This is a genomic window from Rhizobium sp. SL86, assembly GCF_026672545.1.
Lineage (GTDB): Bacteria > Pseudomonadota > Alphaproteobacteria > Rhizobiales > Rhizobiaceae > Neorhizobium.
The window spans coordinates 1-57173 of sequence record NZ_JAPPRJ010000006.1; the positions used below are offsets into that span (position 1 = coordinate 1).

Annotated in this window: 53 protein-coding genes and 5 pseudogenes; 27 read left to right on the forward strand and 31 right to left on the reverse strand. The window is 57.7% G+C overall.

Features of this window, described 5'->3' with window-relative positions; genetic code table 11:
- Positions 1-80: 80 nt before the first annotated feature.
- Positions 81-512, reverse strand: coding sequence for a plasmid maintenance toxin (PemK-like) (locus tag OU993_RS18910; RefSeq protein ID WP_268160128.1), 432 nt, complete (start codon positions 510-512; stop codon positions 81-83).
- Positions 499-777, reverse strand: a complete 279-nt coding sequence (locus OU993_RS18915; protein ID WP_268160130.1) for a type II toxin-antitoxin system Phd/YefM family antitoxin — start codon at positions 775-777, stop codon at positions 499-501. Before OU993_RS18915 ends, OU993_RS18910 begins: the two co-directional genes overlap by 14 nt.
- 77 nt (positions 778-854) lie before the next feature.
- On the opposite strand from OU993_RS18915, the gene OU993_RS18920 reads away from it, so the two are divergent.
- Positions 855-2018, forward strand: coding sequence for a site-specific integrase (locus OU993_RS18920; protein ID WP_268160132.1), 1164 nt, complete (start codon positions 855-857; stop codon positions 2016-2018).
- A gap of 131 nt (positions 2019-2149) precedes the next feature.
- On the opposite strand, the gene OU993_RS18925 is transcribed toward OU993_RS18920, so the two are convergent.
- Together OU993_RS18925 and OU993_RS18930 are read right to left on the reverse strand one after the other, a co-directional pair.
- Positions 2150-2347 carry a hypothetical protein gene (locus tag OU993_RS18925; protein ID WP_268160134.1) on the reverse strand — a complete coding sequence of 66 codons (198 nt, stop codon included), beginning with the start codon at positions 2345-2347 and terminating at the stop codon, positions 2150-2152.
- 113 nt (positions 2348-2460) lie between these two features.
- A complete protein-coding gene (locus tag OU993_RS18930; protein ID WP_268160136.1) occupies positions 2461-4245 on the reverse strand; it encodes a methyl-accepting chemotaxis protein in 1785 nt (594 codons plus the stop codon).
- Positions 4246-4479: 234 nt separating this feature from the next.
- On the opposite strand from OU993_RS18930, the gene OU993_RS18935 reads away from it, so the two are divergent.
- Positions 4480-5268, forward strand: coding sequence for a helix-turn-helix domain-containing protein (locus OU993_RS18935; RefSeq protein ID WP_268160138.1), 789 nt, complete (start codon positions 4480-4482; stop codon positions 5266-5268).
- 280 nt (positions 5269-5548) lie between these two features.
- Here the strand turns inward: OU993_RS18935 and OU993_RS18940 are convergent, their stop codons facing one another.
- Entirely contained in the window at positions 5549-6238 is a 690-nt protein-coding gene (locus OU993_RS18940) for a helix-turn-helix domain-containing protein (RefSeq protein WP_268160140.1), read from the reverse strand.
- A gap of 881 nt (positions 6239-7119) precedes the next feature.
- Here OU993_RS18940 and OU993_RS18945 point away from each other — a divergent pair.
- Both OU993_RS18945 and OU993_RS18950 read left to right on the forward strand, forming a co-directional pair.
- Positions 7120-7392, forward strand: coding sequence for a PIN domain-containing protein (locus OU993_RS18945; RefSeq protein WP_442793015.1), 273 nt, complete (start codon positions 7120-7122; stop codon positions 7390-7392).
- A complete protein-coding gene (locus OU993_RS18950) occupies positions 7382-8527 on the forward strand; it encodes a site-specific integrase (protein ID WP_268160142.1) in 1146 nt (381 codons plus the stop codon). The genes OU993_RS18945 and OU993_RS18950 overlap by 11 nt, the downstream gene beginning before the upstream one ends.
- Before the next feature lie 123 nt (positions 8528-8650).
- Here the strand turns inward: OU993_RS18950 and OU993_RS18955 are convergent, their stop codons facing one another.
- A complete protein-coding gene (locus tag OU993_RS18955) occupies positions 8651-9475 on the reverse strand; it encodes a class II glutamine amidotransferase (RefSeq protein ID WP_268160144.1) in 825 nt (274 codons plus the stop codon).
- 168 nt (positions 9476-9643) lie between these two features.
- On the opposite strand from OU993_RS18955, the gene OU993_RS18960 reads away from it, so the two are divergent.
- Positions 9644-10117: an Lrp/AsnC family transcriptional regulator gene (locus OU993_RS18960; RefSeq protein WP_268160146.1), complete on the forward strand. Its 474-nt coding sequence runs from the start codon at positions 9644-9646 to the stop codon at positions 10115-10117.
- Between the two features lie 102 nt (positions 10118-10219).
- Here the strand turns inward: OU993_RS18960 and OU993_RS18965 are convergent.
- Positions 10220-10915, reverse strand: a pseudogene (locus OU993_RS18965) (IS6 family transposase).
- Positions 10916-11233: 318 nt separating this feature from the next.
- On the opposite strand from OU993_RS18965, the gene OU993_RS18970 reads away from it, so the two are divergent.
- From OU993_RS18970 to OU993_RS18985, 4 genes are read left to right on the forward strand one after another with little or no spacing between them, the layout of a single operon-like run.
- Positions 11234-11527, forward strand: coding sequence for a type II toxin-antitoxin system Phd/YefM family antitoxin (locus tag OU993_RS18970; RefSeq protein WP_268160148.1), 294 nt, complete (start codon positions 11234-11236; stop codon positions 11525-11527).
- The gene (locus tag OU993_RS18975; RefSeq protein WP_268160150.1) at positions 11524-11901 is read left to right on the forward strand and encodes a type II toxin-antitoxin system VapC family toxin; all 378 of its coding nucleotides are present in this window, start codon (positions 11524-11526) and stop codon (positions 11899-11901) included. The genes OU993_RS18970 and OU993_RS18975 overlap by 4 nt, the downstream gene beginning before the upstream one ends.
- A 10-nt stretch (positions 11902-11911) precedes the next feature.
- A complete protein-coding gene (locus OU993_RS18980) occupies positions 11912-12160 on the forward strand; it encodes a prevent-host-death family protein (protein WP_268160152.1) in 249 nt (82 codons plus the stop codon).
- On the forward strand, positions 12157-13269 hold the full coding sequence (locus tag OU993_RS18985) for a site-specific integrase (protein ID WP_268160154.1): 1113 nt from the start codon (positions 12157-12159) through the stop codon (positions 13267-13269). Before OU993_RS18980 ends, OU993_RS18985 begins: the two co-directional genes overlap by 4 nt.
- Before the next feature lie 118 nt (positions 13270-13387).
- On the opposite strand, the gene repC is transcribed toward OU993_RS18985, so the two are convergent.
- The 3 genes from repC to repA all read right to left on the reverse strand — a co-directional run bounded on the left by repC (position 13388) and on the right by repA (position 17196).
- Positions 13388-14626, reverse strand: coding sequence for a plasmid replication protein RepC (gene repC / locus OU993_RS18990; protein ID WP_268160156.1), 1239 nt, complete (start codon positions 14624-14626; stop codon positions 13388-13390).
- 190 nt (positions 14627-14816) lie between these two features.
- A complete protein-coding gene (repB, locus tag OU993_RS18995) occupies positions 14817-15824 on the reverse strand; it encodes a plasmid partitioning protein RepB (RefSeq protein WP_268160158.1) in 1008 nt (335 codons plus the stop codon).
- Between the two features lie 154 nt (positions 15825-15978).
- The gene (gene repA / locus OU993_RS19000; protein WP_268160160.1) at positions 15979-17196 is read right to left on the reverse strand and encodes a plasmid partitioning protein RepA; all 1218 of its coding nucleotides are present in this window, start codon (positions 17194-17196) and stop codon (positions 15979-15981) included.
- A 374-nt stretch (positions 17197-17570) separates the two neighbouring features.
- Between repA and traI the strand changes: the two genes are divergently transcribed.
- The 8 genes and pseudogenes from traI to OU993_RS19040 all read left to right on the forward strand — a co-directional run.
- Positions 17571-18197, forward strand: coding sequence for an acyl-homoserine-lactone synthase TraI (traI, locus tag OU993_RS19005; RefSeq protein WP_268160162.1), 627 nt, complete (start codon positions 17571-17573; stop codon positions 18195-18197).
- A 10-nt stretch (positions 18198-18207) separates the two neighbouring features.
- Entirely contained in the window at positions 18208-19185 is a 978-nt protein-coding gene (gene trbB, locus OU993_RS19010) for a P-type conjugative transfer ATPase TrbB (RefSeq protein WP_268160164.1), read from the forward strand.
- Complete coding sequence (locus OU993_RS19015; RefSeq protein ID WP_268160166.1) at positions 19175-19555, forward strand: TrbC/VirB2 family protein; 381 nt, start codon at positions 19175-19177, stop codon at positions 19553-19555. The genes trbB and OU993_RS19015 overlap by 11 nt, the downstream gene beginning before the upstream one ends.
- Complete coding sequence (locus tag OU993_RS19020) at positions 19548-19847, forward strand: conjugal transfer protein TrbD (protein ID WP_268160168.1); 300 nt, start codon at positions 19548-19550, stop codon at positions 19845-19847. The genes OU993_RS19015 and OU993_RS19020 overlap by 8 nt, the downstream gene beginning before the upstream one ends.
- 10 nt (positions 19848-19857) lie before the next feature.
- Complete coding sequence (locus tag OU993_RS19025) at positions 19858-22314, forward strand: conjugal transfer protein TrbE (RefSeq protein WP_268160170.1); 2457 nt, start codon at positions 19858-19860, stop codon at positions 22312-22314.
- Positions 22286-23089 (forward strand): P-type conjugative transfer protein TrbJ, encoded by an 804-nt coding sequence (trbJ, locus tag OU993_RS19030; protein WP_442793009.1) that lies wholly within the window; start codon positions 22286-22288, stop codon positions 23087-23089. The genes OU993_RS19025 and trbJ overlap by 29 nt, the downstream gene beginning before the upstream one ends.
- Positions 23083-23259, forward strand: coding sequence for an entry exclusion protein TrbK (trbK, locus tag OU993_RS19035; protein WP_112635388.1), 177 nt, complete (start codon positions 23083-23085; stop codon positions 23257-23259). Before trbJ ends, trbK begins: the two co-directional genes overlap by 7 nt.
- A gap of 4 nt (positions 23260-23263) precedes the next feature.
- Positions 23264-23671 (forward strand): annotated as a pseudogene (locus OU993_RS19040) (type IV secretion system protein); the annotation flags it as partial.
- Here OU993_RS19040 and OU993_RS19045 read toward each other — a convergent pair.
- From OU993_RS19045 to traA, 3 genes are read right to left on the reverse strand one after another with little or no spacing between them, the layout of a single operon-like run.
- Positions 23614-24495, reverse strand: coding sequence for a carbon-nitrogen hydrolase family protein (locus OU993_RS19045; protein WP_326493854.1), 882 nt, complete (start codon positions 24493-24495; stop codon positions 23614-23616). The pseudogene OU993_RS19040 and the gene OU993_RS19045 overlap by 58 nt on opposite strands.
- Positions 24485-25015 (reverse strand): conjugative transfer signal peptidase TraF, encoded by a 531-nt coding sequence (traF, locus tag OU993_RS19050; RefSeq protein ID WP_027488991.1) that lies wholly within the window; start codon positions 25013-25015, stop codon positions 24485-24487. The genes OU993_RS19045 and traF overlap by 11 nt, the downstream gene beginning before the upstream one ends.
- A 32-nt stretch (positions 25016-25047) precedes the next feature.
- Positions 25048-28368 carry a Ti-type conjugative transfer relaxase TraA gene (gene traA, locus OU993_RS19055; RefSeq protein WP_268160176.1) on the reverse strand — a complete coding sequence of 1107 codons (3321 nt, stop codon included), beginning with the start codon at positions 28366-28368 and terminating at the stop codon, positions 25048-25050.
- A gap of 254 nt (positions 28369-28622) precedes the next feature.
- Here traA and traC point away from each other — a divergent pair, with 254 nt between their 5' ends.
- The 4 genes from traC (at position 28623) to OU993_RS19075 (ending at position 31557) form a co-directional block, all read left to right on the forward strand.
- Positions 28623-28922 (forward strand): conjugal transfer protein TraC, encoded by a 300-nt coding sequence (gene traC / locus OU993_RS19060; RefSeq protein ID WP_112828836.1) that lies wholly within the window; start codon positions 28623-28625, stop codon positions 28920-28922.
- A 4-nt stretch (positions 28923-28926) separates the two neighbouring features.
- The gene (gene traD, locus OU993_RS19065; RefSeq protein WP_112828835.1) at positions 28927-29142 is read left to right on the forward strand and encodes a type IV conjugative transfer system coupling protein TraD; all 216 of its coding nucleotides are present in this window, start codon (positions 28927-28929) and stop codon (positions 29140-29142) included.
- Positions 29129-31084 carry a Ti-type conjugative transfer system protein TraG gene (gene traG / locus OU993_RS19070; protein WP_268160180.1) on the forward strand — a complete coding sequence of 652 codons (1956 nt, stop codon included), beginning with the start codon at positions 29129-29131 and terminating at the stop codon, positions 31082-31084. Before traD ends, traG begins: the two co-directional genes overlap by 14 nt.
- Positions 31085-31296: 212 nt before the next feature.
- The gene (locus OU993_RS19075; RefSeq protein ID WP_268160182.1) at positions 31297-31557 is read left to right on the forward strand and encodes a WGR domain-containing protein; all 261 of its coding nucleotides are present in this window, start codon (positions 31297-31299) and stop codon (positions 31555-31557) included.
- Between the two features lie 86 nt (positions 31558-31643).
- On the opposite strand, the gene OU993_RS19080 is transcribed toward OU993_RS19075, so the two are convergent.
- The 12 genes from OU993_RS19080 to istA all read right to left on the reverse strand — a co-directional run bounded on the left by OU993_RS19080 (position 31644) and on the right by istA (position 40370).
- Complete coding sequence (locus OU993_RS19080) at positions 31644-32060, reverse strand: hypothetical protein (RefSeq protein WP_268160184.1); 417 nt, start codon at positions 32058-32060, stop codon at positions 31644-31646.
- The gene (locus tag OU993_RS19085; RefSeq protein WP_149747991.1) at positions 32057-32323 is read right to left on the reverse strand and encodes a type II toxin-antitoxin system prevent-host-death family antitoxin; all 267 of its coding nucleotides are present in this window, start codon (positions 32321-32323) and stop codon (positions 32057-32059) included. The genes OU993_RS19080 and OU993_RS19085 overlap by 4 nt, the downstream gene beginning before the upstream one ends.
- 142 nt (positions 32324-32465) lie before the next feature.
- Positions 32466-32618, reverse strand: a complete 153-nt coding sequence (locus tag OU993_RS19090) for a hypothetical protein (RefSeq protein WP_268160400.1) — start codon at positions 32616-32618, stop codon at positions 32466-32468.
- Between the two features lie 321 nt (positions 32619-32939).
- Complete coding sequence (locus OU993_RS19095) at positions 32940-33248, reverse strand: DUF736 domain-containing protein (RefSeq protein WP_056320183.1); 309 nt, start codon at positions 33246-33248, stop codon at positions 32940-32942.
- 465 nt (positions 33249-33713) lie between these two features.
- A complete protein-coding gene (locus OU993_RS19100; protein WP_442793010.1) occupies positions 33714-34880 on the reverse strand; it encodes an IS701 family transposase in 1167 nt (388 codons plus the stop codon).
- 87 nt (positions 34881-34967) lie between these two features.
- Positions 34968-35285 (reverse strand): hypothetical protein, encoded by a 318-nt coding sequence (locus tag OU993_RS19105; RefSeq protein WP_268160190.1) that lies wholly within the window; start codon positions 35283-35285, stop codon positions 34968-34970.
- A gap of 76 nt (positions 35286-35361) precedes the next feature.
- Positions 35362-35937 carry an RES family NAD+ phosphorylase gene (locus tag OU993_RS19110; RefSeq protein ID WP_176952428.1) on the reverse strand — a complete coding sequence of 192 codons (576 nt, stop codon included), beginning with the start codon at positions 35935-35937 and terminating at the stop codon, positions 35362-35364.
- A 3-nt stretch (positions 35938-35940) separates the two neighbouring features.
- Positions 35941-36279 carry an antitoxin Xre/MbcA/ParS toxin-binding domain-containing protein gene (locus tag OU993_RS19115; protein ID WP_060585355.1) on the reverse strand — a complete coding sequence of 113 codons (339 nt, stop codon included), beginning with the start codon at positions 36277-36279 and terminating at the stop codon, positions 35941-35943.
- A 5-nt stretch (positions 36280-36284) separates the two neighbouring features.
- Entirely contained in the window at positions 36285-37760 is a 1476-nt protein-coding gene (locus tag OU993_RS19120; RefSeq protein WP_268160194.1) for a hypothetical protein, read from the reverse strand.
- A gap of 150 nt (positions 37761-37910) precedes the next feature.
- Positions 37911-38108, reverse strand: a complete 198-nt coding sequence (locus OU993_RS19125; protein ID WP_268155107.1) for a hypothetical protein — start codon at positions 38106-38108, stop codon at positions 37911-37913.
- Complete coding sequence (gene istB / locus OU993_RS19130; RefSeq protein WP_268154921.1) at positions 38105-38878, reverse strand: IS21-like element helper ATPase IstB; 774 nt, start codon at positions 38876-38878, stop codon at positions 38105-38107. The genes OU993_RS19125 and istB overlap by 4 nt, the downstream gene beginning before the upstream one ends.
- Complete coding sequence (gene istA, locus OU993_RS19135) at positions 38871-40370, reverse strand: IS21 family transposase (protein WP_268154920.1); 1500 nt, start codon at positions 40368-40370, stop codon at positions 38871-38873. The genes istB and istA overlap by 8 nt, the downstream gene beginning before the upstream one ends.
- 846 nt (positions 40371-41216) lie before the next feature.
- Between istA and OU993_RS19140 the strand changes: the two genes are divergently transcribed.
- A protein-coding gene (locus tag OU993_RS19140) for an IS630 family transposase (RefSeq protein WP_268160196.1) occupies positions 41217-42277 on the forward strand; the annotation gives its coding sequence in 2 pieces (ribosomal slippage) (positions 41217-41709 and positions 41709-42277; 1062 coding nt in all).
- Between the two features lie 275 nt (positions 42278-42552).
- Here the strand turns inward: OU993_RS19140 and OU993_RS19145 are convergent.
- Positions 42553-43278: pseudogene (locus OU993_RS19145) on the reverse strand (IS5 family transposase); the annotation flags it as partial.
- 251 nt (positions 43279-43529) lie between these two features.
- On the opposite strand from OU993_RS19145, the pseudogene OU993_RS19150 reads away from it, so the two are divergent.
- From OU993_RS19150 to OU993_RS19160, 3 genes and pseudogenes are all read left to right on the forward strand, one after another.
- Positions 43530-43676 (forward strand): annotated as a pseudogene (locus OU993_RS19150) (IS3 family transposase); the annotation flags it as partial.
- Between the two features lie 665 nt (positions 43677-44341).
- Positions 44342-45856, forward strand: coding sequence for a group II intron reverse transcriptase/maturase (ltrA, locus tag OU993_RS19155; RefSeq protein ID WP_442793011.1), 1515 nt, complete (start codon positions 44342-44344; stop codon positions 45854-45856).
- 67 nt (positions 45857-45923) lie between these two features.
- Positions 45924-46385 (forward strand): annotated as a pseudogene (locus OU993_RS19160) (IS3 family transposase); the annotation flags it as partial.
- Positions 46386-46432: 47 nt separating this feature from the next.
- On the opposite strand, the gene OU993_RS19165 reads toward OU993_RS19160, so the two are convergent.
- The 5 genes from OU993_RS19165 to OU993_RS19185 form a co-directional block, all read right to left on the reverse strand.
- On the reverse strand, positions 46433-47617 hold the full coding sequence (locus tag OU993_RS19165) for a GGDEF domain-containing protein (protein WP_268160200.1): 1185 nt from the start codon (positions 47615-47617) through the stop codon (positions 46433-46435).
- A gap of 50 nt (positions 47618-47667) precedes the next feature.
- A complete protein-coding gene (locus tag OU993_RS19170; protein WP_268160202.1) occupies positions 47668-49599 on the reverse strand; it encodes a methyl-accepting chemotaxis protein in 1932 nt (643 codons plus the stop codon).
- Positions 49600-49734: 135 nt separating this feature from the next.
- Complete coding sequence (locus tag OU993_RS19175) at positions 49735-51657, reverse strand: putative bifunctional diguanylate cyclase/phosphodiesterase (protein WP_268160204.1); 1923 nt, start codon at positions 51655-51657, stop codon at positions 49735-49737.
- 335 nt (positions 51658-51992) lie between these two features.
- Entirely contained in the window at positions 51993-52235 is a 243-nt protein-coding gene (locus OU993_RS19180; protein WP_268160206.1) for a hypothetical protein, read from the reverse strand.
- A 103-nt stretch (positions 52236-52338) separates the two neighbouring features.
- Positions 52339-54279: a methyl-accepting chemotaxis protein gene (locus OU993_RS19185; RefSeq protein ID WP_268160207.1), complete on the reverse strand. Its 1941-nt coding sequence runs from the start codon at positions 54277-54279 to the stop codon at positions 52339-52341.
- A gap of 529 nt (positions 54280-54808) precedes the next feature.
- Here OU993_RS19185 and OU993_RS19190 point away from each other — a divergent pair.
- A complete protein-coding gene (locus OU993_RS19190) occupies positions 54809-55642 on the forward strand; it encodes an IS5 family transposase (protein WP_268160209.1) in 834 nt (277 codons plus the stop codon).
- 276 nt (positions 55643-55918) lie between these two features.
- A complete protein-coding gene (locus OU993_RS19195) occupies positions 55919-57130 on the forward strand; it encodes an IS256 family transposase (protein WP_268159800.1) in 1212 nt (403 codons plus the stop codon).
- Positions 57131-57173: the final 43 nt, after the last annotated feature.

The window sequence follows — 57173 nt, forward strand, 5'->3', positions numbered from 1 at the left end:
CCTAAAGTCGTGGCAAATCACTGTGAAGATCACTGCTGGACGCGCAGAACTCGAGGGCGAACAAAAGGATGAAGAACAGCTCAGTCGCTGCGAATGGTCGCCTTGTGACGCTGGCTTCTGGCGAGCTCAACGAACCGACGTTTCACCTCTTCGAAGAGCGCCGGAGGCAGCGGCCCGTGATATCCGCTCTCGCTGTCAACAGGGCGAACATCGGGCCCCGGCCAGACGAAACGATTGCTTTCGGTCAACACGATCCAGGATCGCTCGTCATCGAGACCCAGGCGGCGTTTGGTAGCCGGCGGGATTTCGACTGCGTCGCTGGGATCGGACGGTGGGGAATGCGTGATCGGCAGAACACGTACTGCAGGTGTCCCGTCCTGAAGCGTCGCAACAATGGCCAGCACGAGAGCCGGGCGATCCTTGTCCCCCTCCTCTCGTCCGTCCAGATACTGCCAATGCCAGAGATAGGAATAGCGGAAAATCCAGCCGACCTTGGGTTCAATCGGCAGCATTCTTGTCCATCAGCAGTTCGGCATTGAGATGATCCAGGCCCGGCTCCATTGTCGAAGCCTCGATCGCGGCAAGTTCGTCGTCACTGATCGCAGCCGTCAGATCGACCCGACGGTCCCGCTTGGCGAGACGAAGGTAATCCTCGTAGGCCATGAGCACCGTGCGCGGCCGGCCGTTCTTGGTGATGATCACTGGCTCTCGCACGGCCGCATCCTGGTAGGCACCAAAGTTCTTCGAAACCGCAGCTGCTGTCACAGTCGACGTCATGGCAAATCTCCTTTTTTCCGGAATATACGGGCTTTCCGGAACTTTTTCAAATGTGCTCCTGAAAGTGACGGAATACGATGACGCGAAAGCAACTAACATCCAAATCGACCGACGATGTGGTTACGCGACGTGTGGAAGAACTCGATACCATCGCTGCCGTACTCCCAATGGAACGCCGTGACGAATTGGCTGAGCTCCTGACGGACCAGGATGTCGAGACGCTCCGTCATCTCGTCAACGAAGGCATGGGCGCAAATACACTGCGCGCGCTCACCTCCGATCTCGCCTACCTGCAGGCCTGGTCGCTGGCGGCATCAGGACGGTCACTCCCCTGGCCCGCGCCGGAAGCGCTGCTGCTGAAGTTTGTCGCTCATCACCTCTGGGATCCGGAAAAGCGTCTGACGGATCCGGATCATGGCATGCCGGCCGAGGTCGAGGACAAGCTTCGCCTCCAAGGGTTTCTCCGTTCTTCAGGCCCCCATGCACCCGACACCGTGCGCCGACGTCTGGCAACCTGGTCGACGCTGACCAAATGGCGCGGACTGCAGGGTGCCTTCACCTCCACTGCCCTCAAGTCGGCCATCCGGCTGGCGGTGCGTGCAACGCCACGCCCGAAGCGGCGCAAGAGCGCCAAGGCCGTGACAGGCGATGTCCTGTCGAAGCTGATTGGCACCTGCCGGACCGGCAGCCTGCGCGATGTCAGGGACAAGGCGATCCTCATGGTTGCCTTTGCCTCCGGTGGGAGGCGCCGCAGCGAAGTGGCGGGGCTGCGTAAGGAGCAGTTGGTCATGGAAGCGCCGATCCCTGTTGAAGGATCAGCTCCCCTGCCCTCGCTGTCCATCCATCTCGGTCGCACCAAGACCAGCGGCGCCGACGCCGACGAGATCGTCTACCTCACTGGCCGGCCCGTCGATGCGCTGGATGCCTGGCTAAAGCTTGCCAGGATCGACAGCGGCAGTGTGTTTCGCGCCATTGATCGCTGGGGAAATGTCTCACAACGTGCTCTGGATCCAAAAGCGATCAACGACATCGTCAAGCAGCGCGCCGCCATGGCAGGGCTGGACCCGGCGGAGTTTTCCGCCCACGGCCTGCGCTCCGGTTATCTCACCGAAGCAGCCAATCGCGGCATTCCCCTGCCTGAGGCCATGGAGCAGTCACGCCATCGATCCGTCCAGCAGGCATCGGAATACTACAACAGTGCAACTAGGCGCAGCGGTAGAGCAGCAAGACTCATGGACTGAGAAGCGAACCAGCAACAGGCGATCGCCGAAAGGCTTAAGGAAAGATCGCCTCCGGAAAACTTGGCGCGGTTCAGCTGGTCGGCTGCCGGGTTTCGATAAATCATCCGAGAGCGACTTTGAACGGTAATCCGTTATTCCGGTTCGGACAGATTTTTCCTATGGATTTCGATCACCTGTTCGAGCTGCCCATGCAGCCGATTGATAAGGCCACTCAGGTTCTTGCAATAATCTTGCAGCGCATGATGTGCTTCAAGGACTGCCTCCCCAGGCTCTTGTGCCGATTGGATCGGATGCACAACGGGCCGGTCGGGGAATTTGATCACTGTCATGCCTGGCTCCTTCCGCGTGCCGCTTGCTTGTCTCAACCATCATGCGTTTAGTCTTCAAACCTATGCTATCGATGACCTGCGTTCGAGAAAACGAACACCAGGTCCCTTTATCGTCAGAACTCTTCCCAGCTCTCTCCCTTGAGGGCAGCGTTACCGTGGAAGGCTGGCGCAATGCGTTTGGTTGCCGGTCGTGACGAGGAGACCACCGGACGAACAATGGCCGGACCGGTTGCTGCTGCGTTGTGCCGGCCGGGAACGGCAGTGCCAATATTGAACTGGCCAATGAGTTCGAACAGCCTCTCGGCTTCTCTCGCAAGGCTATGGGCGGCGGCTGATGTCTCTTCGACCATTGCGGCGTTCTGCTGCGTGCCCTGATCCATTGTATTCACCGCAATGTTGATCTCCTTCAGCCCAGTCGCCTGTTCCCGTGACGATTCAACAATGGCGCCAACATTCTGGTCGACCTGGAGAACCTGACCGACAATCTCCTGCAACGCCTTTCCGGTATCACCAACGAGTGTGACACCATTCTTCACATGATCATTGGATGTACTGATCAGTGCCTTGATTTCCTTTGCGGCCTTGGCTGACCGCTGTGCCAACTCACGGACCTCTTGTGCGACCACAGCAAAGCCCTTACCGGCCTCTCCCGCGCGCGCCGCCTCGACGCCTGCATTCAGCGCCAGCAGGTTGGTCTGGAAGGCAATCTCATCGATGACGCCGATGATGCTGACGATCTCTCCAGATGATTGTTCGATTTTTCCCATAGCAACAACGGCTTGTCCAACCACGTTGCCGGAGTATTCCGCACTTTCTTTGGTGCGACGTACTAACGAACCGGCTTCTTGAGCGCGGTGGCTGGAGTCCGCCACCGTTGTCGTGATCTCCTCCAGGGCGGCGGCAGTCTCTTCGACAGAGGCGGCTTGCTGCTCGGTGCGCTTTGCCAGGTCATTCGACGCGGTTTGGATCTGCTGAGATGCGGCCGCGATCGCACCGGCATTTTCGAGGATCGTCTGCAGAGTGCTGCGTAGCTTTCGGCCCGTCGCGTTATAATCAACCCGCAACCGTTCCAGGACAGGCAGGAAAGGCTGCGAGATATCCTGGGTCAAGTCGCCTTCCGACATCGCCTGAAGCGCACTTGCCAGACAATCCACATTGGCAACGCGTTCCGACACATCGGTTGCAAACTTGACGACCTTGAAGACCTTGCCGTTCATGTCGAAGATCGGGTTATAGGAGGCTTGGATGTGGACTTTTTTGCCACCCTTTCCAAGCCGCAAGAATTCGTCTGCCACGAATTCCCCAGAAGCGAGCTTTTTCCAGAATTGTACGTAAGCCGTGCTCTGGACGTAGTCCGGCTCGCAGAACATCGAGTGATGCCGACCCTTGATCTCGTCCAGAGCGTAGCCGAGCGTCCTGAGGAAATTTCCGTTGGCCGTCAGGATTTCGCCGTCTGGCGTAAACTCGATGACTGCCTGGGCGCGCGCGATCGCATCCAGTTTGCCGGCATCTTCTGAGGCCTTTAGCTTCTGCGCGGTGATGTCGGTTGCAAACTTGACAACCTTATAGAGCTTACCACCTCGAAACACCGAATTGTAGGAGGCTTCGATCCAGATCTCCTCGCCACTTTTTTTGATCCGCTTGTACTGTCTGCGATCAAACTCCCCGCGCCCTAACCTGGCCCAGAACTCACGGTACTCCGTCGAATTGACTTCAGCCGGGTCGACAAACATCCGATGGTGCTGCCCGACGATTTCCTGCAGCTGGTAGCCCAGCGCCTTCAGGAAGTTTTCGTTGGCGGTCAGGATGGTCCCGTCCATTTTGAATTCAATGATCGCCTGCGACCTGCTCACAGCACTTAGCACGGCCTTGGCATCCGAGCCACCTAACCCCAGCATTCCAATCTCCATCCGTCAGAAATCAGCAGCGGCTCGTTTCCCCCGACCGATGCTCGGCAAGACTCGTCTTGATGACCTAATTTTCGGACAGAACACTTTAGAATATGTAAAAGTAATAATGAGCATATCGATTATGTGCTCTTTTTTGTGTTTTCTTGACAAATGACTATGTTTGCTCGCGCGTAAAGTGAGCGCGGCAAGGTTCCTGCAATCCTGGAACCGTATGGATGATCCATGGACCATTGCGATGAGCTGAAACTAACCTTCCCAGACGCCGATCCACGCGCTGAAATCCATACGGCGCGAAGTTGGCGTGGCGTGTCTGTCCAGTACTCCCGCCTCCAGCTTCCGGTCGAGTATGAATTCTTGTGGGATGGCCAGAGCCATTATCTCGCCTATCATGATCTTATCCTGGAAGATGGTGAGATGCAGATCCTGGGTGAACGTCCTATCGCCGGCGGCGATTTGCGCGACAAGATGACGTATGTCCCCTTGGGACACACCATCAAAGGCTGGGCCCGGCCCGCCGAGCGCATAAACGCATTTACGGTCGTCTGTTTCGATCCGGCGACCATGGAAGAGGAACTGCAGATCGAGTTTAACAGCCTCGAGCCGCGTCCCCATGTTTACTTCCAGGACCGCGAGCTCGGTGCTACGATGCGCAAGCTCGGGAGGCTGATGGCGGATATCAAACGACCGGCTGCTAAGGTCTACGCCGAAGCGGTCGGTCTGACCGCCGCGCTTGAAATGGTAAGGCTTCAAGCAGAACAGACCCTGCAAATTGCGACAGCGGGACAGTTGAACCAAGTCCAGTGCAGGCTTGTTCTGGATTATATCGAGTCGCATCTTGCTTCAGATATTGGCCTCGACGACCTTGCCTCCATCGCCGGGATGACCCGCTTTCATTTCTCGAGAGCTTTCAAGGCGACGTTCAACGAACCGCCCTACCAATTTGTGATCCGCCGCAGGTGTCGCTTTACAGTTAATCGCAAGAATCTCCCCTCAACATTTTCAATCAGATAGCGCAGCACCTAATTTGAGACGCGGCAGTTAATTTGAGAATATAGCGCGGATATTGCCACTTAACGTGAGATTCAGCCGCGCACGATATGTATTACAGAATCTATGATTTTTGGATCGCTGCGACGTAACCAGAAATCAATATTATCTTTTCTATTCTATGGTTTAGCAGCTAGCTCAGGCAAACCAGGTTAGCTTGAAACTAGCAACAAACTTGCGACGGGATTTGACGAAATTCTCAGATTAAATGCCTAACGAATTTCAAATGCCCGCATTATTGCGGTTAACTGCCAAACGACACTACCGCGACAGGACGGGGTTCGAAGCGATAATGAGCCGCGAAGGCCAACAATGTCGGATGGAAGCGGATGGCATCGCCCTGCCGTTCAAGGACGGCGGACTTCAGATTGTCGTAGAGCAGCACTCTGGGAAGGCTGTTCCAGTCGTTGAATGCGCCGACATGGCCGCGCAGGAAGTTTTCCATGCGGGCATCAAGGAAGAAGCGCAGATAGATGTCGCGCGAGTAGGATAGCACCATGACGAAGGCCATCAGCGGGCGGCGGGCCCTGCCGATCTCGATGTGGCCAAAATGACCCCAGTCGACCTGGCCCTGCTCACCCGGCAGGGTGCGTAGTCGTAGATAAGCTTCCGCCGCCTTCCGTGGTCGGTGCAGCGCCACCATGTGCCGGAAGTGGTCGGGCGATCCCTTATAGCCGCGCTCCTGCACCATCCCGTAAAGGCGGCTGGACGTCAGGTCAGGATATTTGGTCAGCGTCTGCTGGATAAACGGCAGGTACAGGTCGATCTCGGCGGGGCGGATCACCGGCCTGTGTCGAGGCAAGCCCGCGTCCTTCAGGACCCTGAAGACGGTGGTGTGATGGCAATGCAATTGCTTGGCGATCGTGCCGCAGCGCCACTTCTCAACGTGGTACAGGCGCAGGATCATCGCTTCCTTCTCGGCAGATATGGTCATCGGTTCGATCTCCATGGTCGAATGGACGCACGTGTGTCCCCCGGCGACGCACGAAGCCGCGGCGAAAGAACAGCGGCACAGAGCTGCCGCAGCGCCGGCACCACGGCTCGATCGATGACACCACGCCAGCGGTGCCATCGCCCGGTGCAACGATGCCGCCGTTTGTGGACGCCTTCAGTCGTGAACCCTCTGGAACGACGGGTGGAGAGTGATGCGTCACGTTTTTGCGAGCCTGCCGATATCGGCGGGAGCGATCGGCATGGGCAAAGCGCCCCGGCCGGGTGCTCTGGTAGCGCCGTCCGGCTGCCCGCAGGCTGTCACGGCGCGCCGCATGGGCGCAGGCAGAACCGCAATAGCGCTGACCCCGATCGCAATGGCGGCAAAGCAGAACCTGCGCGCGACACCGCCCGCAGAGGAAGAAACGAGCAGTTTGCATCGCGGCGGCGCACCTTTCGAAGCGCCGTCGGGATTGATCGGAGAAGCTCGACGGAATGCGCCAATACCATTATAATGACGCTCACCGTGAACCAGTCGGCAGTCCTGCGTGATGACAGCCACGTCATCTCACAGATGCCTGAGGGATTGGACATCGAATTGGCCTGGTAGCTTTGGTCGATGTCTGTTTGCGGCGCTCCGCCAGTCTATCATTGACGGACGCAGCGCGGGATGTGCCTCAGTCGCCCTCCGGGCTCCTGACGCCACATCCCGCGCTCATCTCCCCCATCAAAACCTTTGCAATAATCTCAGGGCCCTGTCCGCCGCGTCCAGATTCGCCGTAATCCCGTCTCGGCACCAAATATGCGCGGTTCTCAACAGCCACCGACACGGAGGAAGACGCGGTAGCGCCTGATCTGCTTCGCCATGAGATTCGCAGCATACTCCTGAGCGCCGAGAAGCGTGAGCGGATCTCGGCTGATTTTGTTCATTCGGCCCTGGCGCGGTTTCGCGGCCTACCATTGCAACTGGGTGGCGCCGGCGACGACACGGAGGTGGTGCGCTTGTCCCGGAAATACCGTCTCAGCGCCTACGACGCCGCCTACCTCGCTCTAGCACTTCTCGAACAGCTCCCTCTCGCCACGCTCGACCGTCGACTGGCGGAAGCTGCCCGTGCAGAAGGTGTGGCGGTGTTTGGCCCCCCTGAGCATGAGCATTGATCGCCCTGCTGAGCTCGCGGCCCGTGTAGCGACACTCGACACAATTGCCGCCGTTCTACCCATGGACCGACGGGATGAGCTGGCGGAACTGCTGACCGATCAGGACATCGAGACCCTCCGCCATCTCGTCAACGAGGGCATGGGTGCCAACACGCTGCGCGCGCTGACCTCCGATCTTGCTTACCTGCAGGCTTGGTCGCTGGCGGCGACAGGCCGCTCGCTTCCCTGGCCAGCACCCGAAGCGCTCCTTCTCAAATTCGTCGCGCACCACCTGTGGGACGCAGAGAAGCGTCTGACGGATCCGGAACACGGGATGCCGGCAGATGTCGACGACAAGCTCCGGATCCAGGGATTTCTGCGGACGGTCGGACCGCATGCACCCGATACCGTGCGCCGGCGGCTCGCCACCTGGTCCACGCTGACGAAATGGCGTGGGCATGTTGGTGCGTTTTCCTCCCCTGCCCTGAAGTCCGCCATCCGGCTTGCAGTGCGCGCAGCGCCACGCCCCAAACGACGCAAGAGCGCCAAAGCGGTGACAGGCGATATCCTGTCGAAGCTGATTGGCACATGCCGAACCGACAATCTGCGTGATGTCAGAGACAAGGCGATCCTGATGGTCGCTTTCGCCTCAGGCGGCCGGCGTCGCAGCGAAGTTGCGGGGTTGCGGAAGGAGCAGCTGGCTACGGAAGCGCCTATCCACCTTGACGGCGCCCCTCCCCTGCCCTCGCTGTCCATTCACCTGGGACGCACAAAGACCAGCGGCGCGGACAATGATGAGGTCGTCTACCTCACCGGTCGGCCCGTCGAGGCGCTGAATGCCTGGCTCGCGCTTGCCAGGATCGAAAACGGCAGCGTTTTCCGGGCAATCGATCGGTGGGGCAATGTTTCGAAGCGGGCTCTTGATCCGAAGGCGATCAGCGACATTCTCAAGCAGCGCGTCGAGATGGCAGGGCTGGACCCGGCAGAGTTTTCCGCCCATGGCCTGCGCTCCGGTTATCTCACCGAAGCCGCCAATCGCGGTATTCCGCTCCCAGAGGCCATGGAGCAATCACGGCATCGATCCGTTCAGCAGGCGTCGGAGTACTACAATCACGCACAACGGCGAAGCGGAAGAGCCGCAATGTTCATGGACTAACAAGCGGCGAAATGCCCCCGGAGCCCCAGGTCGCTGTCGCCCGAAAGCTAGCCGTGATTGTTCACACGATGTGGATCTCCACGCCGTTTCTCGGCGCCTCCTGCTAGGTCTCGGGAGCGCATCTCAACCAGCCAGCACCTGGCCGCAATCGACAGGATTTGGGGCGCCCGCATCTAGGGATGGATCGAAAACTTGCTGCTGAATGATCCTGCCTTTGCTGATCAGTGTGAGGCTTCCGGCAGGGACCGGCGTCCAACCTAACCGCTCTTGATCGATCGGCTCTGAGGCAACCACAACCTCACCGTTGTCGGAACGGGTATAGAGACTGGGGGGGCGACAATCCGATGCCCAGCGAAAGGCCCAGAGGGTTTCACCGTCGGCCAGCACAGCACTGAAGCGGATTGGCGAACGCACATTGCTTCTACGTTGGAAGGTCAAAATATCGAGCAAGACCGACGCAATCGCGCCGGGAATGCCCAGCTTATCGATGCGACTGACTGCTGCCAGGAAAACTGCCTCCGAATCGGAGGTCCCCCTGCGGGCACCGTACAGCTCGTCGGTGATCAGAGACTCGACGGACCGGCGCACCCGCCCATAACCGCCAATCTGCCCGTTATGCATGAAGAGAAATGTTCCGTGCCGGAAAGGATGGCAGTTGCTTCTCGCCGTTTCCGTTCCCGTCGCAGCCCGGCAATGAACAAAATAAAGAGGCGCAACAATGGATCGGGAAATCGCCTCGAAATTCTCGTCCGCCCAAGCGGGGTTGGTATCGCGGAATAGAAAAGCATTTCGCTGCAGATCGTACCAACCGAGGCCGAACCCATCACCATTAACACGCGTCTTGCCTTCAAAAGCAGCACAGGATTGTCGCTGTATGGCCTGAGGAGCATCGATCGCCAGATAGGAAATTGGTCTTCCTGGCCCAGAATAAGCTGCAAATCGACACATGCTCTCGTCTCAATTCCACCTTGAATTGTCAATGAAGACAATCCTAAGACACTGCGACCAAACAAAATCCGAATACAGACGACAAAATCGATTAAATGTGAGATTCTTTTGTGCCATGAATACAGTAGATGGGATATTCTCCCAATATAGCAAGGATCACAGATATCAATGTACACGCTCGATAGTTATGACATTGCGATTCTCAGAGAGCTGCAGCGTGACACAGCAATCAGCCTCGACATCTTGTCGGCAAAGGTGTCGCTGTCTCGCAACGCCTGCTGGAGGCGAGTCCAGCTACTGGAGAGTGCAGGGGTTATTCTCAGGCGCGTTGCATTGCTGGACCCGAAGAAGCTCGACGCGGGTCTGATGGCTTTCATTCAAGTCAGGGCCGCCAAGCACTCCACCGACTGGGCCCGGGACTTTCGACTGGCGGTGGCGTCACTGCCCGAGATCATCGGCGCGTACAGAACCTCGGGGGATGTTGACTACGTCCTGCAGGCGCGAGTTCCAGACGTTGCGGCATACGACCTCGTCTATCAACGACTGATCAACAAAGTAGACATGAATGACGTTTCAGCCAGTTTCGTCATGGAGGAGATAAAGGCAACCACTGAAATACCTCTGATTTACACCAAGGCATAACTCACGGATGAGAGCGTAAGCCGATCGAAGCGGTCGGGCGGCATCGTGAACTTAACGGAGGAAAGGCCAGCGAAAGATGCCATTCGCCGTTAAGTCTCATGCTCAGGCAATTTTCGCCCACAAGCTCATCGCCGCCGTGCGCAATTCGCGATGGTGGTCGGAGGAGATGTCGTGGCGCGGGATGTGGAACAGGTTGGCAATCGGGTCATGGATGGAGACGAAGCGTTGTAGATGTCGCTGTGACTTGAAGCGCTTCATGATCCGCTCTCGCCGCCGGACTGGTTGGTGAGAATTCGCCGCCCGATTATTCAATCCTTTGTGGGAGCGATGCTATCCACCCGGCATGATCTCACGCTTTGCTACGCCGCAGGACCGCAGCTTGTCGGTGATCTTCACACGCGGTGACCGTCCCTGACCCTTCAAGAGCTTGCGCATCAGGCGCTTGGGGGCCTTTGCATTTCGGCGGCTTTGCACGAGCACCTCCAAGACGAAACCGTCCTGATCAACTGCGCGCCACAGCCAATGCTTCTTGCCACGGATTGAAACAATGGCTTCATCGAGATGCCACTTGTCCCCAAGTCGACCGGATGATCGACGATGGATCTCGTTAGCAAAGGTGCGGCCGAATTTCTCCGCCCACAGCCGAACAGTCTGGTGCGAGACAACGATCCCACGGGCAGCCAGCAAGTCCTGGACCATTCGCAGGCTCAGAGGGAAACGGAAATAGAGCCACACGGCGTGGGCAAGTACTTCAGCGGGAAAGCGATGGCGGCAAGAGAGCGGATCACGGTCTGTCATGGCCTGTCATCGCACATCGAATTCCATTTTCCATTAAGTTGACGATGCCGTCTCACCCCGTGCTGCCGCCCGCACCAGAGCCGGTCGTCAGAAAGTCGCCGAATGGCTCAAATATCTCGAAATGCGATCGTCGGCCGGGTCAAACCATAACGATCCAATGGTGACCTGTGAATTCGGGTGGATATGGAAAGAACTCAAAGTCGAAGACCTCAGACGATAGCATTCAAAAAACCTTATCGGGGGTCATACGTACATATCCGTTGTACATTTTCGGCTCCAGTGGTAGAGTGTCGTCAGAGCGCAAAATCGGAACAAACAATGCCCCAGACACACTACAAGATCAGCGAGGCCCGCAAGAACTTCGCCGAGGTTCTTGAGCGCGCCAACCAGGGCGAAGAGATTGTTATCATGCGCGGCAATGAGATCTATGCCCGCATTGGTCCGGCTGATCCCGCAGGCAAGAGACCGTTCGGGCTTCTGGCCAAGCGAGGTCTTCCGGACGATCTGTTCGACGAGCATGATCCTGAGCAGGCAGCAATTGATGCCGGCGACTGGAGTGACGACGTCGGGATCTTCCGCGGTGAAGCAGTCGGTATGGACAAGCGCTCGTGAAGCTCCTTCTCGATAGTCATGCCGTCTATTGGTGGACGATCGGCAGTCCACGTCTTTCGCCGCGAGCGCGCTCATTGATAGAGGACAAGAACAATGCCGTGTTGGTCAGTGCCGTCTCCTTCTACGAACTCGACAACAAGATGCGGCTGAAAAAGCTCGATCTCAAGCCGCAGGAATTGCGCGCCGCTATCACCTCCAGCGGCTTCCAGACCCTTGCCATCAGTGACTTGCATGCGGAACTTGCGGCTGCATTCGACTGGGAGCACCGGGATCCGTGGGACCGGATCCTTGCTGCACAGACGCGACTGGAGCATTGCGAATTGGTCTCGACGGACTTGGTGTTTGATGCCGTGCTGCATGAAAGGGTCTGGTGAGGAGAGACCCATGAAAGTTCTTGTTGACGTGACGGAAGCGGCGGAACGGCTCGAGGAGTTGATTGAACTTGCTGTCCGCGACGATGAAATCGTGAACTGCCGCGACGAGAGACCGGCCGCGATACTCACGCAGATCGCGCAGAAGATCGACCCTTATGAGGATTTCCTTGCGCTGGCGGAGGAAGATCGCAAAAGCGTGCCGCCCGGCACAACCTCCGACCATTCCGATTTTTACGATGAGCACGGTCTGCCGAAATGAGTGCTATCGATCTGCGGATCCAACAACTCGACACCATTGCTGCAGTCCTCCCCATGGAGCGGCGGGACGAACTCGCCGAGCTTCTGACCGATCAGGACATCGAGACCCTTCGCCACCTCGTCAACGAGGGAATGGGCGCCAATACACTGCGCGCGCTCACCTCCGATCTCGCCTACCTGCAGGCCTGGTCGCTGGCGGCCACGGGCCGGTCACTCCCCTGGCCCGCGCCGGAAGCGCTGTTGCTGAAGTTTGTCGCTCATCACCTATGGGACCAGGAAAAGCGCCTGACGGATCCGGGCCACGGCATGCCGGCGGAGGTCGAGGACAAGCTTCGCCTCCAGGGGTTTCTCCGAGCATCCGATACCGTGCGCCGTCGGCTGGCAACCTGGTCGACGCTGACCAAATGGCGTGGGCTGCAGGGTTCATTCACCTCCCCTGCCCTCAAGTCGGCCATCCGGCTGGCGGTGCGTGCAACGCCACGCCCGAAGCGGCGCAAGAGCGCCAAGGCCGTGACAGGCGATGTCCTGTCAAAGCTGATTGGTACCTGCCGGACCGACAGCCTGCGCGATGTCCGGGACAAGGCGATCCTCATGGTTGCCTTTGCCTCCGGTGGGAGGCGTCGCAGCGAAGTGGCGGGGCTGCGTAAGGAGCAGTTGGTCATGGAAGCGCCGATCCCGGTTGAAGGATCAGCTCCCCTGCCCTCGCTATCCCTCCATCTCGGTCGCACCAAGACAAGTGGCGCTGACAATCAGGAAACCGTCTATCTCACGGGCCGACCAGTCGACGCGCTGAGTGCCTGGCTCGAGGCCGGCAGGATCGAAAGCGGTAGTGTATTCCGGGCGATCGATCGCTGGGGCAATGTCTCAAAGCGCGCGCTCGATCCGAAAGCCATCAACGATATCGTCAAACAGCGCGCCGCCATGGCAGGGTTGGACCCGGTGGAGTTTTCCGCCCATGGCTTGCGTTCAGGTTATCTCACCGAAGCAGCCAATCGCGGCATTCCCCTGCCTGAAGCCATGGAGCAATCCCGGCATCGATCGGTTCAGCAAGCATCCGAATACTACAATAGCGCAACGAGACGGAGTGGCAGAGCAGCCAGGCTGCTCTAGTTCGGTGATGCTCTCCCAAGGGAGGGCGTGCCAGCTATAAACCGTGGAACGAGTGCTGTATGAAATGCGGCGCCACCGCCGTACGATCATGCCTCTACCTTGTACGTCGTACAACCCATCACCCCGTTTTCCGATCGCCGTTCGCATTGGCACGCATCAGTGACATTAGCATCGGTCCCAGCCCGAACTCCCCTGCCCGCGCTCGGCGCGTGAGATCGCGGAGATATCCACCTGCCGAGTTGATATGCCCTGCCCTCTCCAAGATTGCAGCCATGGCAACCGCGGCGTTCTCCGGCCCCATCACCTCGCAAGCCTCCTGGTAAGCCGACGGGCTAACACCAAGCATTGATCGTACCACCACCGCGGCGCCCATCAGCTCGCGCCAATGGGAGATCGTGCCGCCGGGCCCGTAGTCCGAAATCTGCGGGCAAGCTTTCAGGACCATCGACAGCGGGAACGCCTTCATCTGTTCCGGCTTTGCCAACGGCTGAGCAACCGCTTTGGGTGCTAATTCCAGCTCGACGGCTCCGCCCTGCTCTTTTCCAGAGCTAGGTTCAAGTTCACGGATGGATTCGGGTTTTGAATTCTGTATGTGGCAGCCATTTTGAACAGCATTGCCGTCCATATTTTGAGAATCTAACTGATTTTCCAGAAGGTTAAGGACTTCGGTGCGCACAAGCTGCAGCTCGTCGAGGATTGCCTCCACCTGGTGACGGTCAGGGTTGCGGGGAAGTCGGCTGACAATGCCGACATACATGTCTTCGATGGCTTCCCAGTCGCCGTCAGCACCCTCCTCCATGGCGGCGGAAATTAGCTTGCGCACATCACGCCGGCAGATAGTCAGTGCCTCTTTGGCTCGCCTGAACTGCAAACGTTCGGCAGCGACTTCCTGTGCCAGGATTGCAAGTTCCGCAGCACGAGCCAAAAGTGGAGAAAGATCGAACCCGAAAGCTTGCTCGATATCGCCCCCCTTGTCCCGGTGAGCGTAGCGCTTCCCGTTCGGACTATCCTTGCGCTGGATGAGCCCGGCTTCGACTAGGGCAGCCAGATGTCGCCGCAGGGTCGTCCCAGCGATGCCGTGCGCTCTGACAGACAGCTGAGCATTGGATGGAAAGACCACCAATCCACTATCGGAGTTGAGCTCGCTTTCCGGATAAAACGTCAGCAGTGCGTCCAGCACAGTCAGCGCCCTGTCCTGGAGGCCGAGGCGTTCACGGGCCTCACAGGCGTCGCGAAACACCTTCCATTTTTCAACCGGGCGGTTTGGTTTCGTCTCGGACGTCTGAAGCTGTCTCTTTACGAGAGCAAGCACGGCCGGCCGCCGCCCAAAGGGCGTCGTTACATTTTCGGGATGCATTTTCCTACCTTTCGAAAGGCAACAGAAAAACGCTCGCCGGAACGACGTCAAAGACTCTTGACGGGGATTCTGAGAAGTGCGATTCTCTCAACCGACCAAAGTGGAGAAGGCTCTTCGGAATTCATTTCGGAGGGCTTTTTCTTTGCCGATTTTGCTTCACCGTGAAACAGTCCAGCGGCTCAATTCATCATCAATCCCCCGCGCGATTCTGTTTTTGAAATTGTTCGTAAAGCTCATCCAGTCTCGCTGACACAAACCTGGCGAACGCTGGAACAGCCTTTTCTTCGAAAACGATGGACGTCTTGCCATCGTTCGCTTCGATGCTCACTGCGCGCTTACCCGTCGGAGTTCTCCAAACGTCCGTCGACTCAGATCTCTTTTTGCTTGCCTTGGGGTGCCCGGACAACTCACGCAGCAAGCCACTAAGACGCGCATCGCTGTCTAGCCGCTGTTCAACATATCCTCTTAGAATCTGTTGGGCCGCTTCGACCATTGATGGATTTGCAAGATGTTCGGCCAGAGCCATCCATCTGGCGCGTCCCGCCTTGGGCGCGGGACCAATCAAGTTTACGACACTGTCCGGCAATCGTCGGGCCACCGCAATGTATCTGCTCACATCCGCTTTATCCGTTACGAGAGCCGAAATAATAGTGGCGCGGTCGCACCCACCGTCCTCCAGATTTCGTGCAAAAAAGGCCTTTTCGATGAAGGATAGATCTTTCCGATCCAGATTTTCCCGGCCTTGGGCAATGTAGAGTTGGCTGTCAGAAAGACTTTTAACAATTGCTCGGACAGGTCGCCCGAGCTGTTCGGCAGCTCTCAAACGGCGTCGTCCATATGCAATCTGAAACCTCCCCGCAGTTTCAGGATTTGGACGAACAAGGATCGGCACCTGCTGCCCATGTTCAGCAATACTTGCTACCAGCGCCTCAAAATCGGGGTCGACCTCGAGCTGTATGCGATCAGTTATCTTTGAGTTATCGATCGCAGACGGGTCGAGGGAAACGACCGGTTCACCTTCGGCCAATTGTTGCTGCAGCTTGGTTACTTGCTTGGCATTTTCCGCCATTTCATGGAGTGAGGACCCCATCGCCGATATTGCACCAGTGCGTACCCGATCAGGAGACCTGGCCGGTGACGATGCGGTGACGACCGGCTTTTTCATGAAGAGGTTGTCGATGGAATCCTTGCGGCTCATGAACTTACTCCAGGATGAGAGTCCCGATCAATTGGTTCGCTGTTGGGAGCTCCCAACAAACGCGGTTCAACACTCTGGGAAGATGGGCTGACCGGAATGGTTGGGAGCTCCCAACAATCCGCGATATCATTATGTGGAGAACCGAATTGGGTACTCATGCCCGACCCCAAGCCTGCTTAATCAATGTCTCAACCTCCGAGTTGACCGCCTCCAACGACTCCATCGCCCGATCATAGGTGGAGCGAGTCATGTTCTCACGACCAATCTCATAGAGGGTCTGCTTAGTCAGGCCGGCGTCCGATACCGCTGCAGACTTCAGCATGGGATTCGTCAACACGTGGTCGTCAAAAAGATTACGGAGCAGAGCCGCGACCTTCGTTTGAGGAGCGTCTTGAGGCTCATATCTGGTTAATAGGTAGCGGATGAAATCATATTTGAGTTCGCCGCCAGCATCCCGCACTACACCGAGCAGATCACGCGTCATCAAAAGGAACTGACTCATCGACGATATGTCGAGCATCTGCGGATGGATCGTGATGATCATCGCAGTCGCTGCGCACAATCCACTGAGCGTTAGGAAGCCGAGCTGAGGAGGGCAGTCAATCACGACGACGTCGTAATTGTCAGCAACCTCGTCAAGCGCCGCCGCCACTCGTGCAAAGAACAGCGTTTCGCCTGAAGCCCCCGCGCTGAGCGCTCTGGGCGTCGTATGCTCAAACTCCATCAGTTCTAGATTACCTGGGACGAGATCCAGGCCGTCGAAGTAAGTTGGCCGGATCACTTCCGAAAGTGGGCGACGCTCTTCGTCGTAACGAATTGCAGCATATAGAGTCTGGTTTGACGCGACATCCAATTCCGGAAGAACGCCTAGCAGTGCCGAAAGACTGGCTTGTGGATCGAGATCGACGGCTAGAACGCGATAGCCCTGGAGAGCCAGAAATTGTGCCAAATGAGCTGTCGTTGTCGTTTTGCCGGACCCGCCTTTGAAGTTGGTGACGGCAAGGACTTGCAGATGCTCACCTGGGCGACGGTGAGGGACAAATTCTATCGTCTCTCTACCGCGTGTTGATTGGGCGAGCAGTCGACGAATCTGGTTGATCTCACTGAGATTATATAGGCGCCTCCCGTTACTCGTAGTTTCCGGCTGCGGTCCTTCACCAGCCAGCGTCATCTTGCGCAACGTGGAATCAGATATTCCGATCAAACGAGCAGCTTCACCCGACGTAAACTTACGGAGGACCTTTTGTGAAGTCGGCGGGAACAGCGCCTCGCTCATAGACTGAAGCTGAGAGCTCAGGAGTTCAGCCTGCGCCCCGATCGTTTCATCAGCACTTGGGAGGCTGTGCCTATTCACGTTTTTAGCCACGCTCACGATGATCTCTCTTATCACGGATTTTAAGCCGAAACGGCCTATTTACCGTGACGATACCTGTAACCAATTTCTTGGCAAGGACTTAATGGTTAACGAAACCTTACTCCACGCATTGCCAACTACGGTAATCCGAACCGATTACCTATTATATACAGTAACTTAGCATCGCCCCTGTAGCTTCCTGTTCCTCATTTGTTTTACTGTGAATCCTGCAACTTGCCGAACCCGTAAAGCAGTCGATTTCTCTGCCAAACGTATGCGGTCGCCATGTCTACCGCGACTCAGCGCGATTCTCATTTGTCGAATCCTACAACTGCCGCTCGATTCCGATCCGTGCACATATCTCAATCGACTCAACATCGACGGAGATATCCATGCAGCTACTGGCGATTTCGACACCTCGAACCGCAAAAGAAGAGAGACTGCTCGCTGCCCAGCACGCCCTCCGGGCAAAAGTCTTCGCCGACCGGTTGGGATGGGAAGTCGACGTTGACGGCGGGATGGAGATGGATCGATTCGATGATCTACGTCCAACATACATCCTAGCTGTCGGGGGTGACGATCGTGTCCATGGCTGCGCACGGCTTCTGCCCGCCACCGGGCCGACAATGATCCAGGAGATTTTCCCGTCACTTCTTCCAGATGGGAGGCTCTTTGCTCACGCCGCAATGATCGAAAGCTCACGTTTTTGCGTCGATACGCAATCGCAAGAATCGAGTGCGCAGAGCTCCATCAACAACGTCACGCGAGCAATGTTTGCTGGCATCATCGAGTGGTCAATCGTCAACGGCTTTAGCGACATCGTCACCGTGACGGATCTGCGGTTTGAGCGGATCCTCTCCCGTGTCGGATGGCCATTGCAACGACTGGGAACACCTCAAAAGATTGGCGTGACCACGGCGATTGCAGGCGTTCTCCCCGCAGACCGCGCTTCGTTCCAGCGGTTGCAGCCACCGCACTATCGGTCGCTCATCGCTACTTCCTTCCACAAGGCCGCTTGAGGACAGCCACGTGACCCAGCTTCTTTCCCATCCAAGACTTGTACGCAAGCTCCAGGAGGCGCTAGGCGATCAGCTATGCGTCGCGCTCGACGACAGTAATGTCGTTGAAATCATGCTCAATCCCGACGGCAAGCTGTTCATCGAACGGCTTGGTCACGGCGTAGCGCCTGCCGGGGAAATGTCATCCGCTGCGGCGGAGATGGTCATCGGGACTGTTGCGCACGCTCTTCAGTCTGAGGTCGATACCAATCAACCTATCATCTCCGGTGAGCTGCCAATCGGGGGGCACCGGTTCGAAGGCCTGCTGCCTCCCATCGTTGCGAAACCGGCGTTCACTATACGCCGGCGTGCCTCACGTCTCATTCCGCTCGATGACTATGTTCGCACCGGCGTCATGACAGACCTGCAAGCAGGAACGATCAGAAGCGCGATCGCCTCACGGTTGAACATTATCATTTCAGGCGGGACCGGCACCGGGAAAACCACGCTAGCTAACGCAGTGATCGACGAAATCGTAAGAAGTGCGCCAGAGGATCGACTGGTGGTCCTCGAAGATACGGCGGAGATCCGGTGCGCCGCCGAGAACGCCGTTCTTCTCCACACAAGTGACAGCGTTGATATGGCCCGCTTGCTCAAAAGTACGATGCGCCTTCGACCTGATCGCATCGTCGTCGGCGAGGTGCGCGATGGCGCAGCCCTCACGCTTCTTAAAGCATGGAACACAGGACATCCGGGCGGCGTCGCAACCATCCACTCCAACACCGCCATGTCCGCACTCCGCCGGCTTGAACAACTCACGGCAGAGGCAAGCCAACAGCCAATGCATGAAGTCATTGGTGAGGCCGTTGACCTCATCGTTTCGATCGAGCGCACGCCCCGCGGCCGGAGAGTCCGTGACATCATAACCGTCGAGCGTTTTGCCAAAGGCGAATACGAAATCCAGTCCGAGCACCTTACGGAAGAACAGGAAGCCCGTCATGTTGCGTAAGACCAATGTTTTCGCTTTTGCAGTAATAGCAATTCATTTTGCCTTCGTGGTGCCGGCGGTGGCGAGCTCAGGTGGTGGCAGCCTTCCTTGGGAAGGTCCTCTGGAGCAGATCCAGCAATCGATCACAGGTCCAGTCGCTGGATACATCGCGCTCGCAGCCGTTGCCATCGCTGGCGGTATGTTAATCTTCGGCGGCGAACTCAACGATTTTGCCCGTAGGCTGATGTACGTCGTGCTGGTCGCCGGCATCCTGTTAGGTGCGACGACAATCGTGGGTCTCTTCGGTGCAACAGGTGCCTCGATCGGCATTTCGGAGAAAGTCAGCTCTACCTTCCCAGCTATAAAAGCAGGGGAGGGCAGAGATGGCTGAAGCTGCCTCAAGACTGCACCGCAATCGTATCCATCGTGCGCTGTCGCGTCCGAACCTCTTGATGGGCGCCGACCGCGAACTGGTGCTGATCACCGGGCTTGCGGCCGTAATCCTGATCTTCGTTGTCCTAACGGTTTACTCGGCGCTCTTCGGTGTGGCCGTCTGGATCGTGATTGTTGGCCTTCTTCGCATGATGGCCAAGTCTGACCCTCTGATGCGGCAGGTCTATATCAGGCACATTTCGTACAGGCCTTATTATCTGCCGACCGCCGCACCCTGGCGGAAATACTGAGGAGAACCTGATGGCTGCCCTCAAACAATTCCGGGCGACTGGCCCGTCCTTCGCGGATCTGGTCCCTTATGCCGGGCTTGTCGACAATGGCGTCCTTCTTCTCAAGGACGGCAGCCTGATGGCCGGCTGGTATTTCGCGGGTCCGGACGCCGAAAGCGCCACCGATCTTGAGCGCAATGAACTGTCGCGGCAGATCAATGCGATCCTATCGCGCCTGGGGACGGGCTGGATGATCCAGGTCGAGGCTGTCCGAGTGCCCACGGTTAACTATCCTTCCCCAGACCAGTGCCACTTTCCAGACCCTGTCACCCGCGCGATCGATGCGGAGCGCCGGGCCCATTTCGGGCGGGAGCAGGGGCATTTCGAGAGCAAGCACGCGATCATTCTCACCTACCGACCGCTCGCGTCGAAGAAGACAGCGTTATCCAAATACATCTACTCGGACGAGGAGAGCCGCAAGAAATCCTATGCGGACACTGTCCTGTTCGTGTTCCGCAACGCGATCCGGGAAATCGAACAATACCTTGCCAATACCCTGTCGATTGCTCGCATGCAGACTCGCGAAGTCCGTGAAAGGGGAGGGGAGCGGGTAGCCCGCTATGACGATCTCCTGCAATTCGTTCGTTTTTGCATTACGGGGGAGAGCCATCCGGTTCGCTTGCCCGAGGTTCCGATGTATCTCGACTGGCTGGCGACGGCGGAGCTCGAGCATGGGCTGACGCCGAAGGTCGAGAATCGGTTCCTCGCTGTCGTCGCCATCGATGGCCTGCCGGCCGAGAGTTGGCCCGGCATCCTCAACAATCTCGACCTGATGCCGCTGACCTCCCGCTGGTCATCGCGTTTTATCTTCCTGGACGCAGAAGAGGCGCGCCAGAAGCTCGAACGGACCCGGAAGAAATGGCAGCAGAAAGTGCGGCCTTTCTTCGACCAGCTCTTCCAGACCCAGAGCCGGTCGGTCGATCAGGATGCCATGACCATGGTCGCCGAGACCGAGGACGCGATCGCTCAGGCCTCATCCCAGCTTGTCGCCTACGGCTATTATACCCCGGTCGTCATCCTGTTCGATGAGGACCGAGACGCCCTACAGGAAAAGGCGGAAGCCATACGTCGACTGGTCCAGGCCGAAGGGTTCGGGGCTCGCGTCGAGACATTGAACGCGACGGATGCGTTCCTCGGCAGCTTGCCCGGCAACTGGTACGCCAACATCCGCGAGCCGCTGATCAATACCAGCAATCTGGCGGATCTAGTCCCGCTGAACTCTGTTTGGTCGGGCAACCCGGTGGCGCCGTGCCCGTTCTATCCGCCGAACTCGCCGCCGCTGATGCAGGTTGCGTCGGGCTCAACGCCGTTTCGCCTGAACCTGCACGTTGACGATGTCGGCCACACGCTCATCTTTGGGCCAACGGGCTCGGGTAAATCCACCCTACTAGCGCTGATCGCCGCGCAATTCCGCCGTTACGAGTTCGCCCAGATCTTTGCCTTCGACAAAGGTAACTCGCTCCTCCCTCTGACGCTTGCTGCCGGCGGCGATCACTATGAGATCGGCAACGACCAAAGCGGGGAGGGGAGAGCGCTCGCGTTCTGCCCGCTGTTCGATCTCTCGACGGATGGCAATCGAGCCTGGGCGACCGAGTGGATCGAAATGCTCGTTGCCCTGCAGGGCGTTACCATCACACCCGACCATCGCAATGCAATCTCCCGCCAGATCGGGCTGATGGCGACAGCGCCTGGAAAGTCGCTGTCGGACTTTGTCAGCGGCGTGCAGATGCGCGAGATCAAGGACGCACTCCATCACTATACCGTCGACGGCCCGATGGGTCAGCTTCTCGACGCGGAAGAGGACGGGCTGACGCTTCGAGCGTTTCAGTGCTTCGAGATCGAGCAGCTCATGAATATGGGCGAGCGTAATCTGGTGCCCGTTCTCACCTACCTCTTTCACCGGATCGAGAAGCGGCTCGATGGCTCTCCGAGCCTCATCCTCCTCGACGAAGCCTGGCTGATGCTCGGGCATCCGGTGTTTCGCGACAAGATCCGGGAGTGGCTGAAGGTTCTCCGCAAAGCCAATTGCGCCGTGGTTCTGGCGACGCAATCCATTTCCGACGCCGAGCGTTCCGGCATTATCGACGTGCTGAAGGAATCCTGCCCAACGAAAATCTGCCTTCCGAACGGCGCCGCACGTGAGCCGGGGACGCGCGAATTTTACGAGCGGATCGGGTTCAACGAGCGCCAGATCGAGATCGTGTCGAGCGCCATTCCTAAGCGCGAATATTACGTCGCCACGCCAGACGGACGGCGGCTCTTTGACATGTCGCTCGGGCCGGTGGCGCTGAGCTTTGTGGGCGCATCCGGAAAGGAAGACCTGAAGCGGATACGCGCGCTGAAGGCTGAACACGGCCAAGACTGGCCTACCTATTGGCTTGAATCGAGAGGAGTTCACGATGCCACGTCGCACCTCAACGTCCGGTAACTGGATCGTCGCAACGATGACTGCGGCAATGGCGCTGTCGCCGATTGCTTCCGCCCATGCGGGATCTGCAACGGGCGCGGCCACCGAATGGACGCAGCTCGCCAACAATGCGCAGCTCATCGACCTTCTGAAAAGCTCTGGCCTGCAGGTTGATAACCAGCTGACGCAGATCACCCAACTCGCGGAACAGATACAAAATCAGCTGAAGATCTATGAGAACATGCTGCAAAACACCGCACAGCTCCCTGACCATATCTGGGGTCAGGTCGAGAGCGATCTCAACCGATTGCGCAGCATTGTCGATCAGGGGCAAAGCATCTCGTTTTCGATGGGCAATGCCGACGACGTCCTTCAGCAGCGGTTCAAGAGCTATGCGGATCTAAAAGCCAATCTGCCAAATGCCGAATCCTTCTCGAGCACCTACCAGTCCTGGTCGGATACGAACCGGGACACGATCGGCAGCACGCTCAAGGCGGCGAGCCTGACAGCGGACCAGTTCGACACCGAAGAGGGCACGATGAGTTCGCTGCGATCCATGTCGGAGTCGGCCGACGGGCAAATGAAGGCCCTCCAGGTCGGACATCAGATCGCAGCCCAACAGGTTTCCCAGATGCAGAAGCTGCGCGGCCTGGTTTCCCAGCAGATGACCATGATGGGGACGTGGCTCCAGACCGAGCAGACGGACAAGGACCTCGCTCAAGCCAGGCGTGAGAAATTCTTCAAATCAACGGCTCCCTCAACATCCGGCGGCGAAAAGATGAAGGTGGAATGGTGAGAACGAAACTGATCTTGGCCATCCTCGCCGCAATCATCTCTGTTGGAGGAACAGGCCTGTGGTTCCTGATCTCAGAGAGACAGGGAGCGCGAGAGCGGCACGAAAAGTTCTTTGGGTCGACGAGGGAGTATCCGACGTCGGGCGGCGAGAAGATGAAGATCGAGTGGTAGGCGCATGACCTCTGAGCTCAAAACGATCAGGGGCATTACGGTGCTCGTCGCATTCATCGTCGTGTCGTTCCAACCCGCAATTGCGCAGGAGGGGTCGGTCCTAACGGCCCTCCAGAACGAGATCACTACTGCCGCAAAAGGTTGGGAGACCACCGTCATGGATGCGGCGAGATCGCTGTTCTGGATTCTCGCAGGGATCGAAATCGGTATTGCCGCGGTCTGGCTGGCGCTTCAGGCCGCGTCGCTCGACAGCTGGTTTGCTGAACTGGTCCGGCGCATCATGTTCGTAGGCTTCTTCGCATTCGTTCTCGCGCAGGGTCCGACCTTCGCGAAGGCGGTCGTCGATAGTCTATTTCAGATCGGCGCTGGTGGAGGCACGGCTTCGCCAGCCGATGTGTTCAACGCAGGTCTGTCCGCATTGATCGAAACGAGCACATTGTCGTACCCCTTCGCGTCGATGAGCACGGCACCAGCGATCACTGTAGTCCCTGTCTCTGTGAGCGCTCTTTGCCAAAGCCGCGCAAGAGTAGGCGTCCAAAAGCCGAGGGCGCTCTCCGGAAGGACAACTATATCAGCAGGCCCCTGACGGCGAACAAGTTCGATGAGTGCGCTTTGCTGCTCAAGGCTTGCATCACGGCCGAGAGATGCAGCCATTTCCAGATCGACACCGGTCCACGACGTCGGTAAAATCGGCGTCGTCCACTCAGCGGCTGACCAGAGCCAGAAGCCAATCATGGCCGTGGCTGCAGCCGGCCGATAAGGCGTCACCATGATAGCAAGGCCGGCTGCCATCGCCGAAAGACCCCACCATCCCCAGCCAGGAAAAAGAACGCCAGCAGCTGTGATCGGATGTGCCCATCCCAGGATACCGAATGGTGGGACCGCCATTGCGCCGCATGCGGCCATGTATCGGAACGACTTCTGCCACCCCTTTCGATCCGTCCATAGCACAGAATGGATCGTGACGAACGCGGAAGAGGCGATAAGCCAGAGCAGGAAACCCGGCCAGATATCCGATGAGTAGAAGTTCGCCACACCCTGCGGCAAACCCCGCGATGCCGCGAGGAAGTAGGCAGCAGAGATCGCCGTTGCCTGCAGACGCGTGCGTGTCAGGGACCAAAGGACGGGGAAAGCAGCTACGACGGGCAAGAGAAGCACATTACCACTCCAACCGATCCATCCCGCGCTGGTGGACAGTGCGACGAGGGCAACATTCCCCAAGAGATCATGGCGCATAGGTCCAGACCTCCTGCGCCAGTCCAAGGATGCCCTCCATCGGCAGAGGGCCGAAGTACCGGCTATCAAACGACCCCGAGAACGCGGAATGCAGGAAGACCGTTCCGGGCGGAACGACACCCCCTTCGTACTGCACCATCCCACGCCCCTGGCCGTCCGTTCGTGCAACGTGTGAATGAGGGAGTGGCCGACCATCAATGCGGACATCGTCATGGATCTCGATCGCCTGTCCAGATGTCGCCACAACCCTCTTGATCAGTGGTGCGACCCAACCAGCGCAGAGGCCAAAACGCAGATATCCACGCGCGCGCGCCTCACGTAGTGCGTCGGTGTCCGGCGGGCAGATGAAGACAAGATCACCGACCAGAATTGGGCGATCGGGCTTAACGATCCGCCAGAGACCCAGCGGCTCGCTTGGTGTGAGATTGACCCTGAAGCCCTGACCTCCGAGCAGCACGATGAAGCCAAGTGCGAACAGGCTCACGCTGGAGATCCGATAGAACCAGACGAGCCGTTTCATGCGCCGTAGCACTCTATGCCGATGACGCATCCTCATTTGAGGGTCAGGCCCTGGGACTTGGTCTGGCGCAACGTCTCTGCCTGCTTGAGTGCCGTCGCGCTGCGCTCATAGGCAGACAGTTGCTGCACCGTCCGCATAGTATTCCAGGCCTGTTGCACCTCGCTCTTCTGGGCGCCATTCATGCCTGCCGTAACGTGCTGGAATGCCTCGCCGGTGGCATCCTTCGCAGCCAGGGGCAGGAAGATCCTTTCTCCGAAACGTTCAGTGACCGCCTTCGCGAAACCTTCGAGTTCAGCCTTCACCATTTTGTCGGCGAGTGCATATTCGAGGCCAGAGGGCAGATCGTTTCTGTCGATGGCATCGCGGACGCGTTCCAGCACGCTTTTCGCATTGGACGAAAGGGCAGGGATCTCCAGCGCGACCTGCCTGCGGACCGCAAGCTCCTCCGCGTGATTTCGCCGCTCAGCATCGCCACGCTGGCGGAGATAATCGCTGATGCTGTCAGCGAGTGGCGGCACATTCTTGAGCGCCCGGTCTCGGTCCGCCCTGTCGCCGCGGCTGGCCAGTAGGCCCGTCTTGCCCTTGAGGGCACCGAAGGTTTCAGGCTCGTTGGCAATTCTGGCGATCGTCTTTTCCGCAGCCGACTGGTCGCGCAGCATCGCATCGACGTTCGCTGCCTTGAATGCTGCTTCCGGCTGCGCGTAGACGTGATGGAAGCGCATCGAGACTTCTTCCCATCGCTTCTTGAGCGCTGGGTCTGCGGCGAGTTTATCCTCAACGGTCTGATCGATCGATTTCGGGAAGGTGGTGATACCGGCCACCATGGGCTTGGTCTCCTTTTCTGCAACAGGAACTGTTCTGGCCGTCGATGTTGCAAAGCCGAGCTTGGCGCCGATGGCCGCAAGCTTGCCGGCAAGGTCGACGAGCTTCTGCTTCTGCCGGACCGTCCATTCGAGACGGTCGCGCGCGACGGTTCTGGCAACGTTGACGATGTGAAGGCCGCGCGCTTCGGCAAAACGGAGGGCCTGCCGGTAGAAGCTGCCGCCGGCATAGTCGAGCGTCGTTTCCTTGGAGTTCTTGCGCGACAAAATCTCGACCAGACCGCCTGCCTTGGTAAAGGATCGGTGGCCGTAATAGACGCCGAGATCTTCGCGGTGGCGTGTCATCGCAACATAGGTGAGGTGACGATCGAGAGAGAGGGACGCCAGCACCTTGACCCGATCGACGGTCGCGCCCTGGCTCTTGTGCACCGTGGTGGCATAGCCGTGATCGACATTGTTGTAGAAGCGCTGTTCGACCGTAACTTGCGCCCGATGTTCGCCGTCGCCGATCACGGCGACGATGCGACCAGGTGCGGCTTCCACGACCTTGCCCAGCATGCCGTTCTTGACGCCAAGCCAGCCTTCGTTCTTCAGAAAAACGATCTGGTCGCCAGCAGCAAAGCTTCTGACACCGTCGGCGGTCTTGAACGGCGAACCGTGCTCGATAATGCCGCGCTCGATCAGCTTTGTGCGCGCCAGCTCATTCAGCATTCGGACGTCACGGCGCAGGTGCGCGAGGATCAGCGTTGACTTGGCAGGATCGTATTCGCGGTTCCAGTCCGAGATGAGGTTGGTGACCGCATCGGCCTTCAGCTCTGAGCCGATCATCTTGCCGTTGGACTGATAGGCTGCGAGGGCTTTGCCGACATTGCCACGCGCGAGATCGAGCGAAGCGTCGCGCATCCATTGCTCACGCTGGCGATAGATAGTTTCTAATTCGGCATAGCCGATGCGGTCGGCAATCGCGCGAAAGGCAGCACCCGCCTCGATCGGCTGAAGCTGCTCAGGATCGCCGACAAGCACGAGCTTAGCGCCAGCTTTGGTGACAGCTTCGACGAATGTCGCCATTTGCCGCGACGACACCATGCCAGCCTCGTCCAGAACGAAAACCGTCTTGTCGTCGAGCTGCCCGCGACCCTGATCCCAGCGGAGTTCCCAGGACGACAGGGTACGGGAGACGATGCCCGCTTCCTTCTCCAGACCTTCCGCAGCCTTGCCGGCGAGTGCGCCACCGACAACGCGATAGCCGGCCGCTTCCCAGGCCTCGCGTGCTGCCCTCATCATCGTGGTCTTGCCGGCGCCGGCGCGGCCGATCACGGCGGCAACCCGCTCAACACCAGCGACATGTTCGATGGCAGCCCTTTGCTCATCGGAAAGCCGTTCATGCTGCGCGAAGGTCGCCTTGAGCACCGGTTTCCGGACGCCATGCGAAGACCGCTGCGAGAGCCAGATCGCGCGGTTGGCCATCTCAGCCTCGAGGCGGATCAGCTCACGTGTCGTGTACTTTGTCGGCACCCGGACCCCGGTGGCAAAGTCCATCCGCTCACGATCGAGCCGCAGCGTCTCCGGGCTTTGAAGGATGCGCACCATCAGGCTCTGGAAGAGGCCCGCATCATCGACATAGCGATGGAGGATTTTAGCGACATCGCGCTCGTCGAACACGCTTTTTTCTCGCATGATCAGATCAAGTACGATCTCCGGACTACGCTGAATCCGGCGGGCATTCTCGGCTCGCCGCTCTTCCTGCAGTTCCAGCCGCTCGAGCGCAGCATCCTCTCCCGCAGATCCATTCCCACGGACTGCTTTCCTCTCGATCGCCTTCGTGCCGACGCCGAGATGGATGGTCGGGGTCAGCTCGATGCCCTGCTTCTCGAAGGAGCGGCCATCGATCCTGATATCGAGGCCCGCAAGCGCCAGATGCTGGTTCTGGCAGGCAAACCAGCCATCGCGAAACGCGTTGAAGTCATCGAGCCCACCCGCCCAGAGCTCATAGACGATCTTGCCGCTGTCATTGCGCAGCGCTTTGCCGTCTGGTCCTATGACCGCCACCTTCTTCGACCCAAACCCGTCCTCGGTCAGCGGCCGCAGCGTCGTCATCAGGTGGATATGCGGATTGCCAGGCGCGTCGTGGAAGACCCAGTCAGCCACCATGCCCTGGGCGGTGATGTGGCGCGCCACGAAGTCCCTGACGAGGTCGATGTTCTGCTCAGCCGACAGCTCTAACGGCAAGGCGATGGTGACATCCTTTGCAAGCTGTGCATCCGACCGTTTCTCGAAGTTCTCGACCTTGTTCCAGAACGCCTCCGACGCTCCCGAGACAGACCGATCGGCAATCATCGATTGCAGCCATTCAGGCGCATCGGCGGGGATGATAAACTCCTCATGAAGCAGGCCCTGCTTGCGGGTGTAGTCGATCGTCCTGGCTTCCCGCCCATAGTCCATCTTGGCGCAATGCCGGTAGGCCGCCGACAGCACGGCGCTGCGGCCGGAGCCGCGTGCAACGATGCTGACTGAAAAATGCGGGACGGCCACGGCGGAGAACACTCCTTTGATCAAACGAAATCAATGTGTTCGTAAAAAGAGGAAGGGCAGCCAGGGGGCAAAAAACAGTGCGTCGCTTCAGCGACGTATAATTGCGCCCTTCGGATCCGTCCTTACGAACGGATGGGATCATTCACAAAAGCATCGCCATTGGCGATTGTAGGATTCACAGTAGTGCGTTCCGCACTCCGCGCTGAAATCTTCTGCCTGACGGCAACGACGTTCAGCGAAAGGATGCGAGCGGAATGAAAAAGCCTTCTTCGAAAATCCGCGAAGAAATCGCCAAGCTCCAGGATCAGCTCAAGGCAGCAGAAACCAGGGAGGCCGAACGGATCGGCCGCATCGCATTGCGCGCTGGTCTTGGCGAATTCGAGATTGACGAGAGCGAACTTCAGACGGCCTTCGAGGAAGTGGCGAAACGGTTTCGCAGCGGTCCGACAGCACAAAGCGCCGGACCGAACGGGAAAGGGAGAGGAAGCACGGGCGCCGGGCAGGCTTCGGCGAACCCGGCTGGCGAGGCTCCGGGCAGCCCTGGCGAGGCTTGAGCGCATGGCGAGGACCACGACATCGGACGCCCGCAAGAAGGACACGCGCGAGAAGATCGAGCTCGGGGGCCTGATCGTGAAAGCAGGCCTTCGGTTTGAGAAGCGAGCAATGCTGCTGGGTGCGTTGCTCGAACTTGCCGGCCGGCTCAAAGCGGATCCGGGCGAACGCGCGCGACTGACTTCTATCGGCGCAGAGGCCTTTGGCAATGACAGCGAATAGAGTTCTTCTCGCCACCGTACCAGCCGTGCTGATCATCGCAGTCGCCATCGGTCTGACAGGTCTTGAACAATTTCTTGCTCCGTTTGGCAAAATTGAGGCCCAGCGATTGATGTTCGCCAGGATCGGCATCGCGGCACCCTATGTCGCCGCCGCTGCGGTCGGCATCATCTTTCTCTTCGCGGCGGCAGGATCGGCAAGCATCCGGCTTGTTGGCTGGAGCGCGGCCGCTGGTAGTGGCGGTACCATTCTGATTGCGGCGGCGCGCGAGATATCGCGCCTCGCTGTATTTGCTGACAAGGTTCCCGAGGGAAAATCCATCCTTACCTATCTCGATCCAGCAACGATGATCGGAGCGGCTGGTGTGCTGATAACGGGATGCTTCGCACTTCGTGTTGCGCTGATCGGAAACGCGGCTTTCGTCCGGCCCGAACCCAAGCGGATCATCGGCAAACGCGCGCTGCACGGAGAGGCCGCGTGGATGAAACTGACCGAGGCCGAGCGGCTGTTCGGTGAAGCTGGCGGCATCGTGATTGGCGAGCGATACCGTGTCGATCGTGATGGCAGAACCATTCGTGGGTTTCGCGCCGATGACATGGAAACCTGGGGTGAAGGAGGGAAAGCGCCGTTGCTTTGCTTCGATGGCTCATTCGGTTCATCCCATGGGATTGTCTTTGCCGGTTCCGGCGGTTTCAAAACGACGTCGGTGACAATCCCGACCGCGCTCAAATGGGGTGGTTCGTTGATCGTGCTCGATCCTTCGAACGAGGTCGCGCCGATGGTGTCGCAGCATCGCGAGCGTGCGGGGAGAAGGATCCGGATCCTTGATCCCCGCAATCCAGCGATCGGCTTCAACGCACTGGCCTGGATCGGAAAGTTCGGTGGCACGAAAGAAGAGGACATAGCCGCTGTTGCGTCCTGGATCATGAGCGAGAGTGGCCGCGCGGGCGGCGTTCGCGACGACTTCTTTCGAGCGTCCGGTCTTCAGCTCCTGACGGCGATGATCGCCGACGTCTGCCTTTCCGGCCATACACCAAATGAGCAGCAGACGCTTCGTCAGGTGCGGGCCAACCTGTCGGAGCCGGAACCGCAGTTGCGCAAGCGGCTGCAGGACATCTACGACAATTCAGCATCCGCTTTCGTAAAGGAGAACGTTGCCGCGTTCGTTAACATGACACCGGAAACGTTCAGCGGTGTCTATGCCAATGCGATAAAGGAGACGCATTGGCTATCCTACCAGAACTACGCAGCTCTGGTGTCCGGCTCTGCATTTTCCACCGACGATATCGCGTCGGGAAAGACCGACGTGTTCATCAATATCGACCTGAAGACGCTTGAGACACATGCGGGGCTGGCGCGAGTCATCATCGGCTCGTTCCTCAACGCGATTTACAATCGGGATGGACACATCGAAGGCCGTGCCCTTTTCCTTCTCGATGAGGTGGCGCGGCTAGGCTACATGCGCATCCTGGAGACCGCTCGTGACGCAGGGCGCAAATATGGCATCACGCTCACGATGATCTATCAGTCCATCGGCCAACTTCGCGAGACATACGGTGGTCGGGACGCATCGAGCAAATGGTTTGAGAGCGCGAGCTGGATTTCGTTTGCTGCCATCAATGATCCGGAGACGGCGGAATACATATCGCGCCGCTGCGGCATGACGACGGTTGAGATCGATCAGGTCAGCCGCAGCTTCCAGTCGCGCGGGTCGTCGCGGACCCGGTCAAAGCAGCTTGCCGCTCGACCGCTGATCCAGCCGCATGAGGTGCTGCGAATGCGAGCCGATGAGCAGATCGTCTTTACCGCAGGCAACCCGCCGCTTAGATGCGGTCGCGCCATCTGGTTCCGGCGGGACGATATGAAAAACTGCGTCGGGCAAAACCGGTTTCACCAACCGGCTGCTCGATCGGGTCATCTCTTGAGTAAGGATCAGCCGGAGTAGCCAATGTGCGATCCGATCCATGACGAGAGGATCGCCACTGGAATCGGCGCAGTCCGCTTGTAGGCTTGGTACGCGCTGGGAATAGAGCGGTGCGCCGAAGGTGGACCGCTCGACCTGATCGATACCGATTCTTCACCGAACTGAATCGATCCGGCACAATCGATTCATAAATCTCGTTGGACGCAGGGCGCGCTTCACGCGATTCTTAGCGCATGATCGCCCAACCCTATCACCTCTATGTCGAACGCAAGGATGCCAGTAAGAACCTGGCCCGCTTCTACGCGTTGTCGATCGAGCCGAACCTGTTCGGAGAGGCATGCCTGACGCGGCGATGGGGACGGATTGGGACGAACGGTCAGGTGAAAACTCATCAGTTCGAAAAGGAACAGGACGCGGTTGATCTCTTCCTTGATCTTCTGAGGCAAAAACGCCGCCGGGGATATCGGGCAATTGGCTCTGTCGCTTCGAAGTAAACACCCGACGATACCGCCGCTGGCAAAAGAGAATGTGAGGGCGGACCTTGGTCTTCTCGAACGGAGACCCTGCTGTCCACACTCCGCTATCTCGATCGGCTAACTTCCGCAAAGGACTTTCGACGGGCAATAAATTCGCGCAGAAGCGGCAAAAAGAATGCCCTGCTGAAGTGACCAAGCGGAGGCTCAGGCTCCAAATAGAATGACCGGCCTATGATATCACTGTTGAACTCATCCAGGACGAGCCACAGCGGAAGATCTGCATCAAGACCCGCGCGTCGCTTTTCGATGGTCGGAATCTCGACGGCAAAACGATTTCGGTCGGGCATCTTTGTCGTTATCGGAAAAAACAAAACAAAATCGCCACCCGACCTCGCGATCCGCACGCCGACAGCCACAGGACGGTTCTTGCGCCCTTCCGTTTCTCCCTCGTTTGCCTCATGGCTCCACAGATATGGATATCGAACGACCGCAGCCGTCTGGACCTTGTCATATACGCTCATCGACTCGTCTCATCAGACTGGGCGTAGACATCGACGGCCTCTTCAAATTCAGCAAACAGCTCGTCGGACATTGTCTCCAGTCTGCCTACAGAGCGACGATCCGACTGGCGCATAAGACGTTCGTAATCGTCTATGTTCAGCAACACCAATCGCGGCTTGTTGCGTTGGGTGATCGTGACAGGGTGTCGAAGTGCCTCGGCGATGATATCTCCGGATTTCCGAGAAAGGTCGCTTGTCGTGTAGGAGCCGTTCCTGCTTGTCATGTGGCCAGCCTCAATACGATTAGGGTGAAAGGGTCTCAGTGCTGTTTATACAGCATATACAGCATTGGTGTAAATAATGTATTCGTGGTCGCACGGTGGAGGGGTTGGTAGAGATCACCGCCGTCAGAAAGGCGGCTCTGCCTCAGCCAGGTCCTCCATCTCGGCAGCAGCGACGATCAGCCTCCGCCTGGACGATTTCGAGTTCAGCCTGTATCTGGCGACGCTCGGCGCCATCAACAGCGTTGCGCAGCTCGACCCGCAGTTCTTCGATCTGGATTTCGAGTTCGTAGGTCATCTTCGTCTCCTTGACGTTTGTGAAAGATGACAGGCGGGTCCGAGAGGGGATGGCGGGGTCAAGGATCGCATGCGCGACCGGCAGAGCCGGTGAGTGGGGGAGCCGATTTGCGGAAGCTGCCCTTGAGGGCAGGTGGAGCAAATTGGGGGGACCGCTCATCCTTGAGGCCGGCGTCGCCGCTTGGCACAATCATGCATTCTGAGCAGCTTCCCCGCTCACCGTATGCCACCAAAAAAGCCGGGCCTGGCTCGATGCAGGGTCCGGCTTTGATCTCTTGGCAGGAAGGTGGGCTCCGCCGGTGGCGGAGCCTTGTGATCCCGATCAGTCGCGGTTCGGGCGGGACCAGATGAGCTGGAGGCCTTCCTCGCCTTCGACCTCGGCGAGCGTTGCGTAGATCGGGGCAGGGAAGCTCGGATCGTCGAGCTTGACCGAGAGGTAGTCGCGACCCTGCTCGGAGGTTTTCTGCCAAGCCGCGCCGAGTTCAACGCTTCCGGCATAGACGCGGAACTGCGGGCCCTTGTCGGAGGGATTTTCAACCCGCGCGATGCGGGCTTTGACGTTCAAGGCGAGAGTGCGAATAGAGCCGGTGAAGCCGTTCTTTTCGGAAGTGAAGGTGCCGATAGTCGCCATTGTCGTATTCCTTTTCTCGTGTTCGGGCCGCGCCCATCGCGGCCTCGATGGCAGTCGCAAAGACCGGGGACGATCAGACCGCACCCAATAGGGCCGCAATGCAATGGAGGGCGACAAGTCGCAGATTTGTTAGTGGGAGAGGAGGAGCCCGTGAGGGATCCGGGGTAAGAAATCTCAGACTTGTCGTTGCGGGAAGACGATCGAGGCGCAGCCGGTCTCCGGTCAGACATGCCCCATCGAGCCCGCAGATGGGTTGCCGGAAACTCTGTCGTGAAGGGATATGGCAATGGCGCTCACCGCATTTGCCCGTGGGAAGAATGGCAACCTGGATCATGCTCCGCTTGTCCCGTCGTCGGAGCCTGCTTCGATTGGGGAGTGGGTCACGTGCAACCGTGGTCCGGCTTGCCTGCCATGCCCGGTGAGATATCGTTGCGCTCGCGAATCACAGCCTGGAGGATCAATGCGTCAGCAGACCAAGCCGTTCATCATCGAACGCAAACCGTCCCGCAAACCAAAACCCGACGCTCTGAAACCGTCGATCTGGGGAAAGCTGGACACTGACATCGCACACCCATGCCAGGAGCGCGCCTCGCAATGGTCGAGACCTAGATCATCCTTGGCGCGCAGGAAGCATTCTTCGATTGTCCAGCGCAATCCGGCAGCGGCCGCAAGTTCAGCCAATGTCGTCTCAGCAGGAGCGTTTGCGAAGTAGTAGGCGATAGCGTCTGGATTACGCAGACTACGCCGCGCAAGAAGCCAGCGCTGAAAGCCATCTTCATTGGGTCGGGCAATTGGCAGACGTGTCCATTCATAAAGGCGCGGCCCCTTGGTTCCTTCTCCCGCAGACAGTGCCTGCCATGCCTGTGCATCCAACTCATCGATCATCGTTTCCGTATCCGTGAGGATGAGCTGTTCTTCGCGAAAGATCCGCAGTGTATGGTTCGAGCGAACCGCGAGGACATAAGGCTGTTTGCGCCTTTCCAGTGCACTCCTGAATTTGCTGTCCGAGCCATAAAGAGCATCCGCCAGCACGAAGGCGCATGGGACGCCCTCGTCAAGAATCCGTTCAATCATCATGCGCGCGATCGTAGGCTTGGTCGCAAAGGCAAGATCCTCCGGAACGCTCGCTTTTTGCAGACGCTCCGGATCTTCGGCCCATTCCTTGGGAAGGTAGAGTTGCCTATCGATGAGAGCATGACCAAAACGACTGGCATAGCCGGCAAATACGCCTACCTGACAGTTCTCAATCCGACCTGCTGTCCCGGAATATTGTCGTGCGACACCGACAGATTGATCGCCTTTCTTCAAGAACCCCGTTTCATCAACGACAAGAACTCCGTCAGGGTCCCCCAGCGCCTCGATCACATAATGGCGAACACGTTCACAGAGCTCATCCGCAGACCACAAGGACCTTCCCAATAATGACTGGATACGATAGGGGCGATCCAGGCCGGCTTCTTCCGCCAGCATCCAGCCCGTCTTACGTTCAGCGCGGGATAAAAGCCCATCGATGAAAATTCCAGCGGTCTGCCTCTGCTCAATGCGCTTGAATGCGGGGGCAATGAACCTCTTTATTTCCGTCAGTGTACGCCGCCAATCAACAAGCCCGCCCGCCCAGGATGAAACAGACATTGCGTATCTCCCTATTCGCCAACCAGCGGAAGGGAATCATGATTTACCCCAAAACACAACTGTAGTACTAATTTTGCACCGCCGCTCTCAATTGAACTCTCGAACATTCATCGGTTGCCTCAGCCACGGTGGTGAAACCGACTTGGGCGTGTTCGACATCAGGGTGATCAGCGTTTCGATGTCCCAAGGGAAAACGGCGAACGGCGAATCCATACTCGACGTGTGCGCCTGCGGTGGAAAGTTGAGGTGCTTTGCGGCCGCTTCCGACCTTTCGTTTTGCAGCGCGTGGACGGCCCACAACATCGTCAGCGTGTCCGCGTCATCTGTATCAAATAGCATCCTGAGTAGGTTCGGGAGCGCAGTTTCCGGATCGATACGTTCTCCCTGATGTTCTCCCCGTGTCATACCTTGGCCTGTTGAATTTGTGACTCTACCAGTCGGTAAAACGGGCGACTTTCGTGATGCTTGGCTGGGCGCTCCCCTAACGCGCGTTGGCTTTGATCCAAACGGGCCAGTCTATAAGACCGTGGTCGGCAGTGATTTCCATAGAGTCAGGCGGCACGCGATCGCAGAACAGAATTACGTTCATGCACTTCCATCGTGCGCTCGGGACGACGAGGCCGTCGAACTCAAGAAAATGCGCGGCTTCGGCGATATCTTGCGACCGTGGGTATTCGTCACTTGCTCGGTCGTAGGACAATTGCCCGTAACGGGAGGTATCGAGGCCAAGAGCTCGCAACGCATCAAGATCCACAAGCTGAAGCGCGCGATCAACCGTCACGTCCAGCTCATGCACCCCGTATTCCACTTTCGACGGAAAGACGGGCTGCCCGCGGCCGAGATGGAAGTACATCTCCGCTATCGCTCCATCGCGCTGCTGCGAGGTATAGAGCACATCGAAGGTCCCGTCGTCCCAACGGCCGCCAGCACGCGCGCAATCGACCGGTGATCGTCCCTTACGGACCACCCGCCATACAGTGCCTTCAAACCGAACAGGTGTAAGGGCTTCGATCGCGTCGATGAGTGCATTGTCCCGGCTTCTACGCGTGTGAACCATGCTTTACAGGAAAACCTCGTTATCGAGTCGGTCAATTACCTTCAGCACTTCGATAGCACGGTCCTGATGGATAAGGTCAATCGCCCGCTCGCCGTTTAGTTGCGGATGGCGGGCATAAAGCCAGGTCCGGATCTCATCCGATGAATAATAGTCCGTCAGACGGGTCACTACATAGTGCAAATCAGAGAGGATCAGCTCATTGCGTGGCTGAGGTTTGATATCGCCCGCGCGCCAACGTGAGACGGTTGCTTTCGACACGTCCATGATATTGGCGATGTCGGTGCCCTTCAGGCCACCGGCTTCGCCGATCTCGTTTAGAAATCTGGGTACTGCTCCCTGCATGACAATTATCGCATCTGCTGGATGTTATCGGAATGACCTGAAATACGTGGGCCGGACGCCGTTTTGGCACGCGGAGCACCTTTTCCGCGAGTTTCATGCATCAGTGTCAGAGTGTCGCCAAGCTTCACGACGCGGCCGTGGTGATCCGTCAGGCGTTTCGTCAAGCTCGCAGCTCCCTTCTCGTCGATACCGAACCGGGCCGCGTCCTTGGCGTTCGGCCGGAGGTCCTTGATGGTCCTGGCAATGCGTTCGGTCTCACGCAGCGGCTTTTCCAGGAAGAACTGCTCCCTATTATGATCCGGCACGGGAGTAAACACTTCCACGGCAGCAAAGGCCTGCCGGGCCGCGTGTTGGCGCGTGTCGGATAACATATTCGTCACACCATGGGAGCAGCATACATCCTGGCACCCAAGCGCTCGTTTACCGCCGCGAGCATTGGACAAGTATTCCAATTCGTTACGTTTCAGGGATTTCGCCAGCCCGGGAATGGGAATGTAGGTCGTCTTACCGAAGCCGCTTTCCTCGTCGCGCGGTTCAGGCTCTTTATGCCAGGATCGCGCGTCGAACTGGTTTCGCTCCATGATGCCGTGTGCAAGTCCGGAAGCGGCGCCGAATGCCAACGCGGCCTGGCCAAGCAAACCGTCAAGGTGGTCGATGATGATCGGGCATCCGAGATTATGAATGCCTTGCAGCGACAAAAGGAATTGCCGCGTGGTCTGCGGCTTGGCTTCATGGCCGAGGCCGGAAAGACGCAGCCACAGATTATCGAAGGGCAGGTCGTTCAGTGCGCCTACCACCTCGCTGCGCTGTGACCCGTCGTTGATCGCGACATGCGAATGGATGACCGGGTAATCGATAGCAATATGCTTCCCACCTTCACGATCGAGTGCTGCGCGCAAGGCAAGGCAGGAAGCTCGATCGATCGATAGCCAATCCGCGTGGTCCGGGTCGGCGAGGAAATGGGTTGGGGCAAGCACTGTGTCAATATTGTGCGCCACGGCGAAACGGGCAATCTGACCTATGACATCGGTCGATGCGTTTGCTGCAAAATGCTGAGGACCCAGCAACGCGCCCGCAACGGCCCAAGGTGCGTGGCGAACAGCACCTGCGAAGCGCGCTTTCGCGCTCAGTTCGGCGACTTGCGTATCGAGCACGATCTCCACGCCATCGCGACGAAGATCTGCGATGAAGTTTCTTTGGAAAAGAAGGCGTGATGCCTCGATGACGACCCGTCGAATGGGCAGCCTTCCCGCGGCATAGAGTTCGCCAAACTTCTTATGAGCTTCGCCGATGCGGATGAAATGCGCGATCGGACTAGCTGGATTTCGGAATGCAATGACATTGTTTCCGGCCATGGTCATGTTCCAAATCGGTTTCACAAACAAAAAATATGAAACCGGAATGATAAAGTCAATGGGGTCGGTTGGGTACGGCGGCGGACTTTTATGGAAGAGTCTCGTAGGGTCGTTGAAAGCAGTCATACGGCGTCTTTCTGATGCCGACTCTTTGGGCTTCCCAAAGCGCGATGAATCTGAATCTCTGATGCTGTTGGCGGCTGTCCAAAAGCGCGGATAAATGGTGCCGAGGATTGAGAACTTTGAAAGCGGCTGAAGAAGCCGCCTTCAGTGTTGCTAATCTTGATTATCGTCGGAAGCTTGTTGGTTTTGGACCATGTGCTGGATGTCAGGGGCGTAATGGTTCCAGATGGCGTCGCGCAGATCATCGAGGAGTTCGAAGACGGCCCATGCCTGCTCGGGGGTCCATTCGGCACTGATGAGGATTGGCAGGCCACGCTTGAGACCTGAAGAGTGGTGCGTCTTTTCGGTCATGATGCGGGCTCTGTTTCGCCGGATTGGTGACTGGCGCGTTGCTGACGCTGGGCTATGGAGCGCTCGTTGGCTTCCTTGAAGCGATAGGAATCTCCTTCGATCGCGACGACTTCGCAGTGGTGGACGAGACGATCGACCAGGCTGACGACGCACGCGGCGTTCGGAAAGACCTCCGACCATTGCGCAAAGGGTTTATTGGTGGTGACGATGGTCGAGCGTTTCTCGTATCGGCGGCTGATGAGCTCGAAGAGCAGATCGGCATGGCGGTTGGAATAGGATAGGTAGCCGATCTCGTCGATCAGCAGGACGTCATGGGAAGCATAGTACTGAAGCTTGCGGCGCAGCAGGGAATCGCTGTCGATGGCGGCGAGTTCGCCGAGCATTTCGCTGGCGGTGCGGAACAGGACCGAATGGCCCCGGATGAGTGCCTGGTAGGCGATGTTGAGGGCGAGCGTCGATTTGCCGACGCCGTTCGGACCGATGAAGACGATGTTGGTGGCATCCTTCATGAATGCCAGCGTCATCAGTTCCTCGACGGTGGCGCGGTCGATGCGGCGCGGCCACTTCCAGTCATAGTCGGCCATTTGCTTGAAGTGGCCGAGCCTGGCGGTGCGCATGCGTCGCAGCAGCGAGCGGTCGGAGCGCTCGTCTTCTTCCCACCGGATCACGGTCGGCACCCAGTCCTGTGTGGCGATCTCGTCCCAATGGGCCGTCAGGCCATAAAGGCGCAATTGTCTGGCGCGATTGAACAGGGTGTCGATCTTATTCATCGTCGTTTCCTTTCAATGTGAGTTGATCGTAACGGTCGAGCTTGTGGGGAATGACAGTCGTGTCCTTCTTGCGGACATGCTCGGGCAGCCTGGTTTCGACCGGGGGCGGAGCGCCCCGCGCAATCCGGCGGCGTTCGAGCACTGATCGAACCGCCTTGGAATGCGAGGCGCCGGCGCGCAAAGCGTCTTCGACGGCCGCCTGGAGTTCCTGGGCGCCGTAGAGGTCGAGCAACGTCAGCATGGCGTTGGTGATTGCGCCGATATTGGCGCCACGTTCTGCGGCATGCATCATCAGCTTCTGACAAGCCGGCACGGCCCGCGTCAGGCTATTGAGGCCGCGATGCTGGCGTGCCTCGCGCTTGACGGCGACGAGTGCCTTCAGGTGCTGAGGATCCTCGATCTGCTGGCCCCTATCGAAGCTGCGACGGTGGCTGGCGATCATCGTGGCGGCGTCGAATATCCTGACCTGGACGAGATCGGCGCGAACGGTGAGTGTTCGTTGGACATGCGTATGAGGGACCGAGTAATCGTTCAGATCGAAGCGCACGTAGGGTGTCTTGCCAACCTTCACGGCCACCTGCTCCTCGACGGGATAGGGATTGGCCGGCAAGGGCAGAAGCATGGGCTGTTCTTTTGAGAACGCCTCACGCACCGTCATTGCCCGGTCCTCCGGGCATGGCCTGTCGGCAGCCTGGGTCCGGCACCAGTGTTCGGCCTGGGCATTGAGATCGTCGAGGTCCTTGAAGGTGCGGGCGATGAAGAAGGCTTCCCGGATGTGGCGAATGGCGCGCTCGACACGGCCTTTCTCGTTGCCCCGTGCTACCGCGACAGGACGGGGTTCGAAGCGATAATGAGCCGCGAAGGCCAACAATGTCGGATGGAAGCGGATGGCATCGCCCTGCCGTTCAAGGACGGCGGACTTCAGATTGTCGTAGAGCAGCACTCTGGGAAGGCTGTTCCAGTCGTTGAATGCGCCGACATGGCCGCGCAGGAAGTTTTCCATGCGGGCATCAAGGAAGAAGCGCAGATAGATGTCGCGCGAGTAGGATAGCACCATGACGAAGGCCATCAGCGGGCGGCGGGCCCTGCCGATCTCGATGTGGCCAAAATGACCCCAGTCGACCTGGCCCTGCTCACCCGGCAGGGTGCGTAGTCGTAGATAAGCTTCCGCCGCCTTCCGTGGTCGGTGCAGCGCCACCATGTGCCGGAAGTGGTCGGGCGATCCCTTATAGCCGCGCTCCTGCACCATCCCGTAAAGGCGGCTGGACGTCAGGTCAGGATATTTGGTCAGCGTCTGCTGGATAAACGGCAGGTACAGGTCGATCTCGGCGGGGCGGATCACCGGCCTGTGTCGAGGCAAGCCCGCGTCCTTCAGGACCCTGAAGACGGTGGTGTGATGGCAATGCAATTGCTTGGCGATCGTGCCGCAGCGCCACTTCTCAACGTGGTACAGGCGCAGGATCATCGCTTCCTTCTCGGCAGATATGGTCATCGGTTCGATCTCCATGGTCGAATGGACGCACGTGTGTCCCCCGGCGACGCACGAAGCCGCGGCGAAAGAACAGCGGCACAGAGCTGCCGCAGCGCCGGCACCACGGCTCGATCGATGACACCACGCCAGCGGTGCCATCGCCCGGTGCAACGATGCCGCCGTTTGTGGACGCCTTCAGTCGTGAACCCTCTGGAACGACGGGTGGAGAGTGATGCGTCACGTTTTTGCGAGCCTGCCGATATCGGCGGGAGCGATCGGCATGGGCAAAGCGCCCCGGCCGGGTGCTCTGGTAGCGCCGTCCGGCTGCCCGCAGGCTGTCACGGCGCGCCGCATGGGCGCAGGCAGAACCGCAATAGCGCTGACCCCGATCGCAATGGCGGCAAAGCAGAACCTGCGCGCGACACCGCCCGCAGAGGAAGAAACGAGCAGTTTGCATCGCGGCGGCGCACCTTTCGAAGCGCCGTCGGGATTGATCGGAGAAGCTCGACGGAATGCGCCAATACCATTATAATGACGCTCACCGTGAACCAGTCGGCAGTCCTGCGTGATGACAGCCACGTCATCTCACAGATGCCTGAGGGATTGGACATCGAATTGGCCTGGTAGCTTTGGTCGATGTCTGTTTGCGGCGCTCCGCCAGTCTATCATTGACGGACGCAGCGCGGGATGTGCCTCAGTCGCCCTCCGGGCTCCTGACGCCACATCCCGCGCTCATCTCCCCCATCAAAACCTTTGCAATAATCTCAGGGCCCTGTCCGCCGCGTCCAGATTCGCCGTAATCCCGTCTCGGCACCAAATATGCGCGGTTCTCAACAGCCACCGACAGATGCAAACCGGAGGTTTCGGATGCGAACAGGAATTTCATTGCGGACAGATTTTGATGCTGAAGGTCTTCGACGTCTGGCGCGTCAGAGCAAGCATGGGGGTCAGGCGCGCCGTCTTTTGGCACTCGCCGCGATCTATGACGGAGGCTCGCGCTCGGATGCTGCACGGCTGGGCAATGTCACGCTGCAGATCGTGCGGGACTGGGTCCTGCGTTTCAACGAACGTGGTCCTGATGGGCTGATCGACGGCAAGGCTCCAGGCCCCAAGTCACTGCTGAACGATCAGCAGCGCGCGGCCCTTGCAAAAGCCATCGAAGTGGGACCGACGCCTTATCTTGACGGTGTCGTCCGATGGCGTCTGTGCGATCTGGCTCAGTGGCTCTGGGAAGAGTTTCGTGTCTCGGTGAGCGAACAGACACTGAGCCGGGAGGTGCGCGCCATGGGTTACCGCAAGCTCGCTGCCCGCCCGAAACATCATGCGCAGGACCCTCAAGCCATTGAGGATTTTAAAAAAGCTTCCCCGCCGCAGTGGCAGAGATCGCAGGCGGGGCCGCTCAAGGGAAACGAATAGAAATCTGGTACCAGGATGAGGCCCGGATTGGTCAGAAGAACAAGATCACCCGCCGCTGGGCAAAGCGGGGATCAAGGCCATCCGCACCACACGACCAGCGAACCCGCTCGGCCTACATCTTCGGTGCCATCTGCCCCAAGCTGGGCAAAGCGGCGGCGTTGGTCATGCCATGGTGCGACACCTACGCGATGACGCAGCATCTGGCTGAAATCTCCCGACACGTGGCCGATGATGCGCATGCCATTCTCATCATGGATCAGGCGGGCTGGCACATGTCGAACCACCTTGTCGTGCCCACCAACATCTCGATCTTGCCACTGCCGCCGAAGTCGCCGGAGCTCAACCCGGTTGAGAACCTCTGGCTATTCATGCGCGAGAACTGGCTCTCCAACCGCGTCTTCAAATCCTACGACGATATTGTCGCTCACTGCTGCGATGCTTGGCGAAAGCTCGAAAGCCAGCCTTGGCGCATCATGTCCATAGGGCGTAGAGAATGGGCAAATGGGTTCTAGTCAGTGAGGATGCGTATCAGATCGCGAATAGGCGCATTCTGTAGAGGCACCTAGCCTGCTCCACGACGTACGCATTTCTCCGGCAAATCAGGTCGTGGGGCGAGCGACCGATTGCGCAGAGGGGTGTGGTGTGAGTGCCTAATCGCGCGGGAAGGAGTCTTCCAAGCCCGCTGCGTAGCATCGAGGCAGTGTTTTCAGTTCCGGTTCAGACGAATGCGTTCTAGATTACTCTCAAACGAGCTGGGCATACGGGGAGACGGGTTTTGGGGGACATCAAAGCGGGCCGCAAGATCGAGGTTTCCTGCGATCTTGCGGCAGATATCGCGGTAGACGCGGCCGAGATAGGTGCGCAGCTTCTTCAATTCCCGGCGCATGCGGCGAAACTGCCTGGCATGGGCATAACGACCGGCTCTGAGGGCGGCGGCTTTTGCAAGCCGGGTGTGGCTCTGGCGAAGGTCGATGCCGAAACGCTTGGCCAGGCGCACGAGTGACATGAGCGCCTTCAGGCAAAGCCGCCCGTCGGTCGGATAGGCAATCGCTTTGGACTGCACTGTCGTGTCCACCGTGATGCGCTCCAACGAAGAGGCTTTGACCGTTCCGGTATCAAGGGCCGCATCGACGCTGGCTTTGAGCATCGCACTCAACCCATCCGGACCGATGCGCTTGCGCCAGCGCGTCATGGTGCTGGGATCGATTGGAAACTCAGTCTGGAAGAACTCGAAGCCGCAAAAATACTGCCAATAGGGATTTTCAACCCAGCGCTCGACCGTCTCCTCGTCAGACAGGTCGTGGACATGCTTCAAATAATGCAGGCCAACCATCAGCCGTGTCGGCTTGGCCGGCCGGCCAACGGGACGGTAGAAGCCGCCGAAAGCCGCATCGAAGCGCGACCAGTCCATCACTTTCGTGAGCTTTACCAAAGGGTGGCTCATGTTGATCATCGCATCCAGGCGCTCGCGAAAAAGATCATTCCTGTCGGAAGAAGGGCGTGTCGGGCGCATCGAAAAAACCCCAGAAAATCGAGCCTCGGAACCTGATTTCCTGTAGATTCCTATACTTCAATCTCCTTGGGAATCCCTGAAAACAAAAAGGTTTTTGGGTTTTTCAGGGCGAACTAAGAAGTCTACGGTTGTAGAATCTGACCTGGGAAAGATATTATCCTTGCATATGGGAAGCTATAATATTGGATAAACAATGAAGCGACGTGTTGCCATCAGCATATTGGGAACGACCCTCGATGCGGGGAAATTGGATGCGCTTGAATGCGCTCAGGGCGAGGCCGAGACGGCGTGGCTTGCCGAAAGATGCCGGTGACCGTGCCGTCATCATGCCGAACGTGCTGGACCGTCAGTTCATGGCAGAGCGACCGAACCAGAAATGGGTGGCCGACTTCACCTATAGTGCGCCTCGCCCCAATCGGGGAGGCATATGACTGGAATGCAAAGAGAAGGGAGGATGTGAAGACTTGCCTGCTCCCTGCTGCGAGGGGGGCATGAGCCCAAGCGGCGGTGACTTGCCGTCAACTGGCAGGGTGACGTAGCCCGCAGGTAAAGGGGATTGAGGCGAAGCCGTTACGCCGAGATGGTTCCCTAGGCTGAAGTATTGGAAGGTTGAGGAACACGAACCGGTTAACCCGCATCTGAGGGCTGAAATGTCGCCTTCGCCTACACGGCTTAACAGGCGGAATGCTGATGAAGCTGCCGGACACGTAAGTCGGCGGCATCCGAATACGGGCGTATATGTAGGTCGCCCGCATGGGGTCATGGGGAGAATGCAGCCAGACCATGGCATCGGCATCGACTTGCGGAACGCAAGGGAAAAGACTGCGACCGGCAACCTCACCAATACGCTGACGTCCAGCATATGAACGAGGGAAGGCATGATGGAATGATAACGAAGTATTGCGTCGCAAGGGAGTTGACCCTGATGTCCATCATGTTGGCGGAGTTCTCGTAGTAGTTCGGGATGGGGAAAGCCCATCACATGGCGAAGGGGAACAGTTCAAACTGCTTGAAGTGCAAACTATCTGACCAAGCGAGGTGAAGACCTTTGATAATCAGTGAAATGCAGCACAAGCTCGCAACATGGGCCGAGAGCGATCCAAACCGACGGTTTGATCGGCTTCTTCGGCTGATTGCCAATAGGGAATGGCTTGCCGAGGCTGCTCGGATGGTTCTGGCGTCAAGCGGCGCACGAACGCCGGGCATCGACGGAATGGATAAGCAAAGGCTTCAGGTCAAACTGGATCAGCATCTGGACGACCTGCGGACAAGCCTGCTGGAGGAGACCTATCGCCCCCAGCCGGTCAAGCGCATCTATATCCCGAAATCAAACGGCAAGCTACGACCACTGGGTATTCCGACCCTGACGGATCGCATTGTCCAACGCGCCATGCTGATGGCCATGGAGCCAATCTGGGAGAGCGATTTCCATCGTTTATCCTATGGCTTCCGGCCGGAACGGAGCGTGCATCATGCCGTCCGCACCGTGAGGATACAGCTTCAGGATGGTGCCGACACGACGAGGGGCCGCTGGATCATCGAAGGTGATTTGGCCAGCTACTTCGACACGGTCCATCACCGGCTGCTTCTGAAATGCGTGCGGCGACGTGTGCAGGACGGACGGTTCGTCGATCTACTCTATCGGTTCTTGAAAGCAGGCCACATCGACCGTGGCCTGTTTACGGCCTCAAGCGAGGGTGTCCCGCAAGGTGGCGTTCTGTCACCGCTCCTGTCCAACATCATGCTCCACGAGTTTGATATCTGGCTGGAGGCGAAATACCTGAACAAGAAGGCCCGCAAGGATCGCTGGGCATGGAACTTCGGCATCCAGCAGGGCCGCCCCATCACGGTTCGCGAGAACCGGCAATGGAAACCGGCTGTTGCCTATTGCCGATACGCTGACGACTTTGTCGTGATCGTAAAAGGAACCAGAGCTCAGGCAGAGGAAATCCGCGAAGAATGCCGGGCGTTTCTGGAAGGTGAGTTGAAGTTGACGCTGAACATGGAAAAGACCCATGTCACACACGTCAATGACGGCTTCGTCTTTCTGGGGCACCGGATCATCCGCAAGCGTGGGGCGCATGGACGGATGTCCATCGTCACGACGATACCCAAGGAAAAGGCCAAGGGGTTTGTCCGCAAGCTCACCGAAACCCTTTCCGGTAATCATAGTGTCAGCACGGTCGACATGATCGCCGACCTGAACCGCCAATTGGCGGGATGGGCGGCGTTCTACAAGTTCACCGACTTCACGGCGTACGTCTTCCGGCGCATCGACCATGTCGTGTTTTGGAAACTGGCGCATTGGCTGGGACACAAGTACCGATCTCGCATCAAACCCTTGATGCGGAAATGGTTCAGGGTCCCGGAATTGGGCAAGGCCAAAACCTGGCTCGTGTTTGGTCGCAATGAACGCGGCGACCCTGTCGGGAAAGCGCTGCAACGGCTTGTCTCAAGCCCCAAGGCGCAATTGCGGTGGCGCAATCCGGAGGGAAACCCATACATCTTCCGGCTTGAAGACCGCAGTACCGTTACGTCGCACTACCATGACGTTGCTATGGCCATGGGCCAAGCTTGAATAGAGAGCCGTATGCGCTGAAAGGTGCACGTACGGTTCGGGGAGGAGAAGCGCATCCGCGCTTCTTACTCCACTATGGACAGCAGAAGGCTGGCTGTATGTAGCTGTCGTCATTGACCTGTTCTCACGCCGTGTTGTCGGCTGGTCGATGAATGCCAACATGACGGCCCAACTCGTCACAGATGCGCTGATCATGGCGATCTGGCGTCGAGGAAAGCCAGATGCGCTACTGCATCATTCCGATCAGGGAAGCCAATATACGAGCGAGCAGTTCCAGCGCCTCATGAGCGACCACGGCATCACCTGCTCCATGAGCCGCTCTGGAAATGTCTGGGACAACGCTGCTATGGAAAGCTTTTTCTCATCACTGAAAACGGAGAGAACAGCACGCAGGGTTTATCGCACGAGGAATGACGCCAGAGCGGATGTATTCGATTACATCGAGCGCTTCTACAATCCGAAGCGTCGCCACTCGACGCTGGGCTATCTCAGCCCCAATGACTTTGAAACAAAGGTGGGATTAGTTTAACTCGGTGTCCGAAAAACCGGCAGCAGGCCAGTGCAACAAATTTGGAATTATCGCGTCACGACGGATAGTTGCCTTGGCGAGCTTTCGATCGTGCGAACGCAATTGCGGCCGGCGTGTTTGGCTGCATAGAGGCCCTTGTCCGCACGGTCGAGCAGGCTGAGTTCGTCATCCGTGGCCGCATTGAAGGTCGCCAGACCGATGCTGATGGTGATTGTGGTTCCCGGTGTGGCAATGTCGGACATGTCGAGGGCGGCGGCCTTCTCCAGAAGTCCGGTAGCGAAGTTCAGGCATTTCTCCCTGTTCAATCCGCGCAGGATGATCGCAAACTCTTCACCACCATAGCGCGCCGGCATAATGGAACCGCCGGCGCTTTCTCCGGCCAGCATTCTCCCGATCCGGCACAGGCACTCGTCACCCGACAAATGCCCGTAATTGTCATTGAAGCTCTTGAAATGGTCGACATCAAGCAGGATGACGCAGAGTGGTTCGTGTGATGATTTAGCCGCGCTGATGGCTGTCTTCAGATCGCTGTCCAGGACTCGACGATTGGCAAGCCCGGTCAGGCCGTCGGTTGCCGCGTGGCGCAACAATTGTGCATTGGCCTCAGTCAGTTCCGCCATAAGCCTGACCATCTGGCGCTCTGCAGAATTGCGTCCCTCTTCAAATGAGATCAGCCTGAGCATGTGGCTCATCTGAAACATGAAAAAGATAACGGCGAGAGGAAATATTGTCCACTGGTCTTCGCTGAGAGCAGCAAGCACCAAGGGTGTTGCTATCACCAAAATAAGGCCCAGGGTTGGGCCCGGTGTCATGTAAATGCGGGAAATGCATGACTGGACAATAGCGAAGCATACCGCCAGAGTGAACAGTTGGCTGTCCGGGCTTGCGCCGACATAGAGCAGTGCCAGTGATCCGCCCCAGGTCAAGCCTGACAAACACAAGATACCAATGTATCCATTCAACCAGGACTCGAAACGGGAGTTGTCACTGCGGCGTTCAAAGCGGTATTGACAAATAATGCAGACAATCAACTGGAAGGCAAGCATTCCCGCTATTAACAAAACCTTGCCAGTTTCACCTTGACTCAAAGGCTGGACTGCCGCCGCCAAAATCCCCATTGCGGCAAAAAAATGCGGGCTGATCATATAATAATCTTGCATCAGCCCCCATGGCGGCTGGTAGCCCGGCTCGTTCGCGCCAACCAATACAGTTGTAAGCCTTTTGAAGAGCATTCCGACAGAACCTTGTGGCAATAGCTTGCTCGCTCCAGCGAGGGGGCGTATTAGAATTCCCGCCATTCATTTGCGGTTGCTGCATTTCCATTAAAGGCTGTGGCCAACCGCCGCGCCAGGGCGCGGGCCGGAGATGCAACCGAAGGAGAGGCGGCAGCGTTGCCGTCAACGGTCGTCGGCATCCGCTGCACATGGTTGCGAATCTTGAATTGCGCCAGCAAGTCGTTTAGTGACATCGCTTCCTTGGCTAGGTTGTGGCTTGCAGCATTGCTTTCTTCCACCATTGCGGCATTGCGCTGTGTTTCCTGGTCCATTTGGTTAACGGCGGCGTTGATCTGCTGGAGCCCAGAGGACTGTTCCTGGGCGGATTCGACAATGGCAACCACATGCCGGTTGACTTCCTGCACATCCGAAACAATCATCTCTAGCGCGTTACCAGTCTCGCCGACCAGCTTCACACCTTCATTCACGTGTTCATTGGACGATGAGATCAGCTGCTTGATTTCCTTTGCAGCATTTGCCGAACGTTGCGCAAGCTCACGCACTTCCTGGGCAACAACTGCAAATCCCTTACCGGCGTCTCCTGCGCGAGCAGCCTCAACGCCAGCATTCAACGCCAGGAGATTGGTCTGAAAAGCAATCTCGTCGATAACCCCAACGATATTGCCGATCTCAGAAGATGATTTCTCAATCCGCCCCATAGCCACCACAGCCCTACGAACGATTTCGCCCGACTGTTCAGCGCCCCGCCGGGTGCGAGTGACCAGTTCTCCGGCTTCCTGCGCACGTTTCGCCGAGTCGCGCGTGGCCGTTGTAATCTCCTCCAGAGCTGCAGCTGTTTCTTCCACCGCAGCGGCTTGTTGTTCCGTTCGCTTGGCAAGGTCATCTGCGGCAGACCGTATTTCATTTGCACCAGAATCGATCCCCTTGGCATTCTGGGCCACCTGAGAGAGTGCGGCTTCCAGCTTTTCTGCCGATTGATTGAAATTGGCGCGCAAGCTGTCCAGCGCCGCAACAAAAGGCTGGTCGATGCGGTAGGAAACGTCACCGACGGACAGTTTGGAAAGACCCGTTGCGAGACATTCGACTGCGCAGGCCACGTCTTCAGCCTCCTTTGCTTTCTGCTGTTCCCGGACAAGCCGATCATTGTCGGTCAGCCGGCGGTTCGCATCAGCGTCTTCCTCAAGCCGCATGCGCGCGATGGCGCTATCACGGAAGACCTGGAGGGTCATTGCCATCTGTCCAACTTCATCCCTCCGGTCAAGTCCAGGAATCTCAGCCGCAGTATCGCCTAAGGCAAGGCCTTCCATACGCTCACGAAGCCGTGCCATCGGCGTGGTAATGCCGACCTGTGCAATATAGATTGACAATCCGAGGCACGCGATTAAGCCAACCAGCAATGCACTTATGCTGAAAGCGATGGCAAAGTTCGTTTCTGCTTCCAAACGGCTGGCGCCCTCTTTTAGCATGTCAACCATGGCGTTGTTGTTTGCACCCATCAACGATGACATTTGCTGGAGGGCTGTATCTGTTTCCCGCTTGATGGCGTCCGATTCTGCCGTGTTCCCCTGGGCGTGCAGCGCGATCATCTTGTCGTAATTTGTCTTTACGGTGTTGATGGTGCCAAGTATTTCATTGACGGCTTCGGCACGGGACGGAACGAGGGTGGCCACGGTCTCGTATCGCTCGATTGCAGCTTTGAAATCCTTCTCGTATTTGCTCAGCATGGGAGTGTAGTCTGGCGATGACGGTTCCATGTGCGTCAATCGGCCTGCCATGGATACAGCAGTCCAGATGCCCGCTGCACCGCGTGGGCCCCAGATGGCCGCCTGACTTTCATTCGTGAGAAAACTGTTATAGCTACCGCTCGTCGCACTAAATTTTAACACGATATAGGAAAGTCCGGATATCGCCCCCGCGCTCAAAATAAGCAGAAGCATCAATATCTTTGAACGTATCTTGACTGCCTTTAGAACTGACATCCGAATCTTCTCCTTTGATTGCGCATCCGCGCGTTGCTTGTATCAACGTGGTTTTGTAATAAACATTAATTATATGTATTTTATCTATTAATTTTTCAATTTCATATAACCAAAATATGAATTAATACTATTGGATTACATTGTACTTATTCTTAGAAATTCCAACGCGTGACTCCTAGAAACTGGCTTCGAAAATCTATAGCCCTGCAGATACCTGCAGCCGAGCTCACCAAGAATGTCACTGGCTTTCTGATCCTCTACGCCCTCGACGACTAGATCTAATTCCAGATGTCGACAGAGTTCGACAACCGATCTGACGATTGCGCTGTTTGTTGCGTTGCTTTGAATGCCGCGCGCAAAGATCTTGTCGAGCTTGATCTTGTCCAATCGCAGGAACTGGAGTTGCCCCAAGCTTGTATATCCAGAACCGAAATCATCCAGCGCAACGCGGATACCAGATGTGTTCAGCGCGGCAATTTGCGAATTGGCCCTCTCGATGTCTGCCAAAACTGCCGTCTCCGTGATTTCGAAGACAAATCGCTGCGGGCTCAGTCCACTGTTCTGGATAGTCTCAACCAGGCTGCGCACCACTTCAGCACTCATGATGTCGTGAGCCGAGAGATTGAGGGATAGACCGATGTGCTCTGGCCATTCGCGCATGGCCGAGACCCCCTGCCGGAGCATGATCACGGTGATCCTCGATATCAATCCGGTTCGTTCCGCAATCGGAATGAAGGTATCCGGATAGACCTCCCCCAAGGTTGGCGAATGCCACCGGGCAAGGATCTCAAAGAATTGCGGCATTCCCGAATTCGTGTCCATGATGGGCTGAAAGAGCGAATGGATTTCACGATCAAGATCTGCCGCTTTCAATGTCGTTTCAATCTCTCGCTCCGACCGCATTGCCTGCCGGTGAGACTGCGAGAAGATCTCAGCCATCCCCCCGCCGTTTTGCTTTGCAACATAGAGCGCATAATCAGCAAATTCATAGAGCTGGAGAGCATCAGATGACATATCTGGGCCAATCGCCATTCCGACAGATGCACTCACTTCAATGGCTCTGTGACCAATTCCAATGGGCTTTTTGAGGGACGCGATGACGCTATTCGCCCAACCCTGGAGATCATGAGTGTTCCCGGTGGTCGACATATAGAATGCGAATTCATCTCCACCGAGGCGATGAAACTGAGGGGTCGCATGAGACTGGGCTGATAGTCTTTCACCCATTTCCTGCAAGACTTGGTCGCCGACGGCATGCCCAAAGGTGTCATTTAAGTTCTTGAAGCTATCCAGGTCCAACACGCCGACCACGAAGCCATCGCCCGCAGCAATGGCCGCTTCGGCAGCCGCCTGGATGTTATTGAAGAAGTGCCGCCTGTTCTTCAGATTGGTGAGTGGGTCGATGGAAGCCAGCCGCGCATTTTCTTGACTGAGGGCCTCGGTCGCGGACTGGAGCTGCACCAATCGGTCAAATCGCTGACTTTGCCGATGCAAGGCGCTCATGCAACCAATCGCAAAGACGATGGCGGTGACGGCAGACAGCCATGCATCATCAGACTGCACGTAGAACGCGACGACGACAGCAGCCGCGACCAGGAGGCTGCAATACACATAAGCTGAACGGCCAAGCATGATCAGCATAACCGGAAAGACGATGCTGAAGATGAGGGCTTGGCGATATATCGCATATCCATGGGCACCGAAGCGTCCATCGATGCTCGACAATACAAGCGTCGCCACTGAGGCACCTGCAAAGCAAAAATAGCAAGAAAATATAGTAAGATTACGCCGTATATACGCAATATTTTTCTCGATGCGCCGGCTTCTATAAAAGAACACCACTATGTGGAGACAAAATAATTCGCAGCTCGCTGCAAAGAGCAAAAGAATTGGGTCTCGATTTCCTTCAAGCATAATCTGGAAACTCGGCAAAAGCCCGACCTGGATGCATAACAACAGCACTGGGATCTGCCGCAAGAGTGAATGGTAGCGAGCCTCCAGAATGGTGGCGTCGGCGGTACCCAGAAGATATTCGGACAGGTTTATTGCCTTGAACATGTCTTGATCTCATAGCAGGCTGGTGAGCACGCCTGTCGGCTCACCATGAGGGGGCTGGACGCCGCTTTAAACGACGACCGTGACTTCTGTTGTTTGCGGTGTCGTCGAACGCTTCCGCGTCGCTATCACCAACCCCATCACTCGCGGTCGAGGCCGGCTGTATCCGGGACTACGTGGTTTGCAGGCGCACGGGCTTATCGGAGATGAGTACTCCAAAAATGCGCAGTCCTGCCCTGATAGGTAGCATGCGGTTCAGACAGAGGCATTCCATTGAATGGCCGCACAATGCAGGGACCACCGCTTCCTGCCATTCTCCTCTCCACCAAAAGGGGATGTCAGAGAGGGGGCGTCCGTTTGGTTGGAGGCCGCGAAGACATTAGGTTTTCCATGTCGAGCCTCGCGACCTCAAGTTCGGCCTTCTTGCCTACCATCTCCTGGCGCAAGACCAGAAGTTGTTGATGCAAGGAATGAAGCTGTTCAGCGAGGAGCCTGATATCGGTCGTCGGATCGCAAAGGAGGTCCAAAGAGGGTTGGCGTTCCTGCAGTACTTTTGGCGGAAATCTGATAATGTTCGTCATTTTTTGTTCCTGATCTTCAAACGTAAGTTATCGGCTACCATGTGGCTGACCGGGTTAAGATAGACCCGGTCAGATCGAGAGCAACGGCTGCTGCGAAGTTGGATCAGAACTCTTCCCAGCTCTGGGCCGTGGTGCCGCCGCCAGCTAGCCCGACGGCCCCGGCCACCTTGGCAAGCATGCGTCGTGCGGGAGAAGCGACAGACCTGTGCTCAGGTCTTGCAAGCATCGGCCGTCCGTGATCCGACGTGCTTTCGGTCCCAACACGGAAGTCGGCGATGATCTCACGCAGGCGCTTAACCTCTCCAGCGAGAGAGGCGCTGGCTGCAGTGGACTCTTCGACCATGGCTGCATTTTGCTGCGTCACCTGGTCCATCTGATTGACTGCTGTGTTGACCTCGGCCAGACCAACAGATTGTTCCCTTGCAGAGGTAGCAATCGCATCCAGCTGGGTGTTGATCGTCACGACCTGGTCCTCGATGACCTTCAGGGCTTCGCCGGTTTCCTGCACCAGCTTGACGCCCGTGCTGACCTCATCGACGGAATTCCGTATCAGGTCCTTGATCTCCTTGGCAGCCTGTGCAGACCGCTGGGCAAGCTCGCGCACCTCCTGAGCAACAACTGCAAACCCCTTGCCAGCTTCACCGGCTCGTGCCGCTTCGACACCTGCATTGAGCGCCAGAAGATTGGTCTGGAAGGCGATCTCGTCGATGACGCCGATGATGCTTGAGATCTGGTTCGACGACTGCTCGATGCGCTGCATCGCAATCACGGCATTGGCGACGACCTCACCGGAGCGCTGCGCCGACTTGTTCGCCTCGATCGCCACATGGCGTGCTTCTTCCGTCCGCATGGAAGAATTTGCGACATTCGTCGTGATCTGGTCGAGAGCCGCAGCCGTTTCCTCAAGCGACGCAGCCTGCTGCTCGGTGCGTTTTGAAAGATCTTCAGCGCTCTGGCTGATTTCACGGGCACCGCCATCGATCGACCCTGTGGCCTGTGCCACAGACCGCAAGCTGCAAGCCAGCTGCTCGACGGCTGCATTGAAGTCCGAACGCAAGGCTTCAAAGTCACTGGCGAAGGGTTCATCCAGCCGGAATGTCAGGTCGCCGCCGGCAAGATACTTCAGTCCTTCGGCCAGACCCGACGTCGCTCGAGCCATATGCTCGCTGCGCTGACGCTCCAGCTCCGCAATCCGCGCCCGTTCTGCCTCGCTGGCCGAACGCGTTGATGCAGCCTCCTGCTCAAGCTCACGCCCGCGCAGGCCATTGTCCTTGAATACCTGGACTGCCTTTGCCATGGCCCCCAATTCGTCACGGCGATCCGTCCCGCCGACAGCGATGGTCAGGTCGCCATTGGCCAGCACATTCATCGTGGCCGACATGTGCTGGATAGGGCGCACCAGCCAGGAACGGATCGCGATGAATCCGCCGACAAGAACAGCAATCAAGCCGATGATGACGGCGACCAGTATGGTTGTGACGGTGCTGCTGGCCTTCACGGAAAGGTCACGGGCTTCAATCTCCATTGCATCAACGACTTCTCGCGTTGCAGCTTCGAACCTCGGTGCGATTGCACTGAATGCAGGCTGACACTCCGTCAGAAACATCTTCTGCGAAGCGGCAACATCCTGCTCGGAAGTGGCGTTTCGTGCCGCCTTAAACGTAGGGGCACATACGCCATCGATCACCTGAAGGCCTTCAGCCTTGAGCTGAGCTATATCAGCTCGCGCTGGAAGAGCGCTGGCGACACGATCCATGTACTGCACGAAGCTGGCTTCAGCCTCTTTGAATTCCTGTTCTGCTCGTTCGTTCCCCTCGGCCGACCGCGACATCAGGAGATCACCAATGGACGCCCGAACCGTCTGAAGACTGCGGTTGGCGCGCGACAGATACACGGCCGCCGCCGATTCCTCTTCAATCAGTGCACCGTAGCTCTCATCCGCGCTCGACATTTGCTGTCCTGAGTAAAGAGCCATGCCAAGCGAAAACAGGCCAAAGCAGGCCATGATGATCAGGAATTTTCCAATGATAGATATGTGTTTCACATGCCACTCCTGCATGAACCGGGCGTTCAAAAAAGGAGCCAACGGCAGATCATTTACCGGGCGGTCCGACTGTATTGCTGTTGCGGCGCCAACTGGTGGGGGCTCCCGCTCATTTCAGCCACCCAAGATTTAGGGTGATGTAATTTAGAATTGATCTACAGAAACAGAAAAATACCCTGCAAAATACAAGGCTGAAGAACAGATTTCGTTCTTGCGCGACGGACTTTTGCCTTGACCCTTGTCAATCTCTCGGCTGGGAGAACCAAAAGAAATCAATAAACTCTCTGATCCGCGGCCTGCTGCCGGTTTCTTGGGCATCGAGTTAAGGGGTTCCGCATGTGTTGGTTATTGAATGGCCCGCCATTTCGAGGACATTGAGTAGTCCGTCCTGAACAACTCGGAAGCCATTGAATTTGCGCGGTCTAGTGGTTTTGGCGCAGTATTCGCTAAGAGGCTGCCTCAAAAAGAGGTGGGTGATTTCAACAGGTTATGATTCCTTCGGATTTGCAAAGATTCGATGGAGTTCACAATGGCCTGGACCAAAATCACCCGCCGGCAATATGCCCGGCGAATGGCACGCTACGCAAGCGATATGACGGATCGGGAATGGGGGCTGGTTCAGCCTTTCCTGCCGATGCCGCGCCGCTTGGGCCGCCCACGGACCACGGATTTACGCGAGGTCGTCAACGCTCTGCTTTACATCGCCACGACCGGTTGCCAATGGCGGATGCTGCCGAAGGACTTTCCTCCGTGTTCGACCGTCCAGCGTTATTTCTATGAATGGCGGGCGTTGGGACTTTGGGCGCGCGTCAACCATCATCTGGTGATGGAGGCCCTCGAGTTGGAGGGCAGAGAGGCAAGTCCGACGGCTGGTGTCATCGATAGCCAAAGCGTGAAAACCACGGAAAGCGGCGGCATCCGGGGCTATGATGCGGGCAAGAAGACCAAAGGCCGCAAGCGCCACATCATCGTTGATACACTCGGCCTGATGATCGGTCTCATGGTGCACAGCGCCGACATCCAGGATCGCGACGGCGCTCCCGATCTTCTGAAATCCATCCGCCACAGGTGGCCATGGCTGCTGCATGTCTTCGCCGATGGTGGTTATGCGGGCGACAAGCTGCAGCGGCGGCTGAAGAAGATCGGGCGCTGGACGATTGAGATCATCAAGCGATCAGACAAGGCGAAAGGCTTCGAGGTTCTGCCGCGTCGCTGGGTGGTCGAGCGGACCTTCGCATGGCTTGGTCGATGCCGAAGATTGGCCAAGGACGTCGAGCGCTCCATCGCATCAGCCGAAGCGTGGATTATGATCGCCCATATCCGCCTGATCACTCGACGGCTGGCAAGGTATCAATATCTTTGAGGAATTTTCGAGTCAGACTCTTATGCGGTTTTGGCTTGTACGTTGTGGATGGCAGCCATGACATAGGCGCACCATGAGAGCGGCGGTGCAAAATTAGTCCACGGTAGCGGCGGAATACTCGATAACGTCCGCGCAGCTGGTGTAATTTCGGGGGCGATTTTCGTGGAGAAAGCGGTGGAGATTTCGCTTTGGTTTTCCGCGAGACGTCAGGTGGGCACCGGGCCCGTCGGAGAAGGTGGAGTTGCGAGACTTCAACCTGACCGAAAGGAAGACCCGATGACCGACGACAGATTACCTCTTGCCGAGCTTGCCGCGAAGAGCGGCGATCCGGATTTTCTTCGATTGATTGCCGAAAGCGTGCTGCAAATGATCATGGAGGCCGATGTGGACGGCCTGATCGGAGCCGGACGCTACGAGCGTGGCGAAAGCCGCCAGACCTGGCGCAACGGCTATCGCGACCGGACGCTCGACACGCGGCTCGGCACCTTGAACCTGAAGATCCCGAAGATGCGCTCCGGCAGCTATTTTCCCGGCTTTCTGGAGCCGAGGAAGACGGTGGAGAAGGCGCTGGTGGCCGTCATTCAAGAAGCCTGGATCAATGGTGTATCGACCCGCAAGGTCGATGAGCTGGTGCAGGCCATGGGGATGACCGGTATCTCCAAATCCTCCGTTTCCAAGCTGTGCAAGGATATCGATGAGCGTGTGAACGCCTTCCTCAGACGCCCACTTTCCGGCGCCTGGCCGTATCTCTGGCTAGATGCGACCTATCTGAAGATGCGCGAAGGCGGACGCATCGTCTCTGTCGCGGCAATAATCGCGGTGGCTGTCGACACGGACGGCAAGCGGGAAATCGTCGGCCTGCATATCGGCCCTTCCGAAGCCGAACCGTTCTGGACGAGCTTCCTGCGTGATCTGGTGCGCCGAGGGCTGACGGGCGTCAAGCTCGTCATCTCCGATGCTCATGAGGGATTGAAGGCCGCCATCACCCGTGTGCTCGGCGCGACGTGGCAGAGATGCCGGGTTCACGCCATGCGCAATGCACTCGCCTATGTGCCCAAGGGACAGCACACCATGGTGGCCGCCGCGATCCGCCAAGCCTTCATCCAGCCTGACCATGACGGAGCCGTTCAGACCTGGCGGCATGTCGCTGACCAGCTCCGCGCCAGATGGCCGAAGCTCGGAGCCTTCATGGACGATGCAGAGACTGACGTACTTGCCTACATGGCGTTCCCGTCCCAGCATCGCACCAAGCTCCACAGCACGAACCCTCTGGAGCGCTTGAACAAGGAAGTGAAGCGCCGCGCTGATGTCGTCGGCATCTTTCCCAACGAGGACAGCATTGTCCGGCTCATCGGAGCCGTGCTCCTCGAAGCCAACGACGAATGGCAGCTTCAGCACCGCTACATGCAGATCGAGGGCATGGCAGAGCTCAACACACCAAGAATTGAGGAGGAAAAGCCCCTTCAGATGACACCAAAAGCCGCCTGATCATGACGGCCCGGTCCAGCGCCCGAATTTACACCAGATTGAC

Coding starts and splice junctions, on each gene's coding strand:
- OU993_RS18910 (WP_268160128.1), bottom strand. CDS start 512: ATGCTGCCGATTGAACCCAAGGTCGGCTGGATTTTCCGCTATTCCTAT.
- OU993_RS18915 (WP_268160130.1), bottom strand. CDS start 777: ATGACGTCGACTGTGACAGCAGCTGCGGTTTCGAAGAACTTTGGTGCC.
- OU993_RS18920 (WP_268160132.1), top strand. CDS start 855: ATGACGCGAAAGCAACTAACATCCAAATCGACCGACGATGTGGTTACG.
- OU993_RS18925 (WP_268160134.1), bottom strand. CDS start 2,347: ATGACAGTGATCAAATTCCCCGACCGGCCCGTTGTGCATCCGATCCAA.
- OU993_RS18930 (WP_268160136.1), bottom strand. CDS start 4,245: ATGCTGGGGTTAGGTGGCTCGGATGCCAAGGCCGTGCTAAGTGCTGTG.
- OU993_RS18935 (WP_268160138.1), top strand. CDS start 4,480: ATGGACCATTGCGATGAGCTGAAACTAACCTTCCCAGACGCCGATCCA.
- OU993_RS18940 (WP_268160140.1), bottom strand. CDS start 6,238: ATGACCATATCTGCCGAGAAGGAAGCGATGATCCTGCGCCTGTACCAC.
- OU993_RS18950 (WP_268160142.1), top strand. CDS start 7,382: ATGAGCATTGATCGCCCTGCTGAGCTCGCGGCCCGTGTAGCGACACTC.
- OU993_RS18955 (WP_268160144.1), bottom strand. CDS start 9,475: ATGTGTCGATTTGCAGCTTATTCTGGGCCAGGAAGACCAATTTCCTAT.
- OU993_RS18960 (WP_268160146.1), top strand. CDS start 9,644: ATGTACACGCTCGATAGTTATGACATTGCGATTCTCAGAGAGCTGCAG.
- OU993_RS18970 (WP_268160148.1), top strand. CDS start 11,234: ATGCCCCAGACACACTACAAGATCAGCGAGGCCCGCAAGAACTTCGCC.
- OU993_RS18980 (WP_268160152.1), top strand. CDS start 11,912: ATGAAAGTTCTTGTTGACGTGACGGAAGCGGCGGAACGGCTCGAGGAG.
- OU993_RS18985 (WP_268160154.1), top strand. CDS start 12,157: ATGAGTGCTATCGATCTGCGGATCCAACAACTCGACACCATTGCTGCA.
- repC (WP_268160156.1), bottom strand. CDS start 14,626: ATGCATCCCGAAAATGTAACGACGCCCTTTGGGCGGCGGCCGGCCGTG.
- repB (WP_268160158.1), bottom strand. CDS start 15,824: ATGAGCCGCAAGGATTCCATCGACAACCTCTTCATGAAAAAGCCGGTC.
- traI (WP_268160162.1), top strand. CDS start 17,571: ATGCAGCTACTGGCGATTTCGACACCTCGAACCGCAAAAGAAGAGAGA.
- OU993_RS19015 (WP_268160166.1), top strand. CDS start 19,175: ATGTTGCGTAAGACCAATGTTTTCGCTTTTGCAGTAATAGCAATTCAT.
- OU993_RS19020 (WP_268160168.1), top strand. CDS start 19,548: ATGGCTGAAGCTGCCTCAAGACTGCACCGCAATCGTATCCATCGTGCG.
- OU993_RS19025 (WP_268160170.1), top strand. CDS start 19,858: ATGGCTGCCCTCAAACAATTCCGGGCGACTGGCCCGTCCTTCGCGGAT.
- trbJ (WP_442793009.1), top strand. CDS start 22,286: ATGCCACGTCGCACCTCAACGTCCGGTAACTGGATCGTCGCAACGATG.
- trbK (WP_112635388.1), top strand. CDS start 23,083: ATGGTGAGAACGAAACTGATCTTGGCCATCCTCGCCGCAATCATCTCT.
- OU993_RS19045 (WP_326493854.1), bottom strand. CDS start 24,495: ATGCGCCATGATCTCTTGGGGAATGTTGCCCTCGTCGCACTGTCCACC.
- traF (WP_027488991.1), bottom strand. CDS start 25,015: ATGAAACGGCTCGTCTGGTTCTATCGGATCTCCAGCGTGAGCCTGTTC.
- traC (WP_112828836.1), top strand. CDS start 28,623: ATGAAAAAGCCTTCTTCGAAAATCCGCGAAGAAATCGCCAAGCTCCAG.
- traD (WP_112828835.1), top strand. CDS start 28,927: ATGGCGAGGACCACGACATCGGACGCCCGCAAGAAGGACACGCGCGAG.
- traG (WP_268160180.1), top strand. CDS start 29,129: ATGACAGCGAATAGAGTTCTTCTCGCCACCGTACCAGCCGTGCTGATC.
- OU993_RS19075 (WP_268160182.1), top strand. CDS start 31,297: ATGATCGCCCAACCCTATCACCTCTATGTCGAACGCAAGGATGCCAGT.
- OU993_RS19080 (WP_268160184.1), bottom strand. CDS start 32,060: ATGAGCGTATATGACAAGGTCCAGACGGCTGCGGTCGTTCGATATCCA.
- OU993_RS19085 (WP_149747991.1), bottom strand. CDS start 32,323: ATGACAAGCAGGAACGGCTCCTACACGACAAGCGACCTTTCTCGGAAA.
- OU993_RS19090 (WP_268160400.1), bottom strand. CDS start 32,618: ATGACCTACGAACTCGAAATCCAGATCGAAGAACTGCGGGTCGAGCTG.
- OU993_RS19095 (WP_056320183.1), bottom strand. CDS start 33,248: ATGGCGACTATCGGCACCTTCACTTCCGAAAAGAACGGCTTCACCGGC.
- OU993_RS19100 (WP_442793010.1), bottom strand. CDS start 34,880: ATGTCTGTTTCATCCTGGGCGGGCGGGCTTGTTGATTGGCGGCGTACA.
- OU993_RS19105 (WP_268160190.1), bottom strand. CDS start 35,285: ATGACACGGGGAGAACATCAGGGAGAACGTATCGATCCGGAAACTGCG.
- OU993_RS19110 (WP_176952428.1), bottom strand. CDS start 35,937: ATGGTTCACACGCGTAGAAGCCGGGACAATGCACTCATCGACGCGATC.
- OU993_RS19115 (WP_060585355.1), bottom strand. CDS start 36,279: ATGCAGGGAGCAGTACCCAGATTTCTAAACGAGATCGGCGAAGCCGGT.
- OU993_RS19120 (WP_268160194.1), bottom strand. CDS start 37,760: ATGACTGCTTTCAACGACCCTACGAGACTCTTCCATAAAAGTCCGCCG.
- OU993_RS19125 (WP_268155107.1), bottom strand. CDS start 38,108: ATGACCGAAAAGACGCACCACTCTTCAGGTCTCAAGCGTGGCCTGCCA.
- istB (WP_268154921.1), bottom strand. CDS start 38,878: ATGAATAAGATCGACACCCTGTTCAATCGCGCCAGACAATTGCGCCTT.
- istA (WP_268154920.1), bottom strand. CDS start 40,370: ATGACCATATCTGCCGAGAAGGAAGCGATGATCCTGCGCCTGTACCAC.
- ltrA (WP_442793011.1), top strand. CDS start 44,342: ATGCAGCACAAGCTCGCAACATGGGCCGAGAGCGATCCAAACCGACGG.
- OU993_RS19165 (WP_268160200.1), bottom strand. CDS start 47,617: ATGCTCTTCAAAAGGCTTACAACTGTATTGGTTGGCGCGAACGAGCCG.
- OU993_RS19170 (WP_268160202.1), bottom strand. CDS start 49,599: ATGTCAGTTCTAAAGGCAGTCAAGATACGTTCAAAGATATTGATGCTT.
- OU993_RS19175 (WP_268160204.1), bottom strand. CDS start 51,657: ATGTTCAAGGCAATAAACCTGTCCGAATATCTTCTGGGTACCGCCGAC.
- OU993_RS19180 (WP_268160206.1), bottom strand. CDS start 52,235: ATGACGAACATTATCAGATTTCCGCCAAAAGTACTGCAGGAACGCCAA.
- OU993_RS19190 (WP_268160209.1), top strand. CDS start 54,809: ATGGCCTGGACCAAAATCACCCGCCGGCAATATGCCCGGCGAATGGCA.
- OU993_RS19195 (WP_268159800.1), top strand. CDS start 55,919: ATGACCGACGACAGATTACCTCTTGCCGAGCTTGCCGCGAAGAGCGGC.